The organism is Hungatella sp. SL.1.14 (genome assembly GCF_024460495.1).
GTDB classification, from domain to species: domain Bacteria; phylum Bacillota; class Clostridia; order Lachnospirales; family Lachnospiraceae; genus Hungatella; species Hungatella hathewayi.
This window is the reverse complement of sequence record NZ_JANFYJ010000024.1, coordinates 1-57,671: the sequence shown is the minus strand read 5'-3', so window position 1 is coordinate 57,671 and position 57,671 is coordinate 1. Positions and strand designations below refer to the sequence as shown.

General features: G+C 51.3%; 42 protein-coding genes (1 of these 42 running past the window's edge). 27 read left to right on the top strand and 15 right to left on the bottom strand.

All coding sequences use genetic code 11. The annotated features are described in order from the left end of the window. A protein-coding gene (locus NE473_RS22725) for a glycogen/starch/alpha-glucan phosphorylase (RefSeq protein ID WP_055651258.1) crosses the window boundary here: on the top strand, window positions 1-614 show its final stretch. Its footprint begins 1,645 nt before the window's first position; the window shows 614 of its 2,259 coding nt (coding positions 1,646-2,259); its start codon lies beyond the left edge, outside the window; it ends in the stop codon at window positions 612-614. A gap of 62 nt (window positions 615-676) precedes the next feature. Beyond that, window positions 677-2,302, top strand: coding sequence for a glycoside hydrolase family 13 protein (locus NE473_RS22720; RefSeq protein ID WP_055651257.1), 1,626 nt, complete (start codon window positions 677-679; stop codon window positions 2,300-2,302). Between the two features lie 332 nt (window positions 2,303-2,634). Here NE473_RS22720 and NE473_RS22715 read toward each other — a convergent pair whose 3' ends face one another. The 6 genes from NE473_RS22715 to NE473_RS22695 all read right to left on the bottom strand — a co-directional run bounded on the left by NE473_RS22715 (window position 2,635) and on the right by NE473_RS22695 (window position 10,915). Further along, a complete protein-coding gene (locus tag NE473_RS22715) occupies window positions 2,635-3,081 on the bottom strand; it encodes a hypothetical protein (protein ID WP_055651237.1) in 447 nt (148 codons plus the stop codon). 40 nt (window positions 3,082-3,121) lie between these two features. Beyond that, window positions 3,122-3,409, bottom strand: coding sequence for an HIT family protein (locus NE473_RS33210; RefSeq protein WP_207643654.1), 288 nt, complete (start codon window positions 3,407-3,409; stop codon window positions 3,122-3,124). 400 nt (window positions 3,410-3,809) lie between these two features. Beyond that, window positions 3,810-8,000 carry a leucine-rich repeat protein gene (locus tag NE473_RS22710; RefSeq protein ID WP_256265391.1) on the bottom strand — a complete coding sequence of 1,397 codons (4,191 nt, stop codon included), beginning with the start codon at window positions 7,998-8,000 and terminating at the stop codon, window positions 3,810-3,812. 117 nt (window positions 8,001-8,117) lie between these two features. After that, window positions 8,118-9,122, bottom strand: coding sequence for a sensor histidine kinase (locus NE473_RS22705; protein ID WP_055651235.1), 1,005 nt, complete (start codon window positions 9,120-9,122; stop codon window positions 8,118-8,120). Beyond that, the gene (locus tag NE473_RS22700) at window positions 9,112-10,284 is read right to left on the bottom strand and encodes a histidine kinase N-terminal 7TM domain-containing protein (protein WP_055651234.1); all 1,173 of its coding nucleotides are present in this window, start codon (window positions 10,282-10,284) and stop codon (window positions 9,112-9,114) included. Before NE473_RS22700 ends, NE473_RS22705 begins: the two co-directional genes overlap by 11 nt. Before the next feature lie 4 nt (window positions 10,285-10,288). Further along, a complete protein-coding gene (locus NE473_RS22695; protein ID WP_055651233.1) occupies window positions 10,289-10,915 on the bottom strand; it encodes a response regulator transcription factor in 627 nt (208 codons plus the stop codon). A 621-nt stretch (window positions 10,916-11,536) separates the two neighbouring features. On the opposite strand from NE473_RS22695, the gene NE473_RS22690 reads away from it, so the two are divergent. The 6 genes from NE473_RS22690 (at window position 11,537) to NE473_RS22665 (ending at window position 24,063) form a co-directional block, all read left to right on the top strand. Next, window positions 11,537-12,517: a Gfo/Idh/MocA family protein gene (locus NE473_RS22690; protein WP_055651232.1), complete on the top strand. Its 981-nt coding sequence runs from the start codon at window positions 11,537-11,539 to the stop codon at window positions 12,515-12,517. Window positions 12,518-12,530: 13 nt separating this feature from the next. Beyond that, on the top strand, window positions 12,531-13,070 hold the full coding sequence (locus tag NE473_RS22685) for a methylated-DNA--[protein]-cysteine S-methyltransferase (RefSeq protein WP_022030762.1): 540 nt from the start codon (window positions 12,531-12,533) through the stop codon (window positions 13,068-13,070). Window positions 13,071-14,093: 1,023 nt separating this feature from the next. Beyond that, complete coding sequence (locus NE473_RS22680; RefSeq protein WP_055651230.1) at window positions 14,094-17,462, top strand: leucine-rich repeat protein; 3,369 nt, start codon at window positions 14,094-14,096, stop codon at window positions 17,460-17,462. A gap of 89 nt (window positions 17,463-17,551) precedes the next feature. Beyond that, window positions 17,552-20,314 (top strand): leucine-rich repeat protein, encoded by a 2,763-nt coding sequence (locus NE473_RS22675; RefSeq protein WP_155560759.1) that lies wholly within the window; start codon window positions 17,552-17,554, stop codon window positions 20,312-20,314. A gap of 73 nt (window positions 20,315-20,387) precedes the next feature. Continuing rightward, complete coding sequence (locus tag NE473_RS22670) at window positions 20,388-23,726, top strand: leucine-rich repeat protein (RefSeq protein WP_055651228.1); 3,339 nt, start codon at window positions 20,388-20,390, stop codon at window positions 23,724-23,726. Then, complete coding sequence (locus NE473_RS22665) at window positions 23,650-24,063, top strand: hypothetical protein (RefSeq protein ID WP_155521604.1); 414 nt, start codon at window positions 23,650-23,652, stop codon at window positions 24,061-24,063. The genes NE473_RS22670 and NE473_RS22665 overlap by 77 nt, the downstream gene beginning before the upstream one ends. A 548-nt stretch (window positions 24,064-24,611) precedes the next feature. Here the strand turns inward: NE473_RS22665 and NE473_RS22660 are convergent. Next, on the bottom strand, window positions 24,612-26,021 hold the full coding sequence (locus NE473_RS22660) for an MFS transporter (RefSeq protein ID WP_055651226.1): 1,410 nt from the start codon (window positions 26,019-26,021) through the stop codon (window positions 24,612-24,614). A gap of 149 nt (window positions 26,022-26,170) precedes the next feature. Next, entirely contained in the window at window positions 26,171-27,496 is a 1,326-nt protein-coding gene (locus NE473_RS22655; RefSeq protein ID WP_055651225.1) for a helix-turn-helix domain-containing protein, read from the bottom strand. Window positions 27,497-27,666: 170 nt separating this feature from the next. On the opposite strand from NE473_RS22655, the gene NE473_RS22650 reads away from it, so the two are divergent. After that, a complete protein-coding gene (locus NE473_RS22650; protein ID WP_055651224.1) occupies window positions 27,667-28,857 on the top strand; it encodes a M20 metallopeptidase family protein in 1,191 nt (396 codons plus the stop codon). Continuing rightward, on the top strand, window positions 28,858-30,126 hold the full coding sequence (locus NE473_RS22645) for an MFS transporter (protein ID WP_055651223.1): 1,269 nt from the start codon (window positions 28,858-28,860) through the stop codon (window positions 30,124-30,126). A gap of 71 nt (window positions 30,127-30,197) precedes the next feature. Here the strand turns inward: NE473_RS22645 and NE473_RS22640 are convergent, their stop codons facing one another. From NE473_RS22640 to NE473_RS22615, 6 genes are all read right to left on the bottom strand, one after another. After that, window positions 30,198-31,538 (bottom strand): uracil-xanthine permease family protein, encoded by a 1,341-nt coding sequence (locus NE473_RS22640; protein WP_022032382.1) that lies wholly within the window; start codon window positions 31,536-31,538, stop codon window positions 30,198-30,200. A gap of 143 nt (window positions 31,539-31,681) precedes the next feature. Continuing rightward, window positions 31,682-32,626 carry a carbamate kinase gene (arcC, locus tag NE473_RS22635; RefSeq protein ID WP_055651222.1) on the bottom strand — a complete coding sequence of 315 codons (945 nt, stop codon included), beginning with the start codon at window positions 32,624-32,626 and terminating at the stop codon, window positions 31,682-31,684. Window positions 32,627-32,788: 162 nt separating this feature from the next. Continuing rightward, window positions 32,789-33,982: a knotted carbamoyltransferase YgeW gene (gene ygeW / locus NE473_RS22630; RefSeq protein ID WP_006776489.1), complete on the bottom strand. Its 1,194-nt coding sequence runs from the start codon at window positions 33,980-33,982 to the stop codon at window positions 32,789-32,791. Between the two features lie 195 nt (window positions 33,983-34,177). Further along, window positions 34,178-35,491, bottom strand: coding sequence for a YgeY family selenium metabolism-linked hydrolase (locus NE473_RS22625; protein WP_006776490.1), 1,314 nt, complete (start codon window positions 35,489-35,491; stop codon window positions 34,178-34,180). A 78-nt stretch (window positions 35,492-35,569) separates the two neighbouring features. Further along, a complete protein-coding gene (dpaL, locus tag NE473_RS22620; RefSeq protein WP_055651221.1) occupies window positions 35,570-36,775 on the bottom strand; it encodes a diaminopropionate ammonia-lyase in 1,206 nt (401 codons plus the stop codon). Between the two features lie 44 nt (window positions 36,776-36,819). Continuing rightward, complete coding sequence (locus NE473_RS22615) at window positions 36,820-37,467, bottom strand: helix-turn-helix transcriptional regulator (protein WP_006776492.1); 648 nt, start codon at window positions 37,465-37,467, stop codon at window positions 36,820-36,822. Window positions 37,468-37,799: 332 nt separating this feature from the next. Here NE473_RS22615 and ssnA point away from each other — a divergent pair, with 332 nt between their 5' ends. From ssnA to NE473_RS22530, 17 genes are all read left to right on the top strand, one after another. Continuing rightward, window positions 37,800-39,134 (top strand): putative aminohydrolase SsnA, encoded by a 1,335-nt coding sequence (gene ssnA, locus NE473_RS22610; protein WP_022032379.1) that lies wholly within the window; start codon window positions 37,800-37,802, stop codon window positions 39,132-39,134. A gap of 294 nt (window positions 39,135-39,428) precedes the next feature. Beyond that, a complete protein-coding gene (gene ygfK / locus NE473_RS22605; protein ID WP_055651220.1) occupies window positions 39,429-42,449 on the top strand; it encodes a putative selenate reductase subunit YgfK in 3,021 nt (1,006 codons plus the stop codon). A 17-nt stretch (window positions 42,450-42,466) separates the two neighbouring features. Then, window positions 42,467-45,034 carry a selenium-dependent xanthine dehydrogenase gene (xdh, locus tag NE473_RS22600; protein WP_022032377.1) on the top strand — a complete coding sequence of 856 codons (2,568 nt, stop codon included), beginning with the start codon at window positions 42,467-42,469 and terminating at the stop codon, window positions 45,032-45,034. Between the two features lie 209 nt (window positions 45,035-45,243). Continuing rightward, window positions 45,244-45,753 (top strand): pyridoxamine 5'-phosphate oxidase family protein, encoded by a 510-nt coding sequence (locus tag NE473_RS22595; RefSeq protein WP_055651219.1) that lies wholly within the window; start codon window positions 45,244-45,246, stop codon window positions 45,751-45,753. A 48-nt stretch (window positions 45,754-45,801) separates the two neighbouring features. Next, a complete protein-coding gene (gene hydA / locus NE473_RS22590) occupies window positions 45,802-47,178 on the top strand; it encodes a dihydropyrimidinase (protein WP_055651218.1) in 1,377 nt (458 codons plus the stop codon). 48 nt (window positions 47,179-47,226) lie between these two features. Then, on the top strand, window positions 47,227-48,060 hold the full coding sequence (gene yqeC, locus NE473_RS22585; protein WP_055651217.1) for a selenium cofactor biosynthesis protein YqeC: 834 nt from the start codon (window positions 47,227-47,229) through the stop codon (window positions 48,058-48,060). A gap of 24 nt (window positions 48,061-48,084) precedes the next feature. Further along, a complete protein-coding gene (locus tag NE473_RS22580) occupies window positions 48,085-48,432 on the top strand; it encodes a winged helix-turn-helix domain-containing protein (protein WP_006773283.1) in 348 nt (115 codons plus the stop codon). Between the two features lie 144 nt (window positions 48,433-48,576). Then, window positions 48,577-49,611, top strand: coding sequence for a molybdopterin-binding protein (locus NE473_RS22575; protein ID WP_055651216.1), 1,035 nt, complete (start codon window positions 48,577-48,579; stop codon window positions 49,609-49,611). Between the two features lies 1 nt (window position 49,612). Continuing rightward, on the top strand, window positions 49,613-50,101 hold the full coding sequence (gene moaC / locus NE473_RS22570; RefSeq protein ID WP_055651215.1) for a cyclic pyranopterin monophosphate synthase MoaC: 489 nt from the start codon (window positions 49,613-49,615) through the stop codon (window positions 50,099-50,101). Next, entirely contained in the window at window positions 50,098-51,102 is a 1,005-nt protein-coding gene (gene moaA, locus NE473_RS22565; protein WP_055651214.1) for a GTP 3',8-cyclase MoaA, read from the top strand. Before moaC ends, moaA begins: the two co-directional genes overlap by 4 nt. A gap of 4 nt (window positions 51,103-51,106) precedes the next feature. Then, window positions 51,107-51,550 (top strand): MOSC domain-containing protein, encoded by a 444-nt coding sequence (locus NE473_RS22560; RefSeq protein ID WP_006773279.1) that lies wholly within the window; start codon window positions 51,107-51,109, stop codon window positions 51,548-51,550. Continuing rightward, window positions 51,529-52,020, top strand: a complete 492-nt coding sequence (locus tag NE473_RS22555; protein ID WP_006773278.1) for a MogA/MoaB family molybdenum cofactor biosynthesis protein — start codon at window positions 51,529-51,531, stop codon at window positions 52,018-52,020. Before NE473_RS22560 ends, NE473_RS22555 begins: the two co-directional genes overlap by 22 nt. Before the next feature lie 60 nt (window positions 52,021-52,080). Beyond that, the gene (gene yqeB, locus NE473_RS22550) at window positions 52,081-52,881 is read left to right on the top strand and encodes a selenium-dependent molybdenum cofactor biosynthesis protein YqeB (protein ID WP_022032369.1); all 801 of its coding nucleotides are present in this window, start codon (window positions 52,081-52,083) and stop codon (window positions 52,879-52,881) included. After that, the gene (gene modA / locus NE473_RS22545; protein ID WP_055651213.1) at window positions 52,881-53,759 is read left to right on the top strand and encodes a molybdate ABC transporter substrate-binding protein; all 879 of its coding nucleotides are present in this window, start codon (window positions 52,881-52,883) and stop codon (window positions 53,757-53,759) included. Before yqeB ends, modA begins: the two co-directional genes overlap by 1 nt. A 59-nt stretch (window positions 53,760-53,818) precedes the next feature. After that, window positions 53,819-54,487 (top strand): molybdate ABC transporter permease subunit, encoded by a 669-nt coding sequence (gene modB / locus NE473_RS22540; RefSeq protein ID WP_022032367.1) that lies wholly within the window; start codon window positions 53,819-53,821, stop codon window positions 54,485-54,487. A gap of 9 nt (window positions 54,488-54,496) precedes the next feature. Next, window positions 54,497-55,543, top strand: coding sequence for a sulfate/molybdate ABC transporter ATP-binding protein (locus tag NE473_RS22535; RefSeq protein ID WP_022032366.1), 1,047 nt, complete (start codon window positions 54,497-54,499; stop codon window positions 55,541-55,543). Window positions 55,544-55,560: 17 nt separating this feature from the next. Further along, entirely contained in the window at window positions 55,561-56,133 is a 573-nt protein-coding gene (locus NE473_RS22530) for a nucleotidyltransferase family protein (RefSeq protein WP_006773273.1), read from the top strand. 99 nt (window positions 56,134-56,232) lie between these two features. On the opposite strand, the gene NE473_RS22525 is transcribed toward NE473_RS22530, so the two are convergent. Further along, complete coding sequence (locus NE473_RS22525) at window positions 56,233-57,156, bottom strand: hypothetical protein (RefSeq protein ID WP_196411660.1); 924 nt, start codon at window positions 57,154-57,156, stop codon at window positions 56,233-56,235. Between the last annotated feature and the right edge of the window lie 515 nt (window positions 57,157-57,671).

Genomic DNA, 57,671 nt, shown 5'->3' with positions numbered 1-57,671 from the left:
TGCAGGAGTTAATCGACAGCGATCCGGAAGTGAGTCCGTATTTAAAAGTTGTTATGGTGGAGAATTACAATGTGAGCAAGGCTGCGAAGCTGATCCCGGCCTGCGACATTTCCGAGCAGATTTCCCTGGCTTCCAAGGAGGCGTCCGGAACCGGCAACATGAAGTTTATGTTAAACGGCGCGGTGACCCTGGGAACCGAGGATGGAGCCAACGTGGAGATTCATCAGCTGGTGGGCGACGAGAATATCTATATTTTCGGAAAGTCCTCCGATGAGGTGATCAGGCTCTACGATACCAGCGGCTACTGTTCCAGAAAGATTTATGAGAGCGACAGCCTGGTGGAGGAACTGGTGGACTTTATCATCAGCAAGAAGATGATCTTAACCGGCGATCCGGTAAATCTGGGAAGACTTTACAAAGAACTGGTTTCCAAGGACTGGTTTATGACGCTTCTCGATCTGAGGGAATATATCGCAGTGAAAGAGCAGATGCTGGCAGATTACGAGGATGAGCGTGCCTGGGCCCGCAAGTCTCTGATTAATATTGCGAAGGCGGGATATTTCTCCTCTGACAGAACCATTGAAGAATATAATCGGGATATCTGGCACCTGTAAACAGGACGGTCCCCTGGGCACTGGTCAGGGCCGGATCAGACGCTGGAGGAAAGGGAATGAAAATGGAAGAGAGAAACGGACAGAAATGGTGGAAAACATCGGTGATCTATCAGATTTATCCCAGAAGCTTTAAGGACAGCGACGGCGACGGAATCGGAGATTTGAACGGAATCATAGAAAAACTGGATTATCTGGAGGAACTGGGGATCGACGCCGTCTGGCTTTCACCTGTGTGCAAGTCGCCTCAGGACGACAACGGGTATGATATCTCGGATTACCAGGATATCGACCCGCTGTTCGGAAGTCTCCTGGATATGGAACGCCTGATTAAGGAAGCGGGAGAGCATGGGATTAAGATCATTATGGACCTGGTCTTAAACCATACGTCGGATGAACACCGGTGGTTTTTAGAAGCGAAGAAGAGCAGGGATAATCCCTACCATGACTACTACGTCTGGCGCGACGGTGAGGAGGGCGTCTTACCCAATGACATGAGAGCCTGCTTTGGCGGCCCGGCATGGGAGTGGGTACCGGAACTGTCCCAGTATTATTTTCACCAGTTCTCCGTCAGGCAGCCGGATTTGAACTGGGAAAATGAAGCCGTACGCAGAGAAATCTATGACATGATCCGCTGGTGGATGGAGAAAGGCGTGGGCGGTTTCCGTTTGGATGTCATCGATCAGATCGCAAAGGAACCGGACATAAAGATTACGGGCAATGGACCCCGTCTTCATGAATTTATCCGCGAACTGAGCCGCGAGACATTTCAGAAGGGCGATATCGTCACCGTAGGCGAGTGCTGGGGCGCCGATACGGAGCGTGCAAAGCTCTACAGCGCGCCTGATGGAAGCGAGTTCTCCATGGTGTTCCAGTTCGAACACATTATGCTGGATTCCGTACCGGGCAGGGAGAAATGGGATCTGGCCCCCCTACCGTTTGTAAAACTCAAGGAAGTTTTGAACAAATGGCAGTGTGAACTGCAGGGAAGCGGCTGGAACAGCCTCTTTTGGGATAATCATGATCTGCCGAGGATCGTATCGAGGTGGGGCAATGATAAGGAATACCGCGTGGAGTCCGCTAAGATGCTGGCTACGGTTCTCCATGGTATGCAGGGAACGCCTTATATCTACCAGGGTGAGGAACTGGGCATGACGAACACGGACTATGAGATCGGAGAGTACCGCGATATTGAGACGCTTCATATGTATGAGGAACGTCTGGAAGCCGGATATTCCGAGGAAGAGATCATGCGGTCGATCCACGCCAAAGGACGGGACAATGCCAGGACACCGATGCAGTGGAGCGGCGGCGAGGGAGCCGGATTCACGACAGGAACGCCATGGATCCGCATTAACGATAATTACAGGGAGATCAATGCGGAAACGGAAGCGGCAGACCCCTGGTCGGTCTTCCATTATTATAAGAGGCTGATCCAATTGAGGAAAGAGTATCCGGTCTTTGTACATGGAAGCTTCCGGCTGCTTCTGGAGGACGATCCGAATATTTTTGCATACGTGAGAGAATGGGAGGGCGTCCGTCTGTTAGTACTCTGCAATTTCTTTGGCAGTGAAATAGAGTGTCCTTTAAAGGAGATGTGGGAAGGGAAAAAACGGCTCCTGTGCAATTACCAGGAGGTGGAGAATGAGGAGATTCTGAGGCCGTATGAGGCGCGGATGATTCTGATTTAAGAGAAATTCTATTTTAAGGAAAAAACGCTTTGGCCCGGCGGCTGAACCTGCGGAGAAAGACTGCAGGGGAGGCACCGGGACAGGGCGTTTTTTTCTTGCCTGTATGATGAGCTGAACTGCACAACCCTGGTGAACGCCGCTGATATGGGAAACGAACTTGGTGGTGTGCTGTTAACGAACAGAAATGGTGAGGAGGGAAAGTACCGGTCCTTTGGAAAAACAGCCTGCATAAAAAGATTTGGGTGCATGCACGTATCAGTTCCAGGAACACAGGGGGTTGGGGCAGTGTAGGCAGAAGGGCGTGATTCTGGATTTCGGCATCTGTTTTAATATTACAAGTGTGAATGAATTGTTTTTATCGGCACACCTAATTGCGCTTGTATGTATTCTATGGTCTGTCCGTCAATATAAGTTTGTGGGTTCATGATGTCAAGTTCGAAACACGCAAAACCACATTCAAAATGATAATGTAGATCATTCAGAGTAGTCTTGCAACCGCAGCAAGGTACAATGATATCTAAAGATTGCTGTTCTCCCGTTAAAGCATTATCCATTGTCTCACCCCACCAGCCAAAATCAATGATTGCACCACATTTTGGACATTGTATTTTCACTAAATTGGAACCGCAATCAATAAAGGCCGGTTTGTCATATGTCCGCACCGTAATACTATCTGCCTTTAGTTTTGTTTGGAGCAGCTTACACGTTTTTTCGAATGTTGACTGCTCAATGTGTCGAAATGGATCTGTTGGAATAACCTTAACGATATAGTCTGACATTTTTCCTCCATTCTCTCCTGCTCAGATAAAAAAACAGTATTCAGATTCGCAGTTCCTGATATACATCCATTATATTCTTAGATGTACCCGGGAAATTGGGCCACTCACCTTGCTCACCTAACCCATCCCCGCTTCGTCTGTGAATTATATGAATATAAAAATGAGGTAATGACTGTCCCGCAGCTTCACCATTTGCACACAGCAAATACACACCGTTATATCCACAGTTATCTACAAGGTGATTGGATACTTTCTTCACTGTAAGAAATACTTTATTTAAAAGCTTTTCATCGCAGTCTAATATGTTTGTTACGTGTGTTTTGGGTATATTAGAATATGACCGTCAACGTCCATTGCTGTATCCATTATTGCCAAAGTATGTTCGTTTTCATATACCCTAAGTCCTTGAATCTCTCCGCGTGCTATTTTACAAAATATGCAGTCCATCTGTGATTGATCTCCTGTGAAATAGTCGTCAGTTCTTTAACTTTAATAGTATTTTGATAATACCACATTCCTGTAAATACCACCACAAGTATATTATGGATAACTGATAAAATAGGTTGTAACATTTCTTAAACTGTATTTACAATAAGTTTCCAGTTCTCAGCCCACAGCCAGTATCCATTTCTCCATGACGTGATGCCCTCCTTTCCTTGGCAAAGGCCGGAAAGCCGCCGTTACCTGACGGTAAAACGACGGCTTTCTGGCTTTATGTTACAGTGTAGTTAGAAGTTCCTGGCTCCGTCCGGGCCGATCTGGTAGCCGTCAATCTCGGTATTGGCCGCCATGGAGCCGTCCGCATAGAAGTAATACCATTTTCCGCCGATTTGTCTCCAGCCTCCTGACTGCATGAGGCCCGCAGCATCGAAGTAGTACCATGTGCCTTCAACCTGCTTCCAGCCGGTAACGGGCCTGTGGTTCTCGTAGTACAGCCTGCTCCCGGTGTCGTTTTGCGCCCAGCCCCCGGCGGTATCGCGGTCAATAACGATCTCCACAAAGCGCCGCAGGACAGCGGCTGCCTCGGCACGGGTGGCGGTGTCCTGCGGGGCGAACAACCTGCCGCCCTTGCCGTTCATTACGCCTGCCTGCTGCATCGCCTGTACCGCGTCCTTCATGTCGCTGGTAATCGTGGCGTTGTCTGCGAAGATCTCCGCTTCCCGCTCTTTGGGCAGGGTGTATCCCAGTTTCCCAGCGTACCGTTGCATGATGACCGCCATTTCCTCGCGGGTCACGGGCCGGTCAGGTTCAAAGGAAGCCGCCCCGGTGCCGTTCACAATCTCTTTGGAAACCGCCCACTCCACGAAGGGAGCATAATAGGCCGTTGCAGGAATGTCGGAAAACCGGCTGGAGGAAGGATAGGCTGCCGGGTCGATACCGGCCAGCCGTCCTAACACCGTTACGAACATGCCCCGTGTAATGGTGGAATCCGGGCTGAATGCGGCGTCTCCGGAGCCGGTCAGAAGGTTCCGGCTGGCGACAAAATCAATGTCACTTTTCGCCCAATGGTTCACAGTGTCGGTGAAAATCGGTGCGGGCCTGTATCCCACGCCGTAGATGGAAAAATGATTGATGGAGCCAATCACGTTTCCGCTGCCCTTGTCGTAGCTGGAACGGTAGAGCCATTCCGCGCCGCCCTTCCCGTCCGCATAGACGAGGTACAGACCACCGGCCTGCTCGGTTTCAGCGGGGGTGTAGGCGATGCCCACGGACACGCTGCCCACGCTGGACAAATAAACTGTCTGGCCGTCCTTCTGGTAACTGATTTTCAAGTCATAGGCCGGGCGGGTACTGATAGCGGAAAGGCTGTCCCCGGTCAGGCCGGTCACTCTGGTCGCCGTGAAGGTCACGTCCCCGCTGGTCTGGCGGGCTATCTCGGTCAGCTCGGCCAGTCCAAAGGTCATATCCATAATGGACGTGTTGAGGGTCAGGTATTTCAAGTTATTATTCGGGTCAAGGAGACGGTCAAGGGTGGCCCGTTTGAGGGTGATGGAAAAGCCGTTGTAGGCTGTGGCCGTGGCTGCGTCATACTGTATCGCAGTCCCGTATTTCTCCCGGCTCTTTTGTTTGGCCGTGTTCAGGGCCTTGATAATTCCCTCCGATGTGTCCACATCGTTTGCCGTCCCGGTGGCTGCGCCGTCCGTTACCGTAACGGGCGCTTTGATTACAGCCAGCACGGGGCTGTCAGGCTGGGGCTGCTGCGGGGGCGTGATTGTGACAGAGGAATCACTGGAGCCGGAACCGCCGCCGCTGGGTGAGCTATTCTTAAAATTGGCCGTGGCCGTGACCGCCTGATTGGGCATGGTAAACGTGGCCGTTTCAGTGTCTTTACCGCCTTGGGTGAAAATCACGTTGTCCGGGTTTATCGTCCAGCCGGTAAACTGCTTGCCGCTGGGTACGGCGGCCGTGATGGTGACGGGTTCACCCTCCTGGAAGATGGTTCCGCTGCTCGTGCCGCCGGTTACCATCACGGTGTAGGTGGTGGGTATATCTGTAAAATTGGCCGTAGCCGTGACCACCTGGTTTGGCATGGTAAACGTGGCCGTTTCGGTGTCTTTACCGCCCTGGGTGAAAGTCACGTTGTCCGGGTTTATCGTCCAGCCGATAAACTGCTTGCCGCTGGGTACGGTGGCCGTGATGGTGACGGGGTCGCCCTCCTGGAAGATGGTTCCGTTGCTCGTGCCGCCGGTTACTGTCACGGTGTAGGTTGGCTTGTCCGTCACGATAAACTGTAAATCGACCGTGGCTTTTGCGCCCCCTGTGCCGTTGATTGTGAGTTGTTCCTTGTATGTACCCGTTGGAAGGCCGGTTTTGGGATAGATGAGAAAGTCAGCAATTTCGCCCGGCCTTAACTCCAGCTTGGATAGCTCTGCCAGCTCATAGGCCGTGAACTGGGGTAACGTGAGCGGGGTGAGGGTCACATCTTGACTGCCCGCATTCGTCACGACCACGCTCCGCCTGCGCGGGTCCGGGTCATCTGCGTCTTTGCCCACTTCATAGCCCACATTGACAGTGCCGAAATTCAGGGATTTTCTGTTGACCTCGATGGAAGAGGCTGGGTCTGCTGCCCGCGTCACCGTAACGGTATAGGTGCGGCTGTCTGTGGAACTATTTTCAACAACAATTTTAATCCCATTCGCCTTGCCAGCCTCCAGCGTAATCTCCCCCGAAGTATCGCCGCTGTCAATGCCGATGTCGTTTACTGTGATAGTTCCCGTGCCGTGGGCGGTGGGGGTGACTTTTACACTCGTCGTGCTGTTGGGGACGGAAACGGCATAGCTCTCCCGCCCGGCGAAGAAATCGGGGTCGAGGTCGCCGTCGCTGATGGTCAGGCTTTCGAGGGCTGCGCCAAATACCAGTTTGTCGGCATAAAAGCTCCACCAACCCTCATTATACCCAGTGGCTCCTGCGGGCACAAAAATAGTGGTGAGGTTGGGGATCTTATCAAAGGTGTCACTTGCTAAAGTCGGCGCTTTGGATATAGGGATGGTCAGCGAGGTCAGGCCGGTGCAGCCGGAAAACGCCAGGCCCCCGATATAGGTCAAACTGCTGGGAAGCTCTTTCAGCGCAAGGTTCTCGCAGCCTCTAAACGCCAGGGCCCCGATAGATTTCAAATCGCTGGGTAGCTTCTCCAGCGCAAGGTTCTTGCAGCCGTCAAACACACAGCTTTCGATAGCGGTCACTTTGTCGGGGAGCTCGGTCAGCGCAAGGTTCTCGCAGCTGGAAAACGCCCCGTACTTGATAAAGGTCCAATCGCTGGGGAGCGACCTCAGCGCAAGGTTGCCGCAGCCGGAAAACGCATACTCCCCGATAGAGGTCACTTTTTCGGGGAGCTTCTCTAGCGCAAGGCTTTCGCAGTCGGAAAACGCATAGTCCCCAATAGAGGTCACGTTGTCGGGGAGCTTCTCCAGCGCAAGGCTTTTGCAGCCGTCAAACGCATAGTCCCCGATAGAGGTCACTTTGTCGGGGAGCTTTTCCAGCGCAAGGTTGCCGCAGTTCTGAAACACCTTATCCCCGATAGAGGTCATACCGCTGGGGAGCTCGGTCAGCGCAAGGCTGGTGCAGCCCAAAAACGCGTATTGCCCGATTTCGGTCACACCGCTGGGGAGCTCAGTCAACCCAAGGTTGCCGCAGTTCCGAAACGCATTGAGCCCGATAGAAGTCACACTGCTGGGGAGCTCGGCCTGTGTAAGGTTCTCGCAGCCGTGAAACGCATTGCTCTGGATCTTGGTCACGCCATCTTTCACCACAATTTTAATCACGGCGGTTTCCTCTATGGAGCCCCACCATGCCGTCGTTCCGGCGTTGGTGGTGATGGTCAATGTGCCATTTTCAAAGGAATAACCGTCATCGTTGATAGACGCGGCATTGGACATGGTGGCGACTGGCGGCATAAGCCCGTCATTTGCCACTGTCGTCTGCTCATTTTGTTCAGAAGTTTCTAACGTGGGGTCGCTGTGGTCCAGGCCGTCCTCTCTGTCGGCTTCGCCGCCATTCCCCTTATCCTGCGGGTCGCACAATTCGCAGGAGTGGGTGCAGGGACTCTCCGGCACGTCCTCCACATATCCGCAGGTATCGTCATGCTCCCCGCGCTCATGGGGGCAATCCAGCGCATAGCACTCATGGGTGTGTTCATGTACGGCAGACGCATCGCTGTCCGTGGCGGTGGGTGTGTACTCATCGTCAAAACCACAGATCAGCTCGTTAGTGTAACAGTCCTTGGTATGCTCGTGCTGGCATGGCTGGCCCGGCTTGACCTCCATGTACCCGCACGCTTCGGTATGTTCCGGGTGGTGTTCACATACCCCCCGGTATTCTAGTGATGACCCTTCCGCATAAACCGTCGTCCCTAACTGTCCCGCCAGCAGGGCGGCGCACAGCAGCAGGGAAAGGACGCGTGTGTTTTTCCTGTTCCTCATATGGTTCCCTCCTATTATTTTTTAGCGGACAGACCGGGGCGTTTCCCGTAGCTCTGCAAGAGCTGCAGGAATGGGGGATACCCCATTCCAATCCCTTTGCCCGCTTGAACAGCTCCATCATTTTTCTTCCCGGATCAGCGGCGCGTCTACCTGGACAAAGAATCCGCCGTCCTCCATCTTGCCATAAGCGAAATCCCCGAACAGGTTGTTGACCCGTTCGTCCATGCTTCTCAGCCCATAGCCTTTGCCCGTGGGCTTTGTTGTCCGCCCGTTGTCACGGATCAGCAGGCCCACCTTATCGCCGCCAACCGTGTATGATACGGTCAGACGGGTGGCGCTGCCGTGTTTGATGGCGTTGGTGGCGGCCTCCTGGCAGATGCGTACCAGGTCCGCGTACATGTATTGGTGTTCTGCCGTTTCTTCCCCGGAAATCTCCGGCACAATCTCCAGTCCCACCCGCGCCATCGAATCACGGAAGCGGTAAAGGAAGGCTGCGAAGCTGCCGCTGGAGTAGTCCCCTGCGGATTCCAGCGATGCGATGCTGATGCCGGTAAACCGCAGGGCCTCCCGCAGCTCCGTCCGCGCCGCCTCCACATCAGGCAGGGCGCTGAGGGCCAGATTATGGTGGGCGGCAATCATGGTCAGGGTATGGCCCAGCGTGTCGTGGATATCCCGCAGCAGCAGGGCCTGCTCCCGCAGCGCGGCGGCTTCCCGCTCTATGCGGAGGTTCTCCCTAAGTTCGTCATTTTGCCGGGCAATCCGCGCGTTGGCCTCCCGCAGCAGTTCGCTCTGCCGCTTTGTCTCGGCCAGAAGTTCTACCGTATCCGTCACGTCGGTCAAAAGGATACACCGGGCCAGCGGCCGCTGGTTTTTCCCATACCGGGCAAAGGAGATGTGGGCGTTGTAGTGTCTGCCGCCGTGCTCCACGGGCATCTGACCCTCCCCACCGGCAAGCAGGGACGACAGGGCCGGGTAATCCACGGTGAAGGCACGGAGGTTCTCCGAACGCTCCACCCTGGGGAACAGGGCTTCAAAGGCCGCGTTCATCAGCAGTACCTGATACAGCTTATCCAGAATAACCACCGGCTGGTCGATGTGGTGCAGATACCGTTCATAGTCCATGCTCAATCCCTCCCCTTATTTCCCGGACAATGCGCCGCACGATCTCCAGCGCCTGTGACGACAGATTCCTTCCCCGTTCCAGACGTTCCGGTTCCGGCAGGGAAACAGCCTCTTCCGTATTGTCCCGCAGCTGTTCCAGAATGCCGCGTACCTCCGTATCCAGAAGTGACATAATCTTCATGCGCTCCTGCTGGGCCGCAAGCTCCGAGGCGGTCCGGGCCTGCCGCTCCAGCGCGTCCGTCTGTTCAGCCAGCTCCCTGCGGGCAGCCTTCAGACTGGCGTTCTGCGCCTCTAACTCCGTCTGTAATTCCTGATACCAGGTGACGTCGGTCAGCATGACCAGCGTGTTCCCGTCCTCCAGGCCGGAGCGTGTGGTCCGGTAAGCCCGTTCCGGCTGCTCGGCCACGCCGTTGTGATACAGCGTCCGGCCTGTGGAATCCTCCACCCCTACCGGATGGGCCATGTTATCAAGCACATTCTTTGCCGCAATAGGTGCAAGGCAGAGCGGGCGGTGATACCACACGATTAAGTAGGCCCCGATGACCATGACGCAGTAGGCGGCGGGGGTGAAGTCCAACGCGGGATTGCGCACGAACATTCCCCAGGTGTTGGCGGCAACCGGCGGACCGAAGCAGAGCAGGAGCAGCCAGGTGGAGCGGTCCTCGGCGTCCCATTTTACCCGCTGCATAGTAAGATAGGCATAGACAAAGCACCCATAGGACAGCAGGGTGAAGGGGTAGAACAGCAGGCCGTAGCCCCGCCCGGCGAGGCTGAACCGGGTGTAGTATAAATGGTGCAGGTCGTTGGTGAGGATAGCGAGATAAAATAAAGTGCCTGTACCGAACAGGGCGGCAGTCCTGACCTTGTCACGATAGAACCTGTACTTTCCGCTGTAGCACCAGCTGAGATACACGCAGGCCGGGCCCAAAACGCACATGCCCAGGTAACAGAGGTACAGCGCCGCCCGGTAGGTATTTTCCTCCGGCTGATAGAGATAGATGGAGTTTTCAAGGTGCTGGCCCAGCGCCCAGAGATAGCCGAAGATGAGGATAATGCAGTAGGCGGTCTGCGTCCGCCCCTGCTTCCGGGCGCGCAGGAAATACCCGGCGGCAGGTGCCGCCAGAAGGAGCAGTATCCATTGAAAGCCCATCCATCCACTCATTTTGTCACTCCTTTTCCAGCCTGGCGATCAAATCCTCCCGGTCTACCGCCCCTAATTTGCGGTAGACGGCGGAAACCAGGTTCCGTGTCCGGCCGTAGGTTATACCCAGCTCCACGGCAATCTCCTTGTTGTATTTGCCCTCTGCAATGAGGCGGGCCGCCCGCAGCTCCGTCTCTGTGAGGGGGCCTGTACCCGGCTTTTTCGGCGCGTTCAGCAGGCTGCCCAGCTTGCGGCTGACACCTGCGTCCACCGCACCGAGGCCGTTGTAAACACCGCGTACCGCCTCGGCCAGACGGGGCGGGCTGCCGGTTTTCAGCAGATAGCCGTCCACGCCCAGGCCGAACAGCTCCCGCAGGTATTCATCATCGTCGAAGGTGGTGAGGATCAGCAGTCTGACTTCCGGCAGTTCCGACCGGAGGATTTTGCAGGCTGCGACGCCGTCCATGCCCGGCATACGGATATCCACCACCGCCACGTCCGGCGGTGTCTCCCTGCACAGGGCCACCAGTTCCTCACCGTCCGCCGCTTCGCCCAGTACCCGTATGTCCGGCTGCTCCCGCAGACTGTCGGCCAGGGAGCGCCGCAGGGCGTCACCGTCCTCGGCCAGGGCGACCTTGATTCTATGAGTCATATCTTCTCACCTCCTATTTATTTATCATACCATAAACCATTAAATATGCCCGATTTAAGTTGTCACGCGTGACAACTTTGTGCCTGACTGCCGCCGGGCGGGGATATTATATTCCGTCCCCAAAGTAGTGGTTATACCGATCTTTTGATTATCCCAACCTTAAAGGGAGTTGTTTCGCTGATAGTATCCGGTACCCACTATCCAAAGAGGTAAAAGTTATCCCGCCCTCGTGATAATAGTGGCAAGCAATACCTGTGTTAATACACAGGCCCATCGTCCGGTTTTCGCTGGCGCGAAACCGTCCGATATAAAGATTCAAACTATCACGGTCTCTGGTCTCCGTTTTCAGAAAAGGCTCAGAGACGGGCCTGTGGGCAGTCTAAACGTCCATCACTACCGGACGTTTCTGGCTGGATAGCAGAACATTTCTGCCATGCGTTGCCTGGCCTTTTAATTTTCTTAAAGTGAAATTCCTGCAGAAATAGAGTGAAAAGCTAATAGGCAGAGGTGGATAATTGATGCGTTTATCCTGGTTGTACGGTTATTATCATCCGTTCGCATTGCAATTGTCCATCTCATTCGATATAATGAATGAATAGAAATGGCAGGAGGAATTGACGTATGATACGATGTGCAACCATAGGAACCAATTTTGTGGCAGACTGGTTTATGAAGGCGGTCCAGGCGTGTGACGGGATCACCTGCAGTCTGGTTTACTCCAGAAACAGGGAGACGGCAGAGGCGTTCTGTGAGAAACACGGAGCAGGGCGGTGGTGTACGGATTTAATGGAGGCAGCGGAAGCGAAGGACGTGGACGCAGTCTATATCGCCAGCCCCAACAGCCTGCACTACGAACAGGCGGCGCTGATGCTGTCCCACGGAAAACACGTACTCTGCGAGAAGACCATAACCTCCAACGAAGCGGAGCTTAAGGAACTGATCCGGCTGGCCGGAGAGAACGGCACAGTCCTGATGGAAGCCATGCGGTCGGTTCACGAGGAAGGGTTTCGGCGTTTGAAGGAGGTACTTCCGATGGCGGGGACCATCCGGAGAATCAGCTTCCAGTATGCGAAGTATTCCTCACGATACGATAAATTTAAAGAAGGAATCATTGAAAATGCATTCAATCCGGCCTTTTCCAACGGTGCGCTGATGGACATCGGCGTCTACTGCGTCCATCCGCTGGTACGGCTGTTTGGAATGCCGAAGAAAATTATCGCGGATTCCCTGCTTCTCTCCAACGGTGTGGAAGGCGCGGGTACCATCCTGGCCTCCTACGATGGCATGCAGGCGGAACTCCTATACTCCAAAATCACCAACAACCGCCTTCCAAGCCAGATTCAGGGAGAAGACGGGACTCTGGTGATCGACAATATAACGAATATCTGCAGCGTGGTGTTCCATGACAGAAATGGGAATGCAGAAACGGTGATCGACCTGCCGCCGAATCACACCCTGGAGGGAGAGGTCAATGACTGGCTTCGCATGATCGAGACCGGGGAAGGCATTCAGGAAGAGAATGAAGCGTCTCTGATGGAACTGCGCGTGATGGATGAGGCGAGACGCCAGGCGGGGATTATCTTCCCGGCCGATCGAAAGTAAGGAGGAGATTTCCATGTATTATTCGACGACGTGTCCGTCTCCTGTGGGGGTTATCACCCTGGCATCCGACGGAGAGAAGCTGGCCGGCCTGTGGCTGGAAGGGCAGAAGTATCATGGCGGCGCCATTGCCGGCAGTATGACGGAAAAAGAGGATATTCCGGTCTTTGACGCTGCAAAACGGTGGCTGGAACGGTATTTTGCGGGAGAGAAACCGTCGGCTTCGGAGCTGCCGCTTGCTCCCGTGGGAGGAGAGTTCCGGCAGATGGTATGGGAGATTCTCTGCGGAATTCCGTACGGCAGTGTGATGACCTATGGCGACATCGCGAAACGAATGGCGGTGAAATTAAACAGGCCCACCATGTCGGGACAGGCGGTGGGCGGTGCAGTCGGGCACAATCCCATCTCGATCATTATCCCGTGCCACCGTGTTGTGGGAGCGAATGGAAGTCTGACGGGATACGCCGGCGGAATTGATACGAAGATAAAACTGCTGGAGCTGGAAGGCGTGGACATGTCTTCACTGTTTGTTCCGGCTAGGGGGAGCGCACTCTGAACTTGACAGAATCATGGAGGAGATTGAAATAAATAAGTATCTTAAGCCAGAACCCTTACACAAGATGGGACAGCCGGAATATAATCGAGTCAGCATGCGAAAGACGATCTTGTTCGGCTTTATGGACACAGGATACGCTTCAATGCCTGTCTGAATGTAAAAGAAACCAAAGGGATCATTCTTCACAGCGCTGTCAATTACATGACGCCTCAGCAGAAGGGGGATGAGGAACTAAAAAAGGTGGCGTAATCTTTCAACTTCTTTTGTCTAAAGTATTGACATAGGTCATCAAGCTGTCCCTGTCCGCTTCCGGATCAGTAACAGTCTTCTCCGCCGCCAGCAGCTTGTCCAGTATGCGGTTGCCTTCCTCTTTACTGGAGCACTCAGGATACTGTGCCTTTTCCGGCTCTGTGACCGGTGGTTTTAATTCGTTAGAATTTTTACCCGAAGCTCCAAAGCCGGTTTTGCTTGCAGACGCCGCTCTGCAATGATATAATATGGTTACAAGATAAAGGAAATGCGAATGCGTGAGAACGCGTTCGCATTTCGTCGTTTCAGGGAATATGAACAGATTTGTTCATGTTGGCAGGGATTTAAAGAAATGAGGATACAGGGAATCGTGCTGTTACAGGCAGCCCCGGAAAAGGAGGTAATGATAACAAAGCAGGAAAGTAAGAATCTGAGTTATGAAGACTACCAGGATTTTTTTGCGCGGCGGAAGGTTTTATCAAAGAATGGACGGATCCGATCGGGGACAGCAATCACCCGGTACGGGATCCGGCACGCTATAGCAGGCTTTAAAAAGAACCTCTGCGATATGATAAGGAAAATGATACCGCTGGGCGGCGGAGATCTACACGGTAACTGGGAACAGACCGTTACGGGCATATGGCTGTTTAAGATGACAGGCGGTTCCTATGCAAAAAACCGCTGGGGCAGAGGGGGCCATGGTGGTCGGCCAGAGGGAAGTACGGTACAAAAGGAGAACCGAGTACCACATGATAGAAAAGGAGGAGTAACGCGATGAAAAGGAAATACACACGGGTGATATCCGCGCTGCTGGCTGTTTTGCTGATTAGCACTCAGCCTGCTGTGATGACGTGGGCGGATAGCATGGTACCAGCAGACCACTTATTGGGTGGTGACGAGTATATTGGAAAGAAGACAGGATATGCCACGCCTTCGGATGCGGAGCAGAAGGATGAGGACGCTCTCAAGCCTGACGACACGCCGAAGGACGATGAAATCCCCTCCACGGAAATCCCTTCCACGGAAATTCCTTCCCACGAAAACCTGACAGATGGAAAACAGCCGGAATACGAAAACACTGAGAAAATGGTGGTTCGATGGGAGTTCGTTGATGACGAAAACTTAAGTGGAGGCGAACTGTCTCTGATTGGCGTAAGCCCGGAGAACAGGGCGGATTTCGACACGGTTGTCTCCATGCTGCCGGAACAGGTGAGAGCGGAGATTGAGGAGGCGGATGAAGTGACGCTTCCCATAGCTGACTGGAGCTGTCCGGAGTATCAGCAGGACGAGGATGGGGAATGGCCGTTTACCGGTGAATATGAATTTATCGCAGAGCTGCCGGAAGGTTATGTCTGTGAGCCACCCATATCCGTGCTGGTGACACTGGGCGGAGCCATGGTAAATACCATCAACGACAGATTTACCATAGACGGTCTGAGGTATAAGGAGCTTGGACCCGACACGGTACAGCTCATAGGATATGATGGGGAAAAGCCAGTGGAGACACTGGTTATCCCGGACAAAGTGCGAAAGCCTTCCAACGGCAGGGAATACCAGGTAGCCAGCATTGGGCGCAATGCATTTCTGGACTGTTCCGCTCTGACGGGAGATTTAGTGATTCCGGATACGGTGACCGAGATTGGAGACGGCGCTTTTGAGGGATGCCATTTTACAGGAGAACTGACCCTCTCGGATTCATTGGTTACAATAGGGGAAGACGCATTCTATGAATGTGGATTTACAGGTCAGCTGGTCCTGCCACAAACACTTACTCGCATTGGGGCTGGTGCATTTATGAACACTACATTTTCCGGACAGTTGATTTTGCCGGAGAAATTAAACTATATTGGCTGGTTTGCATTTTACCACTGTAACTTTACAGGAGACTTGATCATACCGGACGGAGTGACCATTATCGATTCTTATACATTTTCTGATAACAGCTTTACGGGGACATTGACTCTGCCAAACAAATTGAAAGAAATAGGCAGAGAGAGTTTTTATAAGTGCGGATTTACGGGTGAGCTGGTTTTGCCAGATGGATTAACGATTATTGGCCCCGATGCATTTAAAGACTGCAGTAAACTTACGGGCAGGCTGAGTATCCCGGATGGAATTACCAGCATTGAGCATCATGCGTTCTATAACACTGGTTTTGACGGTTTTGACACCACGAAGCAGGAGATAGCCGACCTGCTTTATGCTTCAGGTGTTGACGAAAGCAAAATCAAGGTTGGAAATCAGACTTATCACCACATTCAGCCGCCCTCAGTTTCAGGTTTCCAAGACGGGGATATGGAGTATCAAGTGATTGGAAGTGACACGGTGGCGTTAACCGGCTATAAAGGAAACTCTGATACGGACATTTCTATTCCGGACAAAGTTACGGACCTGGCGTCAGGAACGACGTATTCCGTAACCCAGATCGGTTCTTCGGCGTTTTATCACAAGGAGATAACAGGTTCGCTTCATCTCCCGAATACACTGGTAAGCATTGGAGAGAACGCATTTCATGAGAATCGTTTTACCGGTGATTTAACCATCCCTGTGAGCGTGTCTTATATGGGACTCGGAGCTTTTGATTCGGCAGGTTTTACTGGAGATTTGACCATAGAAGGGAAGCTGACAAGATTAGAAGACTACGGATTTTTCAAATGTGGCTTCACCGGTGCCTTGTCTCTTCCGGATACATTGACATATATCGGGGGTGCTGTGTTCCTGGATTGCGGTTTTACTGGAAGTTTGCAGCTTCCGGCGGGAATAACTTACATCGAAGAATCCAGCTTTTATAACTGCAGCAGCTTTACCGGTACACTTCAGCTTCCGGCGGAGGTAAATTACATCGGAGGTTACAGCTTTTTTAATTGCAGCGGCTTTACCGGCGCACTTCAGCTTCCAAAACCGATCACTGAAATTGGTGAAATGGCATTTTATGGCTGTGACGGTCTGGATTCGGCTCATCTTGGTCCGAATGTGCAAAAACTGGGCACACAGGCATTTTCGGAGGCGCTGCCTCTATCCACCGACTCGCCACGGGTTCAGCTTCTTATCAATACTTATCTGAATCAGGATACCATAGCCGACACCTCCTGGGATGGGAAAGAGGATGTACCGGACGGAGCAGTCGCCACGATAAAGCAGGACACGACAGTCACCGGAGACAGGCGGATTGGCACGGAGGCGGTTATCACCGTTCCGAGCGGGGGTATTCTGACGGTGGATGGAAAATTGACCGTTGATGGAAACCTGGTAGTGAATGGAACGATATTTGCGGAAGGCACTCTGATCATCAATGGATCCCTTTCCGGCTCCGGCACCCTGATTATCGGAAAGAACGACAGGGTGGAAGGCGATGCCTCCGGCTGCCGTGTGGAGTATCAGGAGGATCAGGAAGACATAGAGTCCGCAAAGAAGATGATTGAAAGCCAGATTTATACCACAGAACAGGAGTCAGCAGGGGCTGAGACAGCGGTGAAAGGCAGGCTTTTGGAGGCGATTGAAGCGATTCCTGGCTTTGGCGATACTGGGGTGACAGTGGGAGAACTGAAGATTACCGCTTTTACACCCGCATCAGAGGGGACATCCGACAGGCCGGACGGAATGGATGGAAGCTTTGCCTTTACGCTGCTGCTCTCCAAAGGAAACAGCAAAGGTGGTGCAGGCGGAGCGGGAACGATTCGAGCCAGGGGTTACAGCTACATACCTGTCGGCCGTCCATCGGGAAGCAATGATGGCGAAGATTATGGCAGCAATGCAGTGAACCCCGACATCCTGCGTGGAACCTGGGAGAGGACAGAGACAGGAATCTGGAAATTCCGCCAGACAGGCGGCGCTTACGCAGTCAGCCGATGGGGCATGGTTGACGGCCTGTGGTACTATTTTGACGGGGAAGGACGGATGCTCACCGGCTGGCAGTTTATCAACAATCAGTGGTATTATCTGTGCCGGGAAGAAGACAGTAAGACCAAAAACGGTTTAAAAGAAGGAGCGATGGCGACGGGCTGGCACTTTGACCCCATATACCAGGCATGGTTTTACCTGGATACAAGCGGCGCCATGGCGGTCGGCCAAAAGGTGATTGACGGGAAACAATACTACTTTAACCCGGAACCGGATGGAACAAGAGGAGCCATGCAGCAGTAGAAGGAACTCCAAATGCAGAGGAAAATATCAAATCGACAACTCAATATATTCGAACAAAACGGATTCGAACAAAACGGAGGGGTAATGCCATGAAAAGAAACCATAAACGGGTGATTTCCACATTGTTAATTATGCTGCTGATTAGTACCCAGCCCGCTGTGATGGCATGGGCAGACAGCGCGGTGCCGGCAGACCACTTATTGGGGGATGACGAGAATACGGGAAAGAAGACCGAATATGCCACGCCTGCGGATGCGGACCAAAAGGATAAAGACGCTCCCAAGTCTGATGATGCGCCGAAGGGCGATGAAACGGTGATTCGATGGGAGTTCGTGGATGATGACAACTTAAGCAGGGGTGAACTGTCTCTGATTGGCGTAAGCCCGGAGAACAGGGCGGATTTCGACACGGTTGTCTCCATGCTGCCGGAACAGGTGAGAGCGGAGATTGAGGAGGCGGGCGAAGTGACTCTTCCCATAGCTGACTGGAACTGTCAGGAGTATCAGCAGGACGAGGATGGGGAATGGCCATTTACCGGCGAATATGAGTTTATCGCAGAGCTGCCGGAAGGGTATGTCTGTGAGCCGCCCATATCCGTGCTGGTGACACTTGGCGGAGCCATGGTAAATACGATTAACGACAGATTTACTGTGGACGGTCTGAGGTATAAGGAGCTGGGTCCAGACACGGTTCAACTCATGGGATATGATGGGGAAAAGCCAGTCGGGACACTGATTATCCCGGACAAGGTGCGAAAGCCTTCTAACGGCAGGGAGTACCAGATAGTCAGTATTTTCAGCAATGCGTTCCGGGACTGTTCCGGTCTGACGGGAGATTTGGTGATTCCGGATATGGTGACTGAGATTGGAGTCAGTGCTTTTGATGGATGCCATTTTACAGGAGAACTGACCCTCCCGGATTCGTTGGTGACAATTGAGGAAAACGCATTCTTTAAAAACGAATTTACAGGCCAGCTGGTCCTGCCGGAGAAATTGAATTATATTGGTGTGTATGCATTTTACTCGTGTAACTTTACGGGAGATTTGATCATTCCGGACGGAGTGACCACTATCGAATATGGTGCATTTGGGTTTAACAACTTTACAGGGACACTGACTCTGCCAAAAAAATTGAAAGGAATAGACAGAGAGAGTTTTTATCGGTCTGGATTTACGGGTGAATTGAACATTCCGGATACCGTTACCTATATCGGCTACTCTGCTTTTTTAGGGTGCGGATTTACCGGTGAACTGGATTTGCCAGATGGATTAACAATTATTGGCGGCTCTGCATTTGAAGACTGCAGTAAACTTACGGGCAGACTGAGTATCCCGGATGAAATTACCATCATCGAGAATGGCGCATTCAACAATACTGGTTTCGACGGTTTTGACACCACGAAGCAGGAGATAGCCAACCTGCTTTATGCTTCAGGTGTTGACGAGCACAAAATCAAGGTTGGAAATCAGCCTTATCAGCCCTCTCAGCCGCCCTCAGTTCCAAGTTTCCAAGATGGAGATATGGAGTATCAAATAATTGGAAGTGACGCGGTGAAGTTAACCGGCTATCATGGAAACTCTGATACGGACATTTCTATTCCGGACACAGTTAGGGACCGAGTATCAGGAGCGACGTATTCCGTAACACAAATCGGTTCTTCGGCGTTCTATCACAAGGCGATAACAGGTTCGCTTCACCTCCCGAATACACTGGTAAGCATCGAAGGAACAACCGCTTTTGCCGGGAATGCTTTTACCGGTGACTTAACCATCCCCGCGGGCGTGACCTATATTGGGCCCAGTTCTTTTGAAAATGCAGGTTTTACTGGCAATTTGACCATAGAAGGGAGGCTGACAAGGCTGGAAAGCGCCGCATTTAGCAAATGTGGCTTCACTGGTGCCCTGTCTCTTCCGGATACATTGACATATATTGGGGAATATACGTTCCGGGGCTGCGGTTTTACAGGGCATTTGCAGCTTCCAAAACAGGTAACTGAAATTGGCAAAAGGGCATTTTACGGCTGTAACAGTCTGGACTCGGTTCATCTTGGTACGAATCTGCAAAAGCTGTGGTCACAGGCATTTCCGGAGGCGCTGCCTCTGTCCACCGACTCGCCACGGGTTCAGCTTCTTATCAATACTTATCTGAATCAGGATGCCATAGCCGATACCTCCTGGGATGGGAAAGAGGATGTGCCAGACGGAGCAGTCGCCACCATAAAGCAGGACACGACAGTCACCGGAGACAGGCGGATTGGCACGGAGGCGATTATCACCGTTCCAAGTGGGGTTATTCTGACTGTGGATGGAACGATATCCGTGGAAGGCACTCTAATCATCAATGGTTCACTTTCCGGCACCGGCACCTTAATCATCGGAGTAAACGGCAGGGGAGTAGGCGATACTTCCGGCATCCGCGTGGTGTATGTAAGCCGTGGCTCATCGGGAAATGGCGGCAGTTCCGCAGTCAATCCTGACATTCTCATTGGGAACTGGGAGCGGACGGAGGACGGTATCTGGAAATTCCGCCAGGCAAGAGGTACCTACGCGGCAAACCGCTGGGGAATGGTAGACGGCCTGTGGTACTACTTTGACCGGGACGGGCGGATGCTCACTGGCTGGCAGTATATCAACAATCAGTGGTATTATCTGTGCCAGGAAGAAGATAGTAAGACCAAAACCAATCTAAAAGAAGGTGCAATGGTAACCGGCTGGCATTTTGACCCCATATACCAGGCATGGTTTTACCTGGATACAAGCGGAGCCATGGCAGTCGGCCAGAAAGTGATTGACGGGAAACAATACTATTTCAACCCGGAATCTGACGGAACAAGAGGAGCCATGCAGCAGTAGATGAAACTCCAAATGCATAGGAAAACATCAAATCGACAAATCAATATATTCGAACAAAACGGAGGGTAATGCCATGAAAAGAAACCGCAAACGGGTGATTTCCACATTGTTAATTATGTTACTGATTAGTACCCAGCCAGCTGTGATAGCATGGGCAGACAGCGTGGTGCCGGCAGACCATTTATTAGGGGATGACGAGAATACGGGAAAGAAGACCGGATATGCCACGCCTACGGATGCGGACCAGAAGGATGAGGACGCTCTCAAGCCTGGCGACACGCCGAAGGGCGATGAAATGCCCTCCACTGAAATACCTACCACTGAAATACCTTCCAATGAAAATCTGACAGATGGAAAACAGCCGGAATACGAAAACTCTGAGAAAATAGTGGTTCGATGGGAGTTCGTGGATGACGACAACTTAAGCGGAGGCGAACTGCCTTTGATTGGCGTCAGCCCAGAGAACAGGGCGGATTTCGACACGGTTGTCTCCATGCTGCCGGAACAGGTGAGAGTGGAGATTGCGGAGGCGGGTGAAGTGACGCTTCCCATAGCTGACTGGCGCTGTCCGGAGTATCAGCAGGACGAAGATGGGGAGTGGCCGTTTACCGGCGAATATGAATTTATCGCAGAGCTGCCGGAAGGCTACGTCTGTGAGCCGCCTATATCTGTGCTGGTGACACTTGGCGGGGCTATGGTAAATACCATCAACGACAGATTTACCATAGACGGTCTGAGGTATAAGGAGCTTGGACCCGACACGGTACAGCTCATAGGATTTGATGGGGCAAAGCCAGTGGGGACACTGGTTATCCCGGACAAAGTGCGAAAGCCTTCCAACGGCAGGGTATACCAGGTAGACAGCATTGGGCACAATGCATTTCTGGACTGTTCCGGCCTGACGGGAGATTTAGTGATTCCGGATACGGTTACCGAGATTGGAGACAACGCTTTTTCGGGATGCTATTTTACAGGAGAACTGACCCTCTCGGATTCATTGGTTGCAATAGGGGAATACGCATTCTATGAATGTGGATTTACAGGCCAGCTGGTCCTGCCACAAACACTTACTCGCATTGGGGAGAGAGCATTTACAAAAACTACATTTTCCGGACAGTTGATTTTGCCAGAGAAATTAAACTATATTGGCGGGCTTGCATTTTACCACTGTAACTTTACAGGAGACTTGATTATACCGGACGGAGTGACCATTATCAATTATGATACATTTGCTGGTAACAGCTTTACGGGGACACTGACTCTGCCAAAAAAATTGAAGGAAATAGGCAACGAGAGTTTTTATGAGTGCGGATTTACAGGAGAGCTGGTTTTGCCAGATGGATTAACGAGTATTGGCGTCTGTGCATTTAAATATTGCAGTAAACTTACAGGCAGGCTGAGTATCCCGGATGGAATTACCAGCATTGAGCATCATGCGTTCAATAACACTGGTTTCGACGGTTTTGACACCACGAAGCAGGAGATAGCCGACCTGCTTTATGCTTCAGGTGTTGACAAGAACAAAATCAAGGTTGGAAATCAGTCCTATCAGCCGGCGTCATCACCCCAGGAATTCAGTGACGGGGATATGGAGTATCAAGTGATTGGAAGTGACACGGTGGCGTTAATCGGCTATAACGGAAACTCTGATACGGATATTTCTATTCCGGACAAAGTTACGGACCAAGCGTCAGGAAGGACGTATTCCGTAACCCAGATCGGTTCTTCGGCGTTTTATTACAAGGCGATAACAGGTTCACTTCATCTCCCAAATACACTGGTAAGCATCGGAGATAGCGCATTTAATAAGAATAATTTTACCGGTGATTTAACCATCCCTGCGAGTGTGTTGCATATGGAGGCCGAAGCTTTTGAATCGGCAGGTTTTACTGGAGATTTGACCATAGAAGGGAAGCTGACAAAATTAGACGACTACGTATTTTTCGAATGTGGCTTCACCGGTGCCTTATCTCTTCCGGATACATTGACATATATCGGGGCTGATGCGTTCAAGGATTGCGGTTTTACTGGAAGTTTGCAGCTTCCAGCGGGAATAACTTACATCGATGCTGCCAGCTTTTATAACTGCAGCAGCTTTACCGGCACACTTCAGCTTCCGGCGGGGGTAAATTACATCGGATATTACAGCTTTTTTAATTGCGGCGGCTTTACCGGCGCACTTCAGCTTCCAAAACCGATAACTGAAATTGGTGAAATGGCATTTTACGGCTGTGACGGTCTGGATTCGGCTCATCTTGGTCCGAATGTGCAAAAGCTGGGCGCTCAGGTGTTTCCGGAGTCACTGCCTCTTTCTACGGACTCGCCACGGGTTCAGCTTCTTATCAATACCTATCTGAATCAGAATGCCATAGCCGATACCTCCTGGGATGGGAATGAGGATGTGCCGGACGGAGCAGTCGCCACGATAAAGCAGGACACGACAGTCACCGGAGACAGGCGGATTGGCAAGGAGGCGGTTATCACCGTTCCAAGTGGGGTTATTCTGACTGTGGATGGAAACCTGGTAGTGGATGGAACGATATCTGTGGAAGGCACTCTGATCATCAATGGATCACTCTCAGGTTCCGGCACCTTAATCATCGGAGTGAACGGCAGGGTAGTGGGCGATACTTCCGTCATCCGCGTGGAGTATCCGGATGACATAGAAGCCGCAAAGAAGATGATTGAAAGCCAGGCCTATACCATAGAACAGGAAAACGCTGAGGACGAGGCGGCAGTGAAAGGCTGGCTTTTAAAGACGATTGAAACGATTTCAGGCTTCCGTGATACAGGCGTGATAGTGGGAGAGTTGAAGATTACCGGTTTTGTGCCTGCGTCAGAAGGGACATCCGACCATCCGGACGGAGTGGACGGAAGCTTTGCCTTTACGCTGCTGCTCTCCAAAGGAAACAGCGTAAGCGGCGCAGGGGGTGTGGGAACAATCGCAGCCAGGGGTTACAGCCACATGCCCGGAAGCGGATCGTCAGGGGAAAAGGACGGCAGCAATGCAGTGAACCCCGACATCCTGCGGGGAACCTGGGAGAGGACGGAGACAGGAATCTGGAAATTCCGCCAGACAAGCGGCGCTTACGCAGTCAGCCGATGGGGTATGGTTGACGGCCTGTGGTACTATTTTGACGGGGAAGGCCGGATGCTCACCGGTTGGCAGTACATCAATCAACAATGGTATTACCTGTGCACGGAGGAGGATACAAAGACAAAAATTGGCTTAAAAGAGGGGGCGATGGCGACGGGTTGGCATTTTGACTCTGCATACCAGGCATGGTTTTATCTGGGGACAGACGGGGCCATGGTGGTCGGCCAGAGGGAAATCGATGGGAAACGATATTATTTTAACCCGGAATCTGATGGAACAAAAGGTGCGTTGCAAAAGGAGGAGGAGATTTTATGACGGATACGAATGCTTGAGAACATGGGGCATCGGCGGTAAGCTGATAGCCCCTCTCAATGGGTGTGCTAAAGGGTACCCCCTTTGGCACACAATTTTGCGAAGCAAAGTGTTAAAGACGATGTGGCAGACAAAACCGCTTCCGGTACTGTCATCACGAACCGATGAAAAAGACAAAATCCAGGCGCTTCTTTCCGAAACCAACGGCTATATTCAAAAGCCCTATAAAGTTGGAAGAATGTCTGGCCCAGGCCCAGTCACTGATGCAGCTATACGCAGGGCTAAAAAGTACGGAGAGCCGATGCTATACGCTGATATTTGGCATGGATCTGATTATTAATCCCATGTGACGGCCGTGTAAGTGGATCAGGAGTTTGCGATGCGATGAACCAGGCAACGCATTGATAAGGTCCAATGTCTTCATGCGCCAGGTCACACGGTTTTCGAGACACCAAAAGCAGGTATCTGTCCTGATTTTTATACCTGTTTTGTGGACTTTTCAATGCAGTGAGAGCAGCCGTTTTTGTGCGAAAGCATGGAGATGGCTGTTTTTGTCTGCCCTTAATTCCATATTACAGAGGGCCTTCTTTCGCTCTGATCATATCCCGGATTTCTTAATGTTAATAAAGAGAAAACAGAAGTGCACACGTCAGTAAAGTCAAATAGATGAAGGATAAGATAAGAGAACTCACAGATAGAAACAGGGGAATAAGCAACAAGGTGCGAGAAGCAAAATATCAACAGTATGTGCAGGGGGATAAATTACTTCAAACTAATAGCCAAGCTGGGTTATATATCCCTGCTTGACTATTATCTGACAGTCTGTGAAAACTAAGGAACCGCCTTGGTACCGAACGGTATGCCGGTTGTGAGAGGTCGGCAAATCAACTAATGGTTAGCCTCCTGCTCGATACTGCGTTTGTTTTCGAGACTGTGCTTTTTCTTCAGCACTTTTCTCATTTTGACGGCATATCCGGCTGTTATGGGATAAAAACAGGACAGTACCAGGACAGCCAGCAGAGTCAGTATGGGAATGGCTGTTTTTATGGCAAGAATCATATGGACACTTTTTGCGGAAACTGGAATGTTGGCGGCATATCCTGTGAATGCCAGCAGACTGCCGACGATCAGGGTAGAGAAGGAACCGCAGAATTTCCGTACAAAGGTGCTGGAAGCATTGATAAAACCGGCCTGCGCGCAGCCGAAATGGAGTTCGGTATAGTCGGTGCAGTCGGGAATCATTGCGAAGCAGCAGATATTGGAAAAGGTCAGCCCGGTTGTGGTGAAGAGGCTCATGATTACCACCTGCCACAAGACTGCGTTCTCACGCAGCACAAGCAGAATTACCGCAGAGATAAACTGGAGAAGCATACTGATTCGCAGCATGGCGATCTTCCCGAAACGCCTCATGAGGGAGGGCAGAAATGGAACCAGAATCAGGTTGACGCATATCTGGATGGCGGAGATGACGGCCAGGACCGAAAGACTGCCAACCACATATTTTATGTAGTACAGACTGATTGTCGCGTTGATCGAGATTCCCAGATTGACCATGCCCAGCATCAGGCTGTTGCAGAGAACAGCGGGATTTTTAAAGACTACACTGGACTGTCTGCGCCAGCTGAGCTTTGGAGGCGTTGCAATGGACATGTAATAATCCTTCTTTTTCGCCGCGTTCGCTGCGAGAAATGCCGTAATGACGCACAGCGCGGCCACGATGGCGGCAGAACAGAACCAGCCTGCGGAGGCATTTTTAAAATGTGTAATAACGGGAATTGTGAAGAGACCAACTGCGGAAGTGGCTACCGCTCCGGATAGCTGCCTTGACGTGAGAAGCAGATTCCGCTCATGGGCGTCATGGGACAGCACGCTGTTAAGCGCCTGCCACGGCACGGTAAACTGAGTAAAAAAGACGGAAAGCAGCATCATGACGGCGCAGTAATAGATGATGAGTCCGCGGGAAGACAGCGGAGGTACGAAAAACTGCAGCAGAATCGTGACGGCCAGACCGATGGCGCCGAATATCATGTGAGGACGGTATTTGCCCCACCGCCTGGTGTTGGTGTTGTCCACTATTTTACCGATCAATGGATCATTCACTGCATCCCAGATGGACATTAACATGGAGCAGGTACCCACCAGTCCGATCGGCAGGCCTGCCATGTCTGTCATAAAATTCATCCCGAACTGGGTGCGGAACTGGTTGGGAAGCGTGCTTGCAAAGCCTCCGGCTCCGTAGGCGAGAATATCTTTCTTTTGCAGCTTCTCCTGATCAGCCCCTGTTTTTTCTGTAACCATAATTGTTTCCCCCTTAGTACATTTGAAAATATTCTAATATATTTATTAAATAAAATCAAGAGTATTTTATAAAATAAATAATAAATATAAAAATAAAAAACCAGGAAGCTCTATTTTTCAAACAGAGGTTCCTGGTCAGGTGAAACGTACTAAAGTTCGATACGGTAGACCCGGGTGGGACGTCCGCGCAGAGGAGCCTTCTTTTCTCCGACTACCTCCGCATAGCCTGCGGACAGAAGATGATTGACAAAACGGTTGGCATTGGCCACAGTGACCTGCAGGGTTCCTGCTAAGTCCTGCGTTGTAATGTCAGAATTTCCCTGCAGATCCACTGCAGAACGGATGCGCTGCAGCGTCATCACGGACAGCCCTGTATCCTGAGACGCTTTTTTCAGTTTTTCAGAAACCTCATCTGCGGTAGGGGCGCCGGCGCCTTCCAGCACTCTGGGAGCACTGCCTGAGCAGCCGATCACATAGCTTTTTCCGCTTTTCACTGAAAGGTTGTATGCCTCCAACGCGTGGGTGCGGGCGCTCATGACGTCGCGGCCGATGCCGTATCCTACGGACAGCTCCAGTCCCAGTCTTCCGAGCATGTAGGTGCAGAGCCGGCACTGGGTGAAGTTATCGGTGATCCGCTGAAGCGTGCGTCTCGTCGTGTAGAGTTCAAATCCACCCAGCGCCTTTTTCATCATCAGTCCTGTCGTATATTCCTGATCGAAGTCCAGCAGGCACCTCTGAAGCTCAATGCTTTCGGGAACGATGTCCTCCGCGGAAGCAGCCTGCATGGAGGGGCTGGTTAAATAGACGACGCCGGGCAGATTATCGTTCATCTGCATCAGGCTCAGCTCATCCTGTAGGTGAACCAGCGTATCGATCACATTATCCGGCGTGGGATACGCGAATTGACACGGGATGCCGTTCTCCTTTAAAAAGGCGTAGGCATAGCTGTGACGGCAGATGATGAGATCAAAGGCGTCGTCAGCCCACCGCGCTTTTGCATTCTCCACAATGGTGCGGTCCGCATCCAGGAGCTCTTCGAGAGGAAAACGGTCCAGAAATTCCATGCGCTTTTTATCGTCGAACCGCACGCTGCCCTTTGCATAATCGAGAGCCGTTATGACCTCAAGCCCGGGAATCCAGAGAGAGTGATCAAATACAATCCTGGAAAGATCGCAGGTACGGTCTTCATATAGAAGATGAAACAGGATCTGATAGAATTCAGCAGGCGATTCGGAAATGCTGACGAAGGGCTTCTCTGCCGCGCCGTGTGTCCGCAGGATCGCTTCCCTCGCAAACGCTCCCGTCGTGCAGAACGCGTCGTACTGATTCTGAATCTCTGCAAAAACATTTGGGAGATCCCGAAAGGAAGGGCATACTACGTAATCTAATTCATAATTCAATTCGATATTTTTCATGATTCCGCGGATATAGTCACAGTGTTCCGCGGAAGAGATTAAGGCTGTTTTACAGCTCATGATTGATCACCACCTTGACCGCTTTATTATATCAGGCGGCGATTTTAAACGCAAGGATATTTATTCAATCATGATAATAAAATAATAAATAATAAAAATATTTACTTGACATTTAATAAATAATATGCATAATAAATATTAAAATATTGAATAAATGGAGGGGAATAAAAATGTCTTATCTGGATAGAGCGAAAGAACTCGCTCCCGCTATTGTGAAAGACAGAAGAGTGCTGCATTCGAAGCCGGAACTGGGTATGAATCTGGAGCATACGGTGGATTACGTGTATAACCGGCTGAAAGAGATGGGGTATGAGCCGCAGAGAATAGGCGGCGGCGTATGCGCGCTGGCTGGTGTTCCGGGAAAGACGCTGCTTCTGCGGGCCGATATGGATGCACTGCCCATGGAAGAGGAGAGCGGACTGCCGTTTGCATCACAGAATCCGGGAGCAGCCCATTGCTGCGGCCATGACTTACATACCGCCATGCTGTTGGGAGCCGCACAGATTTTAAAGGAACATGAGAACGAGCTAAAGGGTACGGTAAAACTCATGTTCCAGCCAGGGGAAGAGACCTTATGCGGGGCGCGGGCCATGATTGATGCCGGAATTCTTACGAATCCCAGTGTGGATGCGGCGGTGGCCTTTCATGTGAATTCCGGGGTTCCGGCAGGTGCGGTTCTGGCATTTCAGGGACCGACGGCCGCATCCAATGATTCCTTCACCATTACGGTGACAGGGAAGGGATGCCATGGAAGCCGTCCCGATGAAGGGGTCGATCCCATCGCTATTGCATGCCATATCCATACCGCGCTTCAGGAACTTCAGGCGCGTGAGCTGAAGGCCGGAGAGATCGGAGTCATGACCATCGGCAGCATTCACGGAGGAACTACCTTCAATGTGATTCCGGAAGAGGTGAAGATGCAGGGAACGATCAGAACCTTCGACAATGAGGTCAGAGAGAAGCTGCGCGCCAGAATGCAGGAAATCTGCGAAGGCGTTGCAGGCGCGTTCCGGGGCAGTGCAAAAGTCAGCTTTGAGCCTGCCTACGCTGTGCCCATGGTCTGTGACAGGGAACTGGCTGCAGAGATAAAGGACAGTCTGTGTGAGCTGTTTTCAGAGAAGCAGGTCCGTTTTGTAGATAAATCTTTCCCGGGATCGGAAGATTTCTCATTTATTGCACAGCAGGTTCCGGCGTCATTCCTTGTGCTGGGGGCGAGAATTGAGGAAAAAGAGGTGTACGGCCAGCACCATCCTAAGGTACAGTTCAATGAAAAATGTCTGCCTGTCGGTGCAGCGGCGTATGCGTATGCTGCTGTCAGCTGGCTGGAGAAACAGAGCAGAAAGACACAGGAGGAAGGGTAAATGGAAAATCAGGCTTCGAAGAAAAAGATTCATTACGCATGGTATATTTTAGTGGTTTGTTTTTTAATGAACATGACGGTGCATGTGCTGGTCATGCAGGTTGCCTCTCTCTACATGGTGCCCATGTATCAGGAACTGGAGGTTCCCCGTGTCATGCTTTCGCTGCAGAGCGTTCTCATGGCGGCCGGTGCGGTGCTGACGGCTCCGTTCTGGGGAAAGATGTATAAGAAGTACGACGCCAGAGTCGTATTGACCATCTGTACCGCGATGACGGCACTCTGTACCATTGGCCGCGGTTTCATGCCGAACATGGTATCCATCCTGGTTCTGGCGGCTGTGAAGGGCGTCTTCTTTACCGGAAATACAGTACTGCCCAACTCCATCCTGCTGACGGCCTGGTTTAAAAAGCGCCGCGGATTTGCAGTCAGCACGGCTTCTCTCGGAATCAGCGTCGGCGGCGTTATATTCAGCCCGATCGTGGAACGCCTGATTTCCAGCATGGGCTGGCGTATGTCGGACAAAATTGTAGGTCTTATCATGCTGGTTATCATGATTCCGTGTACCGTCTTCATCGTGCGTTCCACTCCGGCGGACAAGAATCTTCAGCCGCTGGGCGCTGACGAGCCGGTCGGGGAACAGGCTGCGGCAAAGAAGCCTGCGCCGGTCGGTTTTACCATGGCGGAAGCGCGCAGAAGCCCTGCTTTCTATGTTTTTCTGCTTTCCATATTTGCGATGACCTTTGCAACAGGCGCTGCATTACAGCTGCCGGCGTATTTAACTGATATCGGGTACGGAAGCGCGGTTGCCGCTAAAGTACTGTCCGCTTACATGGCGGTTGCCATTGGCGGTAAGCTTTTGCTGGGATATATCATAGACCGTTTCGGTGAAAAAATCGGCAGCATCTATATCTGCGTCGTCGGGGTACTGGCCTTCCTGTGCTTCATCATGGCGGGCAATAAGACGTTCATCTACTTACTGATTGTGCTCTATGGTCTGGCTTCCGGTATTACATCGGTTCTCCCGGCTCTGCTGACCAGTAAAATATTCGGAACCAGGGACTACGGCCCAATCTATGGAACCGTGGTTTCGGTCAACCGGTTCGGCGGAGTGATCGGCACGGTTTTAGTATCGCTCCTCTTTGACATCACTGGCGATTACAGCATCATCTGGCCTCTGTGCGCCATATGCATGGCCGCTACCCTTGTGGCGATTGTGTACTGTATGGGCTATTCGGAAAAAAAGATGAAGGCTGTGAAATCGGCCGTTTAGCTGAAATAAAATAATTGAAAACACCCTGTGGTCATTTACCGGTCACAGGGTGTTTTCAATTATGATTCATCTTATTTCTGGTTTGCTTTTTTGCCTTCTCTCGGAAGGATAATGTTCAGCAGAACCGCCACGATGGTAGCGACTACGACCGGTGAACGGCCGAAGATGGTGACTACCCAGCTGGGGAATGTGGATAGTGCTGCGGTGGCCTGGGAGATACCCATGCCGAGCGCTGCGGCAAGTCCCACGATAGAAGAGTTGCGGTAAGTCATCTCTTCCGACATAACGAGCTTCATACCGGTCATGGCGATAGAAGCAAAGACAGATACGGTTGCGCCGCCCAGAACGCATTGGGGAATGGTGGTGAGCAGTGCGGAGAACTTCGGGATCAAACCGGCTGCAAGGAGAATGGCAGCGGTAAGCCCCAGGACACAGCGGTTGACTACCTTCGTCGTTGTAACGATACCGACGTTCTGGCTGTAGGTGGCGGTTGGAAGGCCGCCTAACAGAGCGCCGAGGATGTTGGTGACACCGTATCCCATGATGCCGCCCTGAAGTTCTTTGTCGGTCGGTTCACGGTCAATGGAACCGCTGGTGGTTGCTGTAAAGTCTCCGATGGCCTGTATGGAGTTGATCGCAAACAGAATACCGATGGCGATACAGGAGGATGGTTCAAACATAATTCCAAAATGAAGCGGCTGCGGAACCTGGAAGGCTGCCGCTGCCCCGATGCTGGAGAAATCGACCATACCAAAGAAGAGTGAGACGATATAGCCGACAATAATACCGATCAGAATGGAAGCCAGCTTGAAGATTCCTTTTCCGAAATGGTTCAGGACAGTTACTACGATCAGGGTCAGGAATGCAATGGCCCAGTTCTGCCAGGATCCGTAAGTCGGGCTGGAGGTTCCTCCGGCCATGTAATTGATGGCTGTGGGGTACAGCGATAAACCAATGGTGAAGACTACGGTACCCGTGATCAGCGGCGGGAAAAATTTACGAATTTGCATGACAAAAGCACCCACGATGAAGGCAACGACACCACCGACAATCTGAGCGCCTAAAATGGCAGGAATACCAAAGTCCGCAGCAATGGACTGCATGCTGGGAACGTATGCGAAGCTGATGCCCATGATGACAGGAAGGGCTGCTCCGAGACGGAAGCTTCCTTTTTTCCCGATGGGAAACAGCTGCAGCAGGGTTGACAGTGCGGATACTACAAGTGCGGCCTGAATCAGGATAACCCGGTCAGCGCCTGATAAGTTAGCGACATTGGACACGATGATTGCCGGAGTAACACAGCCGACGATCATGGCTACCACGTGCTGAAGTGCTAACGGCAGTGCCTGGGAGAATTTTGGGATGCCGTCCAACTGAAAAATAGAAGCGTATTCTTTATTTGACTGTTTCATAGAGAGAGTTCCTCCTTAGGTTTTGGAAGTACTCCGGAAAACCGGATCGCAGTTTTCCGGCAGAAAATTATAACAGCCCAGACCGGTCATTTCCAGACCGAAAAGACAATCAGGAAATGAGCCGTCTGAAAGGCTGCTGAATATTACTGATGAATGCGAGTACCGGTTTTCCCCAGGATTCCCTCTTTTGCTTTTTCAAGCAGAGTGATGAGTGCGTTGCGCCCATCCTTGGAATCTGCGAATTTCACAGCAGCCTGTACCTTCGGAAGCATGGAACCCGGAGCAAAATGACCTTCGTCCATATACTTTCTGGCATCGTCTGTTGTGATATCGGAAAGCCAAATCTCTTCCGGTTTTCCGAAGTTAATAGCGACCTTTTCCACTGCGGTTAAGATGATTAAAAAATCAGCATCCAGCTCTTCAGCCAGCAGTTCACTTGCAAAGTCTTTGTCAATTACGGCACTTGCGCCTTTTAAATGGTTCCCGATCAGAGTAACCGGGATTCCGCCTCCGCCGCAGGCGATAACCAGCTGTCCGGAGTCCACGAGGGAACGGATTGCGCCGATTTCAATGATTTCGGCGGGCTTAGGAGAAGCAACGACACGGCGGTAGCCGCGGCCTGCGTCTTCCTTCATGATATATCCGTATTTTTCTTCTGCAATCTTAGCCTGTTCTTCTGTCATAAAATGGCCGATTGGCTTGGAAGGTGCGTTAAATGCAGGATCCTCCGCATCGACGCGGATCTGTGTGATCATGGTCGTAACCGGAATATCCGTGATGTTTCTGTTTAATAATTCCTCTCTCAGCGCATTCTGTAAGTCATAGCCGATATAAGCCTGGCTCATGGCTACACAGACGGAGAGAGGGGTATTCGGCTGATTCGGATCTTCACGGCTCAGTGCGCTCATGGCGTTGTTGATCATGCCGACCTGAGGTCCGTTGCCGTGTGCAACGACAACCTCGCAGCCTTCTTCGATCAGGTCTACGATCGCTTTTGCCGTGATTTTAACTGCCGTCATCTGTTCCGGCAGTGTATTGCCTAAGGCATTGCCGCCCAGGGCGATGACGATTCTTTTCTTTTTGTTCATTGAATAAACCCTCCACCGGTTTTTTTAGAAATCCGCCTCACGCAGCCTTGCGGCGCGTTCGATGGAAAAATGGCCGCCCGGCACTTTTCGTGCGGGGCCGCGGGAATAAAAAAGGACGCACCTGCTACTCGCTGGCAGCGGGTGCGCCCGGATTCCAATTCTTTATTTGAATACGCGTGGCGTGTTTCTTTCTTCCAGCTTCTTTAAGATTTCCTGTGGATTCTCAAACTTGGCAAGGAAGATCATAGCGGCGATTACGTATGGCTTGAAGCTGGCTTCTTTGTATAACGGATCGCGGTAGCGGTCGAATACGGAAGCTTCTACTTCACCGTCTACACAGCTTACGTCATTGATATCTGCCGGTAAGCAGTGTAAGTACAGAGCCTTGCCATCCTTTGTGGTCTTCATGAGCTCTTCGGTACAGCACCAGTCTTTGTGCTCTGCGTTCTGAGCCAGTAATTCCTTCTCCAGAGCCTTGATGCCCTCTGTGTCGCCTTCGCCGTAAAGGTTCGTTCTCTTTTCCATTGCTGCGAATGGAGCCCAGCTCTTCGGGTAAACGATGTCAGCGTCTTTGAATGCGTCAGCCATGTCGTGGGATACGCGGAAGGAACCGCCGGACTTCTCAGCGTTCTTTCTTGCAACTTCCTCAACCTCAGGCATAACCTCGTAGCCTTCCGGATGAGCTAAAACAACTTCCATGCCCATACGTGTCATCAGACCGATGACGCCCTGAGGAACGGATAACGGTTTGCCGTAAGAAGGAGAGTAAGCCCATGTCATAGCCAGCTTTTTGCCTTTTAAGTTCTCAAGGCCGCCGAACTCATGGATAATATGTAACATATCAGCCATACACTGTGTCGGATGGTCAATATCACACTGTAAGTTTACTAAGGTTGGCTTCTGCTCTAAGATTCCGTCCTTGTGGCCCTGTGTAACAGAGTCAACAACTTCGTGCATATAAGCGTTGCCCTTGCCGATGTACATGTCATCACGGATACCGATTACATCAGCCATGAAGGAGATCATGTTGGCTGTTTCGCGAACGGTCTCGCCGTGAGCTACCTGAGACTTGCCCTCGTCTAAGTCCTGAACTTCCAGACCGAGTAAGTTACATGCGGAAGCGAAGGAGAAACGGGTACGTGTGGAGTTGTCACGGAATAAGGAGATTCCGAGGCCGCTCTCGAATACCTTTGTGGAAATGTTGTTTTCTCTCATAAAGCGGAGAGCGTCAGCAACGGTCCAGACAGCTTCCAGTTCTTCGTCTGTCTTTTCCCAGGTTAAAAAGAAATCATTGTTGTACATTTCCTTGAAATTTAAAGCGTTTAATTTGTCGATGTAATCCTGTAAGGTTTTCATATTGGTATAAAGCCTCCTGAAATAAAGTGTAATGTTATTTGGTATCTATCCTGCATGCTGTACAGCCCGTCATAGATTTGGGGAAGGAATGAAGGCTGCCGGCAAGAGTGATTGTTTTAGGGGTGGCTGCAGGTTTTAAGGAGGACCTGCAGCCGGCATATATGGTTACAAAATGGCAACTGATTGGCTAAATAATTATTTCTCGCAGTAGATAGAAGGAAGTGCTGCGTAAACGGCTGCACACGTTACTAAATCCTGCTTCCATGTCTTCTCGTTCGGAGCGTGAGCCTGAGCCTCTGCGCCAGGTCCAAAGCCGATACACGGAATACCGTTGCGTCCCATGATGGAAACGCCGTTGGTGGAGAAGGTCCATTTGTCTGTCAATGGACGGGCTGTTCTCATGGCAAGTGTTTCTTCTGCGCCGATACGAACATCGCCGTATAAGTTCTTATAGGCTTCTTCCAGAGATTTTGTCACCTTGTGATCCTCCGGAATAACCCATGTCGGGAAGTAGCACTCGATCGGATAAGTAAGTCCTTTGTAGGAAGGACGGGAATATTCATACATGGATACGGTTACATCATTGCCGTATTTTTTGACGCTCGGTAAGCTGCGGATTTCCTCTAAGCAGCTTTCCCATGTCTCGCCGGCTGTCATACGACGGTCTAAGGATACGGAACAGGAGTCGGCAACAGCACAGCGGCTTGGTGATGTAAAGAAGATTTCTGAAACGGTTACAGTACCGCGTCCTAAGAAGTTGGCTTCTTTCCATTCTGCGTTGTAGCTTTCGTCCAGCATCTTAACGAGGCCTTTGACTTCCTTGTCGTCGGCTGCGTCATTTTCATTTAATGCGCGTACATCCTGAAGAATGTCGGCCATCTTGTAGATCGCGTTGTCGCCGCGTTCCGGAGCGGAGCCGTGGCAGGAAACGCCTTTTACGTCTACACGGATTTCCATACGTCCTCTCTGGCCGCGGTAGATACCGCCGTCAGTAGGCTCTGTGGATACAACGAATTCCGGACGAACCTTGTCTTCGTTGATGATGTACTGCCAGCAGAGACCGTCACAGTCTTCTTCCTGAACCGTACCGGTTACCAGAACGGTGTATTTGTCGCTTAAAAGACCTAAATCCTTCATGATTCTGGCTCCGTAAACGGCTGATACGATGCCGCCGCACTGATCGGAAACGCCGCGGCCGCCGATCTCAGTGTCATTCTCGTAGCCTTCGTACGGATCGAAGTTCCAGTTGCTCTTGTTGCCGATTCCTACCGTATCGATATGGGCGTCGAAGCCGATTAAGGTAGCGCCTGTTCCCATGTAGCCGAGAACATTTCCCATATCATCGATAACAACTTTGTCAAATTCCAGTTTTCTCATCTCTTCTGCGATGCGGTCGATATGAGCCTTCTCGTCACAGCTCTCACCCGGGAACTTTACGATGTCTCTTAAAAACCTGGTCATGTCAGCTTCGTAATTTTTTGCTGCCTCTTTGATTTTTGCGTAATCCATGATTTTAATACCCTCCGTTTTATTATTATTTTATAATATAGTTCGATTTGCCTTTGGCTCATCAAAAGAAAATTATGCCTAGCGTTCTTTGCCTTCCCAAACGATTGCTTTGTAGCGGTCCGGGTCTGTGTCGCCCTCGGTGGAGAAGAGGAGAACCTTTGAATCTTTGTTGAGTCCTAAGTGGTCTCTTAAATCTTTGTACTCATCCATGGTCATGATGCAGGCAAGAATTCCGAATGGAGCTGCGCCGGACTCACCGGACGTTACGGATACGTCTCCCTTAATCGGAGCCGCCAGCATTCTCATGCCTTTTGCCGCTGCCCAGTCTGGAGCGGAGACGAAGGTGTCTACGTGATTCTTTAAAATATCCCAGGAGATGGTATTCGGCTCGCCGCAGGCTAAACCGGCCATGATGGTCTGCATATCGCCGTCTACGATCTGAATGCCGCCGTCGCCGGCTTTCGCGCCCTTGTAGAGACAGGCCGCAACATCTGCTTCTACAACGACAACCTTGGGAGGATTCTCCGGATAGCGGTTTGCGAAGTAGCCCTGTACGGCTCCGGCAAGTGAACCGACGCCTGCCTGAACGAATACGTGAGTCGGTCTGTCGCAGCCGTATTCCTCTAACTGCTCGCCGGCCTCCATCGCCATGGTTCCGTATCCCTGCATGATCCATGCCGGAATCTCTTCGTAGCCGTCCCACGCGGTATCCTGTACGACAACGCCGTGTTCTGTTTTGGAAGCAGCGTCGGCGGCCATACGGACACATTCGTCATAGTTGACTTCCTCGATGGTAACCTCTGCGCCCTCTGCCTTGATGTTGTTAAAACGGGTGATGGTGGAGCCCTTCGGCATGAAGACAACCGCTTTCTGTCCTAACCGGTTGGCAGCCCATGCAACGCCTCGTCCGTGGTTGCCGTCTGTAGCTGTAAAGAAGGTAGCCTGACCAAATTCTTTCCGAAGCTCTTCGGAAGTTAAAACACTGTATGGAAGATCGGAAACGTCTTTTCCTGTCTGCTGTGCTATGTACTTCGCAATGGCGAAGGAACCACCCAGTACCTTGAAAGCGTTTAAACCGAAGCGGTAGGATTCGTCCTTCACGTAAACCTGACCCAGACCTAAGTATTCGGCCATGTGGTCGAGTTTGGCAAGCGGCGTCTTGCTGTACTGCGGGAAGCTTTCATGGAATTTCCTTGCCTTTCCGATTTCGTCCAGCGCCATGACAGATAAATTCTTGTCATCTGTCTTCGGCATGGTGTTAACCACCCATTCGATTGGATTCATGATGTTTGATTCTCCTTCTTCTTATTTAATATGTTTTATATGAATTATCTGTTTTCTTTTCCGGCGTCCATGTAGCTGTAGAGTGTGAACTTGGATATTCCGAAAAAGTTGGAAACCTTGTCGCCGGATTTGGTAATCAGGAACGCTCCGGCATCGTTCAAATACTGAATCGCGGTGATCTTGTCGTCCTTGCTCATCAGAGCTACCGGTTTGCCAACCAGCTGTACGGACTGTTCGATCAGGGTGTCTAAAAGATCATTGACGTTGTGTGTAATCTTTCTTGGCTGCCTGTCTTCTCCTGCCATCTCCGCGGTGGAGATGAGAGAGCGGATCGCATTGTCTACGGTAAGCAGCCCTGTGATGTCATAATTTAAGGAAAAGATATAATCAACGGAACCGTCCTTTCCTCTTATATACATGGTGCTGGATTTTAAAATCCGTCCGTCATCTGTCTTCGTTAAATAGGACAGCCGGTCTTTTAAGCATTCGGGATCCCGGTTCAGCGTTTCGAGAACGATTTCCGAGGGTCCGTCTCCCAGCTTCCGGTTGCTTACGTGACCGTTTTCGATATAGACGATAGAGCTTTCTATATCCTGCTTTTTTAAGTCGTGGATGACCACCTCACAGGCGTTTCCAAAATGGGATGCCACACCGTGTGCAATCTGTGTCAGTTGTTCGAGCTTTGAATCCATCTTGCAACCCCCCTTGCTTGAAAAGTGATTTCTTATACTCCCATCATAACATAAAAAAATGAAAAATCAATACTTTTTCTAAAAAATTTTTAGGCAAACTAATTTTTTTTGTATTTTCATCTTGCATTTCTTACTTTTAGATGATACACTGTACCTATAAAGATATTTATAGTATAAACTGCATAAAAATGATGGGAAGGGAAAATTTCTCATAGACAATATGCAAGAACAAAGCGCAGGAGACGGGGAAGGTTCCATGTGCACACTGTATACTCAAAATTTTTGAGATTTTGACGAGAAATAAGGAAAAAGAGAGAAAAGGAGATGGAGACATGCTGATTATCGGTAATGGAAGAATGATCACAAGAAACCCGGAGGCTCCGTTTTTGGAAGATGGAGCAGTGGCGATGGATGGATCCACTATTATTAAAGTAGGAGCAACAAAAGAGATAAAGGAAGCATATCCCGATGCAGAATATATCGATGCCAAAGGCGGCGTTATCATGCCGGCGTTTATCAATGCCCATGAGCACATCTACAGCGCGTTTGCGAGAGGGTTAAGCATCAAAGGCTACGATCCGCACGGATTTTTAGAGATCCTGGACGGAATGTGGTGGACGATCGACCGCAACTTAACGCTGGAGGAGACAAGGCTTTCCGCGATGGCGACCTACATCGATTCTATTAAGAACGGTATTACCACCACCTTTGACCACCATGCAAGCTTTGGCCATATCCGCGATTCCCTGTTTAAAATAGAAGAAGCGGCAAAAGAGACAGGCGTCCGTTCCTGCTTATGCTACGAGATATCCGACCGTGACGGCATGGATAAAGCCAGGGAAGCAGTCATGGAAAATGCGGCATTTATCAAGCACGCACTGGCAGACGACAGTGACATGATCGCGGGAATGATGGGTATGCACGCACAGTTTACAATCTCCGACGAGACCATGGAACTGGCTGCGGCCAACAAACCGGCCGAGGTGGGCTACCATATTCATGTGGCGGAAGGCATTGAAGACCTTCATGACTGCTTAAAGAAATACGGCAAGCGTATTGTAGACCGTCTGATGGACTGCAATATCCTTGGCCCGAAGACGCTGCTTGGCCATTGCATCTACGTAAATCCTCACGAGATGGAATTAATTAAGGAAACCGATACCATGGTGGTACATAATCCGGAATCCAACATGGGCAATGCCTGCGGCTGTCCTCCAACCATGGAGATCGTTCACAGAGGAATCTTAACCGGTCTTGGAACCGATGGATACACACACGATATGACGGAGTCCTATAAGGTTGCCAACGTACTTCACAAACACCATCTCTGCGATCCGAATGCAGCCTGGGGTGAGGTACCGCAGATGCTGTTTGAAGGAAATGCAAAGATTGCCAACCGCTACTTCAAGAAGCCTCTTGGCGTCTTAAAAGAAGGCGCGGCGGCCGATGTCATCGTAACCGACTATATCCCGCTGACCCCGATGAATGCAGACAACGTAAACAGTCATATTCTTTTCGGCATGACCGGAAGAAGCGTGACAACGACGGTAGGCAACGGAAAAGTCTTAATGAAAGACAGAATCCTGACAAACATCGACGAAGAGAAAGTCATGGCTGACTGCAGACAGGCGGCGAAAGAACTGGCAGACCGAATCAACAGCAGGTAGAGAGGCCAATAGGACTGGCGGAACAAAAGCAGAAAATGCAGGCAGAAGATTCCAGTTGGAAAGGCTTTTGATTGATGTAAAATGAAGACAGTAATTGTAATGTAAAAGAGTTTTGTATGATTTAGAATTTTGAAGTAATGATCACAATACCAATAAAGCAGAAAGAAAATATTAGAAAATTCACAGCGAGGTGTTTTCTTTTTTTCAGCGGCAGCCGGGATATCCTCCAAAAACCGCGGACCCGGCAGCCAATACATCTAAAAAGATAAATACCCGCAAATCAGGAGGTTAATGATGGGAGACAGAATGACACCAATGCCATTTTCACAGTTAGTGGAGTGGGTAATGAAGGAACATAAGGAGAAAGGAACGGTATTTGGCGTTTACAGACCTTACCAGGCGAAGGCGGAGAATGACAGGAAGATCTTTGGCAGGACGCTGGAGACTCCGATTGGTCCGGCGGCGGGCCCTCATACCCAGCTGACCCAGAATATTGCAGCGGCTTACTATGCGGGAAGCCGGTTCTTTGAGCTTAAGACGGTTCAGATCATCGATGGTGAGGATCTTCCGGTGAATAAGCCCTGTATTAAGGCCGATGATGAGTGTTACAACTGTGAGTGGTCTACAGAGCTTTACGTTCCGCAGGCACAGGAAGAGTACATAAAGGCATGGTTTTTACTGAGCATTATGGCGAAGGAGTATGGGCTGGGCTCCATGGATGGATTCCAGTTCAATATGAGCGTGGGATACGATCTGGAAGGCATTAAGTCCCCGAAGATTGATTCCTTCATTGAGTCCATGAAGGATGCGAAGGATACGGAGACCTTTAGAAGCTGCAGACAGTACCTGCTGGAGAACGTTTCCATGTTTCAGCATGTGACGAAAGAGGATATCGAAGGCATTTCTTCCAATATCTGTAATTCCGTCACGCTTTCCACACTGCATGGCTGCCCGCCGCAGGAGATCGAGCGGATCGCTAAGTACCTGATCGAGGTGAAGGGGCTTCACACCTTTATCAAGTGCAATCCGACTCTTCTCGGATATGAATTTGCAAGAAAGACCATGGATGAGATGGGATACGATTACGTCGCCTTCGGTGATTTCCATTTCCTCGATGATTTACAGTATCAGGATGCGGTTCCGATGCTTCAGAGGCTGATGAAACTGGCTGGAGAGAAGAATCTGGAATTTGGCGTGAAGATTACCAATACATTCCCGGTTGATGTGAAACAGAACGAGCTTCCGAGTGAAGAGATGTATATGTCAGGAAAGTCCCTGTATCCGCTGTCCATTTCCCTGGCTGCGAAGCTGGCGAAGGAATTTGACGGAAAGCTGAGAATCTCTTATTCGGGCGGCGCAGATTATCATAATATTAAGGGCATCATCGATGCGGGAATCTGGCCGGTAACGGTAGCTACCACCCTGTTAAAGCCGGGCGGATACCAGAGACTGGATCAGATGGCGAAGGAACTGGAACTGGTAAGTCCTCACCTGCGTTCGGCGGAATGTGGAAGCGTGGAATTTACAGGCGTGGACCCGGAGAAGACTGCAAAGCTGGCGGAGTCCGCGATTACGGACGAACACCATGTAAAGGCGGTGAAACCGCTTCCGTCCAGAAAGATGAACAAACCGGTTCCGCTTACAGACTGCTATGTGGCGCCGTGTAAAGAGGGATGTCCGATTCACCAGGATGTGACCACGTATTTACAGCTTTCCGGAGCCGGTAAGTATGAGGAGGCCATGAAGGTGATCGCAGAGAAGAATCCGCTTCCATTTATCACGGGTACCATCTGTGCGCATAACTGTATGAGCAAATGTAACCGCAACTTCTATGAGGATCCGGTCAATATCCGCGGCGTCAAGCTGGTGTGTGCGGAAGGCGGTTACGATGCTCTGATGAAGGAAATCAAGGCTGGAGAGCTGAAGGGAAAGAAGACTGCTGTTGTCGGCGGCGGCCCGGCTGGTCTGGCGGCTGCGTATTTCCTGACGAAGAATGGATGTCCGGCTACGATCTTCGAGGCTGGCGACAGCCTTGGTGGTGTGGTGAAGCATGTGATTCCGGGATTCCGTATCTCTGATGAAGCGATTGCAAAGGATGTGGCGCTGGCTACGGCTTACGGTGCAGAGGTGAAGCTGAACACGAGAGTGGAGAGCCTGGAGGATTTGAAGAAGGCAGGCTATGATTACATTATTCTGGCTACAGGCGCTTCCAAACCGGGCGTGCTTAAGCTGGAGGCGGGAGAGGCCATGAACGCCCTTGATTTCCTGGCACAGTTTAAGGCTTCTGATGGAAATGTTAATATCGGCAAAAATGTCGTTGTCATCGGCGGAGGAAACACCGCGATGGATACAGCCAGAGCCGTAAAGAGGACGAAAGGGGTAGAACACTCCTATCTCGTATACAGAAGAACGAAACGCTTTATGCCGGCCGATGAGGAAGAACTTGTGATGGCAGTGGAAGACGGCGTAGAGTTTAAGGAGCTTTTATCTCCTGTGAAGCTGGAAAATGGAAAGCTGCTCTGCAATGTGATGAAGCTGTCTGATTACGACGCTTCCGGCAGAAGAGGCGTGTCAGAGACGGGCGAGACCGTGGAAATTCCTGCGGATACCGTAATTGCGGCAGTCGGTGAGCAGGTTCCGACCGATTTCTTAAAGGCCAACGGAATCCATGTGAATGACAGAGGAAGAGCCATGGTAAACGAGGAGACACTGGAAACCTCCGTTTCAGGCGTTTATGCAGTCGGTGACGGCTTATACGGGCCGAAGACGGTCGTTGAAGCCATGCGTGATGCCAGAATGGCTGTGGAAGCCATTATCGGCGGAAAGGCAGCCAGAGACTTTGATGATACCGTGAAGGATTTGGGAAAACTCTATGACAGACGCGGTATTCTGGCCGGGACGAAGGAATATAAGGAAGACAGCACACGCTGCCTCGGCTGCTCCAATATCTGTGAGAACTGTGCGGAGGTATGTCCGAACCGTGCCAACATAGCGATCCGTGTACCGGGAATGGAAAAACACCAGATTATTCACGTGGATTATATGTGTAATGAGTGTGGCAACTGTAAGAGCTTCTGTCCGTACGACAGTGCTCCGTACTTAGATAAATTTACCCTGTTTGCCAATGAAGCGGATATGGAAAACAGCAAAAATCAGGGCTTTGTCGTCCTCGACCGGGCTGCTGTTTCCTGCAAAGTGCGTTATCTTGGAAACATTTATACTTGGAATGCCGCGGACAGCGAGAGCGTAATTCCGGAGGGCTTGCGTAAAGTCATGGAAACTGTCTGCAAAGATTATGATTACCTATTAGCATAGGGAAAGCAGGTGAACTTATGTATACCTTACAGGTAAATGGAACGAGTGTTGCCGTAGAAGAGGACCGGAAGCTGATTGATGTGCTGAGAAACGATCTGGGGCTCAAATCCGTCAAGGATGGCTGCAGTGAGGGCGCCTGTGGAACGTGTACGGTTCTGATCGACGGAAAGGCCACCAAGGCCTGTGTCCAGAAGGTTTCAAAGATGGAGGGAAAATCCATCGTAACAGTAGAAGGGCTCAGTGACAGGGAAAAAGAAGTATTTGTCTATGCCTTTGGAGAAGCGGGAGCCGTGCAGTGCGGCTTCTGTATCCCCGGCATGGTGATGTGTGCAAAGGGGCTGATTGACCAGAATCCGGATCCGACCCGCGACGAGGCTGCCTTTGCGATCCGCGGCAATATCTGCCGCTGTACAGGATATAAGAAGATTATCGACGCGATTCTGCTGGCGGCAAAGCTGTTCCGCGAGGACGCAAAGGATTTGAAGGCGCCGGTGGTGGATCATATCGGACAGCGCGCCCACCGTGTGGATGTACCGGAGAAGGTACTGGGCTACGGGGAGTACGTGGACGATATGGAAGTGGAAGGCATGATCTACGGAAGCGCCATCCGCACACCGTATCCGAGGGCGAGGGTTCTGTCCATCGATAAGTCGGAAGCGCTTGCTCTGCCGGGGGTCCGGGCGGTCTTAACCGCCGATGACGTTCCGGGCGGCAATAAAGTAGGCCATCTGAAGAAGGACTGGGATACCATGATCCCGGTAGGTGAGATCACCCGTTACGTGGGCGACGCGGTCTGCCTGGTAGCGGCCGATACGCCGGAGATTCTGGAAGAGGCCAAAAAGCTGGTGAAGATCGAATACGAGGAATTGGAGGGCGTATTCAGCCCGCAGGAAGCTTTAAAACCGGATGCGCCGCTGGTTCATGAGACCGGAAACGTGCTGGCCCATGAGCACCTGGTGCGCGGCGATGCGAAGAAGGCCATCGAGAACTCCAAATACGTGGTGACAAAGGAATACCGCACTCCATTTACAGAGCACGCGTTCCTGGAGCCCGAGTGTGCAGTCGCCATTGTAGACAGGGAAAAAGAAGAGGCTCTGATCTATTCTTCAGACCAGGGCACGTATGATACGCAGCGCGAATGCGCCGGAATGCTGGGCTGGGAGCTTTCCAGGGTCCATGTCATCAACAAACTGGTAGGCGGCGGCTTCGGCGGCAAGGAGGACATGGCGGTACAGCATCATGCGGCCCTTCTCGCTTACCATACGGGAAAGCCGGTTAAGGTGAGGCTGACGAGAAAAGAAAGCATTATGATTCATCCGAAACGCCATCCGGCGTGGATGGAGTTCACCACAGCCTGTGACGAAAACGGATATTTAACCGGTATGACGGCGAAGGTGATTACGGATACCGGTGCTTACGCTTCTTTGGGAGGACCGGTGCTTCAGAGGCTCTGTACCCACGCGGCAGGTCCTTACAATTATCAGAACATCGATATCGACGGCACTGCCGTCTATACCAATAATCCGCCTGCGGGAGCGTTCCGCGGGTTTGGCGTAACCCAGAGCTGCTTTGCTACGGAGTGTAACTTAAATCTGCTGGCAGAGATGGTGGGGATTACTCCGTGGGAAATCCGCTACCGCAACGCCATCCGGCCGGGGCAGGAGCTGCCTAACGGTCAGATCGCCTCTCCGGGAACGGCGCTTGCAGAGACGCTGGAAGCGGTGAAGGAGGTCTATGACAGCCACCCGTACGTGGGCATCGGCTGTGCCATGAAGAATGCCGGCGTCGGCGTCGGTATCCCGGACTGGGGCCGCTGCCGCATGACCATCGAGGATGGAAAGGTATACGTCCGTTCCGGTGCCTCCTGCATCGGCCAGGGATTGGGAACCGTGCTGGAGCAGGTAGTCTGTGAGGCGCTGGGCGTGACAGGAGACCGCGTAGTCTATGTGGCTGCGGAGACGAACCTGGCCCCCGATTCCGGTACGACTTCCGGTTCCCGTCAGACCCTGGTGACAGGCGAGGCGGCCAGAAGGGCCTGTATGGATATTCTGGAAGATCTGAAGGGAGGAAAGACCCTGGAGGATTTAAACGGAAAAGAGTATTACGGAGAGTATTTGGCGGCTACAGATCCCATGGGGTGCGGCAAGAAGAATCCGGTATCCCATGTGGCCTACGGCTACGCAACCCAGGTGGTATGCTTAAACGAGGACGGAACCATTGAAAAGGTGGTTGCGGCTCATGACGTCGGAAAAGCCATTAACCCGCTGTCCGTAGAAGGACAGATCGAGGGCGGCGTGGTGATGTCCCTTGGATTCGCGCTGACCGAAGATTTCCCGCTGGATCATGGAAAGCCGCTGGCCAAATTCGGTACGCTGGGCCTGTTCCGTGCGGATAAGACTCCGCCGGTGGAGAGTATCATTGTCGAGGAAAATAAGGATCCGCTGGCATACGGAGCAGTGGGAATCGGAGAAATCACCTCCATTCCGACGGCACCGGCAGTCCAGGGCGCCTACTACAAGCTCGACGGAAACTTCCGCACGTCGCTGCCTCTGGAAGATACGGCATACAGAAAGAGCAAAAAGTAATCGCAAAAGTAAAAAGCAAAACCTTGATAAGGGCGCAGAGGGCCGAGCAGTATGGTCCTGCGCCCTTAAAGTAAAAATACGTTTCTCCACTGGAAACGGTTGTATGCAAAAGAAAAATAAGGTATACTGAAAATAAGTTATTTCAGTGAAAATTCACAGAACCTTATGCAGGTTACGCTTATGCATGCGAGCGGAGATTGGAGGCTGTCATGTTCAGGGAATTGAGAAGAAAAAATCAGCAGTTATCGGAAACGGAAGCCAGGAGTATTTTAAAGAACGGAACTTATGGAGTACTGTCTGTACAGGGAGACGACGGATACCCGTACGGTGTTCCGATGAACTATGTGTACGGAGACGATGCCATCTATTTTCACTGTGCAAAGGAGGGCCATAAGATGGAGGGCTTTCAGCGCTCCGACAAGGTTTCCTTCTGCGTGGTGGGGGAAGATGAGGTGATCCCGGAAGCATTTTCGACTGCTTATGCCAGTGTGATTGTATTTGGCAGAGCTTCGGTTGTGACGGATGAAAAAGAGAAGCGGGAGGCGTTAAAGCTTCTGGCGGAACGATTTTCCCCGGAATACACGAAGGAGGGCGAGGCAGCCATTCAAAGCAGCTGGAACGATGTCTGCGTCGTCAGGCTGAAGATCGGGCATGCGGCGGGGAAAGCCGGTATGGAACGGATTAAGCGGGAGGAAGCCCGATACGCTTCTTTCCTGTAACAGACAGCTTTACGGGGATTCAGACAGCAGAAAGGAAGGATTTGTCCCATGAAAAAAGTATTAAAAGGCGGTACCGTGGTATCGGGCGAAGGCTGTAAAAAAGCTGATGTTCTGATAGAGGATGGGAAGATCGGGGCCGTAGCTCCGGAGATTACGGATGAGGAGGCCGAAGTGGTTGATGTGTCAGGAAAACTTTTGTTTCCCGGCTTTATCGACGCACACACCCATTTTGATCTGCATGTGTCCGGAACGGTTACCGCGGATAATTTTGAGACGGGAACGAAAGCTGCCTTATCAGGCGGCACAACCATGATTATTGACTTTGCGACCCAGTATAAGGGAGAATGCTTACATAAAGCGCTGGAGAACTGGCATGAAAAGGCCGACGGCAATGCTTCCTGTGATTACGGCTTTCATCTGGCCATATCCGACTGGAATCCGAATATCAGCGAAGAACTCCGGCAGATTGTAGACGAGGGCGTAACCTCCTTTAAGATCTACATGACCTATGACGATATGGTGCTGGATGACAAATCCATCTACCAGGTCTTAAAGCGGCTGAAAGAGGTGGGCGGAATCGCCGGCGTTCACTGTGAGAATAAAGGGATCATCGAGGCGCTGACAGAAGAAGAGAAGGCGAAGGGCCATCTGACTACCGACGCGCATCCGAAGACGAGACCGGCCGTGGTGGAGGCGGAGGCGATCAGCCGTCTGCTCAAGATTGCGGATCTGGTGCATACTCCGGTTATCATCGTGCACTTAAGCTCCGGAGCCGGTTATCAGGAAGTGAAGTACGCGAGAGAACGGGGCCAGGAAGTGATTCTGGAGACGTGTCCTCAGTATCTCATTTTAAATGAAAGCGTCTACAGCCTGCCGGATTTTGAGGGCAGCAAATATGTGATTGCGCCTACGATCAAGAAGGAGACGGACAGCACAAGACTGTGGAACGCCATCAGAAAAGACCATATTCAGACTATTTCAACCGACCACTGCAGCTTTACCACCGGCCAGAAGGCGGCGGGAAAGGACGATTTTACGAAGATCCCCTGCGGGATGCCGGGAGTGGAGTCGAGGCCGGCCTTAATTTACAGCTTCGGCGTTCTGGAACGGGATTTGAAGCTGGAGCAGATGTGCCGTCTGCTGTCTGAGAATCCGGCAAAGCTTTACGGCGTCTATCCTCAGAAGGGGGCTGTCGCTCCCGGAAGCGATGCGGATATCGTCGTATGGAACCCGGATACCGAGTGGACCATGTCCGTGGAGAACCAAGTTGCCAATGTGGATTACTGCCCGTTTGAAGGCACGAAGGTGAAGGGAAAAGCGGAGCTGGTTTTCTTAAAGGGCGAGCTGGCCGCAAAGGACGGCAAGGTTGTGTTAGAGAAGACCGGGGCCTACGTTCCGAGAAAACGGCGGATGGAACTGGATTAAGCATAACGCCGGAATGTGCTGATCCGGGAATTGAAAGGATATAGAGGTATGGTATTTTACAGTTGGGAACATGACGGACTTCGGGAATGCAGCTCTCTGTGGGAGGCATTAGCACTTTCTGCAAAACGTCACAGGGTGATTGCCCTGACCGGCGGAGGCGGAAAGACCAGCGTCATGTTCCGGCTGGCGGATGAACTGGCAGATATGGGGAAGACAGTGATTGTGACGACGACGACCCATATCTTTCATCCGGCGGACCGGAACGTGGTGGAGAGCGACCGTGCTTCGGATGCGGCGGAATGGCTGGCGCGGAATGCGCGGAAGCCGGATCGAAGCAGGGCTGATCATGGTAATGGTACAGTCCTTGTGGCTGGTGTGCCTGCGGCGGAAGGAAAGCTTAAGAGCCTGCCCTTAACGGAGACGGCAGTGCTTAAAGAACTGGCCGATGTCCTGCTGATTGAAGCGGATGGGGCAAAGCGGCTTCCCATAAAGGTACCGGGAAACGGAGAACCTGTGATTCCGGAATATACCGACGTGGTAATCGGCTGTATGGGACTGAACTGCATCGGCGGTGAGATGGAGGAGTTCTGTTTCCGCACAGAACAGGCGGCAGCTCTGCTGGGACTAAAGAAAGAACCGAATGGCCGTTACAGCCACCGGATTACGTGCGGTGATGCGGCGAAGATTCTCACCAGTGATGCCGGTACGAGAAAACTGGTGGGGGAAAGAGACTACCGGGTGGTGATCAATAAGGCGGACGATGAGGGACTTCTGGCAAAGGCGGCCGAGATAGCAGGGGAAGTGGAACGGCTGTCCCAGGTGCGGTGTGCGGTGTCATGCTTTCTGGACCGGAAGCATCCGCAGCAGGAGCGCGAAGTGTGACAGCGGAAAAGAAAGGCGGCGAAGATGGAACAGGAGAAAAAACTGCGTTTCCATATGAAACTCAGGCTTTACTATGAGGAACGGAATTTTGGACCGGGAGTCGCAGGCCTGATGCAGCTCGTGAGGGAGCGCGGTTCCTTAGCGGCCGCGTGTCAGGAGATGCATATGGCCTATTCCAAGGCATGGAAGATCATACATAAGGCGGAGGAGGACCTGGGATTTCCGCTGATGGAGGGAAAGCGCGGCGGAGAGAACGGCGGCGCCACGGTTCTGACCGAAGAGGGCGAAGCGTTTTTAAACAGGTACCTGCAGTTTGTGAATGAAGCAGAACATGCGGTTGCCGAGTTGTTTGAAAAGTATTATTGTTCATAGAGACAGATGGGGACAGATAATTACCCATTTTAATTTTCATATGGATATTCTCGAGTGAGAATATCGATGCGGCAGATCCGTCACTTTGAAGAAGTGTGAAAAGGAACGGGAGACTATAAAAATGAGGATAAAGGAGCTGGAGTCATGAGGGAGATCAGGACAGAAGATGCGGTGGGACACGTACTGTGTCACGACATTACGCAGATCATTCCGGGAGTGATCAAGGATGCAAAATTTAAGAAAGGCCATGTGGTGACGGAGGAAGATATTCCGGTGCTGCTCTCGCTGGGCAAGGAGCATTTATACATCTGGGAAAAGGACGAGTCGAAATACCATGAAAATGAGGCGGCCGAGATTCTCTGCGGTCTGTGCAGGGGCAGCCATATGGAGCGGAGCGGCGTAAAGGAAGGGAAGATCGAACTGACCTCTGCGGTCCGCGGGCTTCTTAAAATAGATACAGAGCTGCTGGACAGAATCAACAGTCTGGGCGACATGATGATCGCTTCCAGGCACAACAATACACCGGTAGAGCCGGGCGATAAGCTGTGCGGGACACGGATTATTCCGCTGGTTATTGAGAAGGAGAAGATGGATGAGGCTGTGGCGGTCTGCGGCGGAAAAAAGATCTTTTCCATACTTCCGTATCAGGATAAAAAAGTGGGAATCGTGACGACGGGAAGCGAGGTTTACCACGGACGGATTCAGGATGCATTTGGCCCTGTGCTGAAGGAAAAGGTGAAGGAGTTTGGCGGGGAAGTGATGGGACAGACGATCACGGATGACGATCCGGACCACACAAGGAAGGCCATCGAGGAATTTATCGCCCAGGGAGCCGATATGGTGTTGGTTAGCGGCGGAATGAGTGTGGATCCGGACGACAAGACGCCTCTGGCCATTCGCAGTACGGGGGCGCGCGTCGTATCATACGGGGCTCCGGTACTTCCCGGCGCCATGTTCCTGCTTGCCTATTACGAAAAGGATGGCCGCCAGATTCCGGTGGCGGGCCTTCCGGGGTGCGTCATGTATGCGAAACGCACCGTATTTGATCTGGTGCTTCCCCGTCTCATGGCGGATGATCCTGTAACAAAGACAGAGCTTGACAAACTGGGAAGAGGCGGTCTCTGCCTGTCCTGTGAGGTCTGTCATTATCCCAACTGCGGATTTGGAAAGGGCTGGTAAGATGGAAGGACTGACACATTTTGATGAACACGGCAATGCACGCATGGTGGATGTGGGTGAGAAGGCCGTGACGGACAGAATCGCAGAGGCGCATGGATTGATTCATGTAAACCGTGAGGTCTACGAGGCCATAAAGCAGGGAACCGCCAAAAAAGGAGATGTGCTCGGTGTGGCGCGTGTGGCCGGAATTATGGGGGCGAAGAGAACCTCTGAACTCATTCCGCTCTGCCATGTGCTGATGCTGACGAAGTGTACGGTGGACTTTGTTCTTCATGATGAAATCATGGCCGTGGAGGCCGTCTGTACCGTGAAGACCAGCGGTAAGACCGGGGTGGAAATGGAAGCGCTGACCGGCGTAAATGTGGCATTGCTGACCATCTATGACATGTGCAAGGCCATGGACCGGGGTATGACCATGACGGATATCTCACTCCTGATGAAGGCTGGCGGGAAGAGCGGCCTTTACCGGAAAGACGGAGAGAGCCTATGAGAGACGAAAACGGAAGAACGATCGACTACCTCCGCATTTCCGTGACGGATCGGTGTAATCTGCGATGCCGTTACTGTATGCCGGAGGAAGGCGTCGCGTTAATGAATCACGAAGATATTCTCACATACCAGGAAATTCTCAGAATTGCGGAAGCCGGAGCCGGGCTTGGAATCCGGCGCGTGAAAGTGACAGGAGGGGAACCGCTGGTGAGAAAAGGCGTCATCCAGCTGATCCGTAAGCTGACCGCGATAGACGGAATCCAGGATGTGACGATGACGACAAACGGCATTCTGCTGGGGGAAATGGCGCAGGAGCTTGCCGCTTCAGGGCTGTCCAGCGTCAATATCAGCCTGGATACCTTGGACCCGGTGCGCTTTCAACGGATTACCAGACGGGACTGCTTTGCAGATGTCATGAAAGGGATTGAAGCAGCCGGAAAGAGCGGGCTTATGGTAAAGCTGAACTGCGCGGTGATGGAAGAACTGTGCAGGGAGGACGTGCTTGCCTTTGCAGAATACTCGGTAAAAAACGGGATTCCGGTGCGCTTTATTGAGATGATGCCCATCGGCCAGGGACGAAAATACCATGCCATGGATAACGAGGAGCTGCTTGCCGTCCTTTCAGAGGAATACAGCGATGTAAGGATCAGTACGGAGCCAAGAGGAAACGGGCCTGCGGTTTACTATACATTTGCGTCGGGGGCGGGCTGCATCGGCCTGATCAGCGCCGTTCACCACAAGTTCTGCGCAGGCTGCAACCGGGTGAGACTGACCTCGGACGGGTTTTTGAAGCTCTGTCTCGACAGCCCGGCCGGAGTTGATTTGCGGACACCGCTGCGAAGCGGTATATCGGATGAGACTCTGAAGGATCTGATGGAACAGTGGATCAGGAAGAAACCGGAAAGCCATCACTTCCTTTCTTCGGCCGGCGGTGAGAAAGAGGGGCTGCTTTTCGATGATACAGAGAAACAATGTTTAAATATGAATCAAATCGGAGGATAAGAGTATGGGTCAGATTATGGCTGTCTGCATCAGCGAGAAAAAAGGAACACAGAAAAAGGGAATTTCAGAAGGCCATTTTATAGAAGAATTTGGCATTGAACACGACGCGCATGCGGGGAAATGGCACCGCCAGGTGAGCCTTCTGTCTTATGAGACGATAGAGGCTTTTAAGGCGAGGGGAGCCGAGATCGGTGACGGCGCATTCGGTGAAAATGTGATTGTGAAGGGGATCGATCTGGTTCACCTTCCCGTGGGAACGAAGCTGTCCTGCGGGGATATCCTCCTGGAGGTGACGCAGATCGGCAAGGAGTGCCACAGCCACTGTGAGATTTTTAAGAAGATGGGAGAATGTATTATGCCCACCAATGGAATATTCACCCGGGTGCTGCACGGAGGCGTGATGAAGGAAGGGGATGAAATAAACGTATGTACAGAGCAGGAATCGTAACGCTCAGCGACAAAGGAGCAGCAGGGGAAAGGGAAGATAAGAGCGGGGCTGTGATAAGGGAGATTCTGGAGGCAGCAGGCTATGAGGTGGCGGCTCAGAGTCTGCTTCCGGATGAAGGAGAGGCGCTGAAGAAGGAACTGATCCGTTTAAGCGACCAGGTTCAGTGTGATCTGGTACTCACAACGGGCGGAACCGGTTTTTCCCGGCGTGATGTGACACCGGAAGCCACCATGGCGGTGGCGGAACGGAATGCCCCCGGAATCGCTGAGGCGATCCGTGCCTGCAGCATGACGGTGACGAAACGCGCCATGCTGAGCCGCGGGGTGAGCGTGATCCGTGGAGGTACGTTGATTATAAACCTTCCGGGAAGCCCGAAGGCAGTTCGGGAGAGTCTGGAGTATGTGCTGGATACGCTGCCCCACGGCCTGGACATCCTGTCGGGACGCGGCGGAGAGTGCGCCAGAAGGTAGAACAGATCGGAACACAGAGCAGATCAGAACACAGAGGAAATCAGAAAGGAAGAGAACGTTGTGGAAAGAGTTTTGATAAAGGGAGCCGGGGATCTTGCCACGGGGATCGGATGCAGACTGCACCGCTGTGGGTTTTCAGTGGCAATGACCGAAATAGCGGTTCCTACAACCGTGCGGAGAACGGTGGCATTTTCCCGGGCGGTCTACGAAGGAAGCGCCCTGGTGGAAGATGTCGAAGGAGTGCTTTGCCGGAATACCGGGGATATAGACCGTGTTGTGAATCAGGATAAAGTAGCGGTGATTGTGGATGAGTCATGCGAGACAGTTAGATCCTGGAAGCCGGATATTGTGGTTGATGCGATCTTAGCCAAAGTAAATCTGGGAACGGAAATAACGGATGCAGATATCGTCATCGGTGTCGGCCCCGGATTCACGGCGGGGGTGGATTGTCATGTGGTGGTGGAGACGAAACGCGGCCACAATCTGGGACGCTGTATCTGGGAAGGCAGCGCTTTCCCGAATACGGGAGTCCCGGGTATGATCGGAGGATACGATAAGGAGCGCATTATTCGCGCTGCCTCTGATGGTATATTTACAGGAGCTGTGGAGATCGGAACCCTGGTTGAAAAGGGGGATGTGGTAGGCAGCAGCGGAGGAACTCCCATATATGCAGAGGTGGGAGGCGTTGTTCGGGGGCTGCTTCAGGACGGTGTGGCAGTGACGAAGGGAATGAAATCAGGAGATATTGATCCAAGGGGTGTCACAGAACACTGCTGGACCATTTCTGATAAGGCAACCGCCATAGGAGGCGGAGTGCTGGAAGGAATCTTTCATATAAAAAAGAACAGGAGAGTAAAGTGATGAAAAAAGCAATTCTATTAGCAGGTGCATTAACTGTGGCGATGGCGGCGCTCACCGCATGCAGCGGAAACGGAAAGGCTGAACCGGAGACGACAGCACAGGCGGCAGAGTCAGCCGCAGAGACACAGAAGGAGACCACGGCGAAAGCGGAAGAAACCACGGCAGAGGCAGCGAAAGAAGCGGAAGCACAGACTGTGACTATCGCGGCGGCGGCCAGCCTGGAGACCTGTTTAAGAGATGAACTGATTCCGCTGTTTGAAGAACAGAACCCTGGTTTTACAGTTGTGGGAACGTATGACAGTTCAGGAAAACTGCAGACTCAGATCGAAGAGGGAGCCGGTATCGATGTTTTCTTCTCGGCGGCGACGAAGCAGATGGATGCGTTAAACGACGAAGGCATGATTCAGGAGGGAAGCATTAAAAATCTCCTGGAAAATAAGATTGTTTTTATCGTACCGACCGGTGATGAAGGCAGCTACTCGTCTTTCGAGGATATTGCAAAAGCTGAAAACGCAGCACTGGGTGATCCGGACAGCGTGCCGGTGGGCCAGTATTCGAAGGAAGCGCTGACCAATCTGGGCCTTTGGGATGAAGTGCTTGCAAAGGCCAGTCTCGGAACGAATGTAACCGAAGTCCTGAACTGGGTTGCTGAGGGAAGCGCAAAAGCCGGAATCGTATATGCAACGGATGCAGCGCAGACCGATAAAGTGACGATCGTGGCTGAAGCACCGGAAGGCAGCGTGAAGAAGGCGATTTATCCGGCCGGTATCATCAAAGACTGCGAAAATCCTGAAGGGGCACAGAAGTTCATCGATTTCCTGGCCGGCAGCGAAGCCATGGAAATCTTTGTGAAGAACGGATTCGCAGCTGCGCAGTAATATGCTGAATTTTAAACATGCACCAGCACTGCTGTGCTGGTGATAAGGAGGAGAAACAAGTGGATTACTCACCGATTCTCATTTCTCTAAAAACATCGGTCATATCGATTATTTTTACATTCTTTCTGGGAATTTGGGCGGCCAGGGCGGTGATTGCCCTGAAATCAGAACGGGCAAAGGCCATACTGGACGGTGTGCTTACACTTCCTCTCGTTCTTCCGCCGACGGTGGCAGGCTTCTTTCTGCTTTATATATTTGGTGTAAAGCGTCCTGTCGGAAAGCTGCTTCTTGCAGTATTCAGCTATAAAATCGTGTTTACCTGGCAGGCGACGGTGCTTGCGGCGGTGCTGATATCCTTTCCGCTTATGTACCGTTCCGCAAGAGGCGCATTCGAGCTGGTTGATGAAAATGTATTAAATGCGGCAAGGACTCTGGGGCTGCCGGAGCGAAAGGTATTCTGGAAGATTTTGATGCCCATGGCCATGCCCGGTGTCCTGTCAGGCGGAGTTCTGGCTTTTGCAAGAGGCCTGGGGGAATTCGGAGCGACGGCCATGATAGCCGGAAATATCGCTGGAAAGACTCGGACGCTGCCTCTCGCCATCTACTCGGAGGTGGCGGCAGGGGACATGGAAGGGGCGGGGAAATACGTGGTTATCATCGTCGCCATTTCCCTGCTGATCGTGGCCGGTATGAACGTGGCAGCCACAGGCAAAAAGAAATATTTATAGGAGTGAGCCATGAGCCTGAAGGTAGAGATCAAGAAAAAATTGAGGGATATGACTTTAAGCGTTGCCTTTGACACGGACAGGGATTCCGGAATCACGGGGATTCTGGGCGCGTCGGGCTGCGGCAAGAGTATGACCTTAAAGTGCATTGCCGGTATCTTCACGCCGGATGAGGGAAGAATCGAGTTAAACGGCCGCGTGCTCTTTGATTCCGAGAAAGGAATCAATGTAAAAATTCAGGACAGGGGCGTCGGTTATCTGTTTCAGAACTATGCGCTGTTCCCTCACATGACCATACGGGAAAATGTGGAGATGGCTCTTTCCTGTCCGAAGAGGGAGCGGCGCCAGGCTGCCATGCGGTATCTGGATATGTACCATATCGGAGAACTGGCAGACCGGTATCCCTCCAGACTTTCGGGAGGCCAGCAGCAGAGGGCTGCGCTGGCAAGGATTATGGCGTCGAAGCCGGAAGTGCTGATGCTGGATGAACCGTTTTCTGCTCTCGATTATTATCTGAAGGAGAAGCTGCAGCTGGAGCAGCTGGAAGAACTGAAAAACTACGATGGAGATGTGCTGCTCGTCACGCACAGCAGGGATGAGATTTATCGTTTCTGCAGTACGATCCATGTGATTAACGAGGGAGAAATTGTAGTGTCCGGAGCAGTAAAGGAGGTCTTTAAAGAGCCGGAGACGGTCTCTGCGGCCAAACTGACAGGGTGTAAGAACATTCTGGACATTAAATATGTAGATGACCACACATTTTACGTGCCAAATTGGGATATGCAGGTTATAATAAGAGACAGGAACGTCCCAAAGGATGCGCCGTTTATCGGAATCCGTGCCCATTACTTTACCGCCGCCCGGGAAGAGGCAGAGGTGAATGTGATGGAATGCCGCTTAAAACAGCTTCTGGATGATCCATTTGAGGTCACACTCATTCTTGAAAATGATCTCTGGTGGAAGATACCGAAAGCACGCTGGAAGGATGAGATGAAAGAGCGGGTGCCGGAGCGCCTTGTGGTGCCGGAGGAGAGCATTTTCTTTTTAAAGGACAGGTAGAATGGAGGATTTGGCAGATGAAACTGACTCTTATACTGCTGGCAGCAGGAGACAGCAGGCGGTTTGACGGGAACAAGCTGCTTACCCCGTTTCACGGGAAAGCGATGTATCAGTATATCGTGGAGGAGGTGGCAAAACTGCCGGATGACCTTTTCGATAAAAAGATAGTTGTGACCCAGTATCGGGAGATTATGGAAGATCTGGGAAAAAGAGGCTATCTGGTGGTAGAGAATGTGCAGAGCAGTCTGGGAATCTCCCATTCCATTCACCTGGCACTGGAAGCTGCGTCGCCGCAGAAGGCTGAGGAAGCTGCGTATTGCTTCGCAGTCTGTGACCAGCCATATTTAAAGGCAGATACCATAGAGGACCTGATTGAAGGCTGGAAAAACAGTAAGAGAGGAATAGGCTGCCTGTGTAACATGGGAGAGTTCGGCAATCCGGCGATTTTCTCGGATATGTACAGGGAGGAACTGATGACGCTGGAAGGCGATGTGGGAGGAAAAAGGGTACTGCGAAGACATATTGACGATCTGTACTTGCATGAAGTGGATGATGGCCTGGAACTGGTGGATATTGATGTGAGAGGCTGAGAGATGGATATGAGGCGTGGGATTTCATTGACGGAATTCCACGCCTGTTATTTTTTTGCAGCAGTAAGACGTATCTCTGTCCGGGTGGGGATTGTGTAACTAGATATACCTTAGTTCATGGGCCAGTAATTCCATCAGCTGGCGGTCATCCAGTTCCCCGTGTTCTCTTAGAAGGGTGTAAATCTGAGTTACATAGGCTTTATCCAGCTCCAGTTCTTCTGCGGCTGTTTCTGGCACCAGATGTTTTTCAAACTTTTTTCTTACCAGTTGTATCTGGACCATAAGACAGCCCAAGGTAACGCCAAGTTCTCTTTCTCCGGCCAAATGCTGCTGTTCATCATATTCTGTTAAAATCACATGATTCACCTCCGCTCTGTGAATGGACAAAAATTCCGCGAGAATACCGTCTTTTATACAGGAATCAATGGCTGACTGTGTTGCATCTGTGAGGGAGAGGCCGTCTGCAAGTCCGTCTCTGATGCGGCCGATAAACTCTGAATAATGGTGCAGCTTTCTGCAATGTTTCATAAGCTCTCTGTTGCGGCCTCTGTTGATGTTTATCAAAGCCGCTTTTACTTCAACGCACGGCGTCAGATCCGGTCTCTTTGGCAGAAATGCCTGAGAAAGCGGAATTTCCAGCCTGTCAGGTGTTTCGTGAGTACCATTATAAAAAATGACATATTGAGGTGTTGGAATCGTGATTAAGCTGCTGCCGTAAATATTGAGATGGTTCATTTCAATATATTTGCGGTATTCATCTGCAAAATAGAACAGGCCGCGAAGCGGCATATTGGGATTCCAGGAGCTCTGATGTTCCCATAGATTCAAAATTTCGTCCAAAATGAATGCCAGATCATTTTTCATTCCAATATAGATTACGTCATTGAGTGTGACAATCTCCAGTTCATCGGGGTTCTCATAACTGGAACCGTTTATGGCATTATAGAGTTCCAGCAAATCTTTCTTCTCACAGAATATCAGGCGGAATAATCGGTCCTTATAATTTCTATTGATTTTTACCATATTTCTTACCTCCATTATACTATAAATATGAGTATTTTTCAACGGCAATATGATGTATTTTATAAATGTTCTGTTTTGAAGGCAGACCACTCCCTTTCCTGAAAGACCAGATCAGTGCTTTTTGATAATGGAACTTTTGGCAGAAATGCCGTGACAGCGTCTGATAATTACAGACGATACTGATTGCTTCGATTCTTAGAATAAGAATTGGAGAATATCAATGTCTTATGATAACATATTTTTACGTAAAATACAAGTATAAAACACTATAATACAATTTAAAACACTACTGCGGCAGCTTTCTAATACGTCAGTCTCCGGCAGCAGATAAGGATTGACAAACTGCGCGATTGTCCGTAAACTGAAATTAAAAACAGCATAATGGACAGATAAGCAATTTGGTAATATGTCAAGAGGAAAATGAAAAAGATTTTCTAAGAAAAGGGTAACTTTAATAAACCTACGGTTCAAAAGAAACGTAAGTTCGATATGCACTATGGATTACCTACTCTTTT

Excerpts from the sequence above, each read along its gene's own strand:
- NE473_RS22720 (WP_055651257.1), top strand. The coding sequence starts at position 677 with ATGGAAGAGAGAAACGGACAGAAATGGTGGAAAACATCGGTGATCTAT.
- NE473_RS22715 (WP_055651237.1), bottom strand. The coding sequence starts at position 3,081 with ATGTCAGACTATATCGTTAAGGTTATTCCAACAGATCCATTTCGACAC.
- NE473_RS22710 (WP_256265391.1), bottom strand. The coding sequence starts at position 8,000 with ATGAGGAACAGGAAAAACACACGCGTCCTTTCCCTGCTGCTGTGCGCC.
- NE473_RS22705 (WP_055651235.1), bottom strand. The coding sequence starts at position 9,122 with ATGGACTATGAACGGTATCTGCACCACATCGACCAGCCGGTGGTTATT.
- NE473_RS22700 (WP_055651234.1), bottom strand. The coding sequence starts at position 10,284 with ATGAGTGGATGGATGGGCTTTCAATGGATACTGCTCCTTCTGGCGGCA.
- NE473_RS22695 (WP_055651233.1), bottom strand. The coding sequence starts at position 10,915 with ATGACTCATAGAATCAAGGTCGCCCTGGCCGAGGACGGTGACGCCCTG.
- NE473_RS22690 (WP_055651232.1), top strand. The coding sequence starts at position 11,537 with ATGATACGATGTGCAACCATAGGAACCAATTTTGTGGCAGACTGGTTT.
- NE473_RS22685 (WP_022030762.1), top strand. The coding sequence starts at position 12,531 with ATGTATTATTCGACGACGTGTCCGTCTCCTGTGGGGGTTATCACCCTG.
- NE473_RS22680 (WP_055651230.1), top strand. The coding sequence starts at position 14,094 with ATGAAAAGGAAATACACACGGGTGATATCCGCGCTGCTGGCTGTTTTG.
- NE473_RS22675 (WP_155560759.1), top strand. The coding sequence starts at position 17,552 with ATGAAAAGAAACCATAAACGGGTGATTTCCACATTGTTAATTATGCTG.
- NE473_RS22670 (WP_055651228.1), top strand. The coding sequence starts at position 20,388 with ATGAAAAGAAACCGCAAACGGGTGATTTCCACATTGTTAATTATGTTA.
- NE473_RS22665 (WP_155521604.1), top strand. The coding sequence starts at position 23,650 with ATGGGAAACGATATTATTTTAACCCGGAATCTGATGGAACAAAAGGTG.
- NE473_RS22660 (WP_055651226.1), bottom strand. The coding sequence starts at position 26,021 with ATGGTTACAGAAAAAACAGGGGCTGATCAGGAGAAGCTGCAAAAGAAA.
- NE473_RS22655 (WP_055651225.1), bottom strand. The coding sequence starts at position 27,496 with ATGAGCTGTAAAACAGCCTTAATCTCTTCCGCGGAACACTGTGACTAT.
- NE473_RS22650 (WP_055651224.1), top strand. The coding sequence starts at position 27,667 with ATGTCTTATCTGGATAGAGCGAAAGAACTCGCTCCCGCTATTGTGAAA.
- NE473_RS22645 (WP_055651223.1), top strand. The coding sequence starts at position 28,858 with ATGGAAAATCAGGCTTCGAAGAAAAAGATTCATTACGCATGGTATATT.
- NE473_RS22640 (WP_022032382.1), bottom strand. The coding sequence starts at position 31,538 with ATGAAACAGTCAAATAAAGAATACGCTTCTATTTTTCAGTTGGACGGC.
- arcC (WP_055651222.1), bottom strand. The coding sequence starts at position 32,626 with ATGAACAAAAAGAAAAGAATCGTCATCGCCCTGGGCGGCAATGCCTTA.
- ygeW (WP_006776489.1), bottom strand. The coding sequence starts at position 33,982 with ATGAAAACCTTACAGGATTACATCGACAAATTAAACGCTTTAAATTTC.
- NE473_RS22625 (WP_006776490.1), bottom strand. The coding sequence starts at position 35,491 with ATGGATTACGCAAAAATCAAAGAGGCAGCAAAAAATTACGAAGCTGAC.
- dpaL (WP_055651221.1), bottom strand. The coding sequence starts at position 36,775 with ATGAATCCAATCGAATGGGTGGTTAACACCATGCCGAAGACAGATGAC.
- NE473_RS22615 (WP_006776492.1), bottom strand. The coding sequence starts at position 37,467 with ATGGATTCAAAGCTCGAACAACTGACACAGATTGCACACGGTGTGGCA.
- ssnA (WP_022032379.1), top strand. The coding sequence starts at position 37,800 with ATGCTGATTATCGGTAATGGAAGAATGATCACAAGAAACCCGGAGGCT.
- ygfK (WP_055651220.1), top strand. The coding sequence starts at position 39,429 with ATGGGAGACAGAATGACACCAATGCCATTTTCACAGTTAGTGGAGTGG.
- xdh (WP_022032377.1), top strand. The coding sequence starts at position 42,467 with ATGTATACCTTACAGGTAAATGGAACGAGTGTTGCCGTAGAAGAGGAC.
- NE473_RS22595 (WP_055651219.1), top strand. The coding sequence starts at position 45,244 with ATGTTCAGGGAATTGAGAAGAAAAAATCAGCAGTTATCGGAAACGGAA.
- hydA (WP_055651218.1), top strand. The coding sequence starts at position 45,802 with ATGAAAAAAGTATTAAAAGGCGGTACCGTGGTATCGGGCGAAGGCTGT.
- yqeC (WP_055651217.1), top strand. The coding sequence starts at position 47,227 with ATGGTATTTTACAGTTGGGAACATGACGGACTTCGGGAATGCAGCTCT.
- NE473_RS22580 (WP_006773283.1), top strand. The coding sequence starts at position 48,085 with ATGGAACAGGAGAAAAAACTGCGTTTCCATATGAAACTCAGGCTTTAC.
- NE473_RS22575 (WP_055651216.1), top strand. The coding sequence starts at position 48,577 with ATGAGGGAGATCAGGACAGAAGATGCGGTGGGACACGTACTGTGTCAC.
- moaC (WP_055651215.1), top strand. The coding sequence starts at position 49,613 with ATGGAAGGACTGACACATTTTGATGAACACGGCAATGCACGCATGGTG.
- moaA (WP_055651214.1), top strand. The coding sequence starts at position 50,098 with ATGAGAGACGAAAACGGAAGAACGATCGACTACCTCCGCATTTCCGTG.
- NE473_RS22560 (WP_006773279.1), top strand. The coding sequence starts at position 51,107 with ATGGGTCAGATTATGGCTGTCTGCATCAGCGAGAAAAAAGGAACACAG.
- NE473_RS22555 (WP_006773278.1), top strand. The coding sequence starts at position 51,529 with ATGTACAGAGCAGGAATCGTAACGCTCAGCGACAAAGGAGCAGCAGGG.
- modA (WP_055651213.1), top strand. The coding sequence starts at position 52,881 with ATGAAAAAAGCAATTCTATTAGCAGGTGCATTAACTGTGGCGATGGCG.
- NE473_RS22535 (WP_022032366.1), top strand. The coding sequence starts at position 54,497 with ATGAGCCTGAAGGTAGAGATCAAGAAAAAATTGAGGGATATGACTTTA.
- NE473_RS22530 (WP_006773273.1), top strand. The coding sequence starts at position 55,561 with ATGAAACTGACTCTTATACTGCTGGCAGCAGGAGACAGCAGGCGGTTT.
- NE473_RS22525 (WP_196411660.1), bottom strand. The coding sequence starts at position 57,156 with ATGGTAAAAATCAATAGAAATTATAAGGACCGATTATTCCGCCTGATA.